Origin of the sequence: Pseudoxanthomonas sp. USHLN014, from assembly GCF_037153335.1 — a bacterium.
GTDB lineage: Bacteria > Pseudomonadota > Gammaproteobacteria > Xanthomonadales > Xanthomonadaceae > Pseudoxanthomonas_A > Pseudoxanthomonas_A winnipegensis.
In genome coordinates, this window is sequence record NZ_JBBCKO010000001.1 from 1 (window position 1) to 56,461 (window position 56,461).

A 56,461-nucleotide genomic window follows, 5' to 3' on the forward strand; every position below is an offset into this window, starting at 1 on the left:
GGCCTGCCGATCCGTTGGTGCCCAGGAGAGGACTCGAACCTCCACGGTTTTACCCGCTAGTACCTGAAACTAGTGCGTCTACCAATTCCGCCACCTGGGCAACGGGGCGCGTATGGTGCGGTGAACGGCGAGGATTGTCAACGCGGCAGGCGTGCCGGGCCAGGAAGCGCGGGCCTTGGGGTGTACCATGCGCGCATGACCAAAAAAACTGGATCGGGCGGACGCAACCCCCCATCGGGCAAGGCTTCGCCTTCCAAATCACGCAATGCCGCCGGCGGCGGAAAGAAGCCCGCCGGCAAGTCGCTCCCCCCCTGGATGCCGCAACTGCCCGACGCGCCCGCCCCGGCGCGCCCTGGCAAGAGTGCGTCCGGCGGGCGCCGCGGCGGCGATGACCGGCCGCGCGACGCGGGGCCGCGTCCGTTCGAACGCCGCCCGCGCGGTCCGCGCGTGGTGGTGCCCGCGCAGGGCGCGGGCCACGCCGGCTTCGTCGACCCCCATGCCGCCCGCGAGGCCGAGCGCTACGCCCAGCCCATCGCCAGCCGCGAAGTGATCCTGGGCACGCTGGCCGCCAGCGAAGGCCCGCTCACCGCCGAGGAAGTGGCGGCCAAGCTCGACCTGACCGCGCCGGACCGCTTCGAGGCATTGAGCAAGCGCCTCAATGCGATGGTCCGCGACGGCCAGCTGCTGCTCAACCGCCGCGGCGGCTATGCGCCGGCCGAGCAGATGGACTTGGTGCCGGGCGTGGTGATCGCCAACCCGGAAGGCTTCGGCTTCCTGCGGCCCGAGGCGGGCGGCGACGACCTGTTCCTGCCGCCGTTCGAGATGCGCAAGGTCATGCACGGCGACCGCGTGCTGGCCAGCGTCACCGGCATGGACCGGCGCGGCCGCCGCGAGGGCGCGATCGTGGAAGTGCTCGAGCGCCGCGTGCACCGGCTGATCGGCCGTTTCGCGATCGAGGCGGGCGTGAGCTTCGTGGTGCCCGACGACAAGCGCATGCAGCGCAACGTGATGATCCCGCCCGACGCGCGCGGCGAAGCGCGCGACGGCCAGCTGGTCGTGTGCGAGCTGACCCATGCGCCGGACGGGCGCCGCGAGCCGATCGGCAAGATCATCGCCGTGCTCGGCGACAAGCTCACCCCCTCGCTGGTGGTGGAGACCGCCATCCACGGTCACGAGCTGCCCTACGAGTTCCCGCAGGCCGTGCTGGACGAGGCCGCCGCGGTGCCGCTGAAGGTCGAGCCGTCGATGATCGGCGGACGCGTGGACCTGCGCGACATGCCGCTGGTGACCATCGACGGCGCCGACGCCAAGGACTTCGACGACGCGGTCTACTGCGAGTCCAACCGCAAGGGCCTGCGCATCAGCAACCGCTCCGGCTACCGGTTGGTGGTGGCCATCGCCGACGTGTCGCACTACGTGCGCCCGGGCACCCCGCTGGACGAGGAGGCGCAGCTGCGCGCGACCTCGGTGTACTTCCCCGGCTTCGTGGTGCCGATGCTGCCGGAGACCCTGTCCAACGGCATCTGCTCGCTCAATCCCAACGTGGACCGCATGTGCTTCGTGTGCGACATGCAGGTCAACAAGAACGGCGAGGTCACCGAGTCGAAGTTCTACGAGGCGGTGATGCGCTCGCATGCGCGCCTGACCTACGACCAGGTGTGGAAGGCGGTGGGCGAGGACGACGCCGAGGCGCAGGCCCAGATCGGCCCGGCCATCCTGCCGCACGTGCGGCGCCTGCACGCCCTGTACGGCCTGCTGGCCAAGGCGCGGCAGAAGCGCGGCGCGATCGAGTTCGAGACCAGCGAGGTGCGCTTCGTCCTGGACAACAAGGGCGAGGTCACCCAAGCCGGCATGCAGGTGCGCAACGACGCGCACAAGCTGATCGAGGAATGCATGATCGCGGCCAACGTGCAGGCCGCGCGCTATCTGCTGGCCAAGGGCGTGCCGGCGCCGTACCGCGTGCACGAGCGTCCGCCGGAATCCAAGTACGCCGACCTGCTGGAGTTCCTCAAGGAATTCAAGCTGTCCATGCCGCCGTGGAGCAAGGTCGAGCCGCGCGATTTCACCGCGCTGCTGCACAAGATCCGCCAGCGCCCGGACGTGGCCCTGCTGGAGTCGGTGGTGCTGCGCAGCCAGAGCCTGGCGGTGTACACGCCGGACAACGCTGGCCACTTCGGCCTGGCGCTGGACGCCTATGCGCACTTCACCTCGCCGATCCGCCGCTACCCGGACCTGCTGGTCCACCGCGCGATCAAGCACGCCCTCAGCGGCAAGCCGGTGGAGAAGTTCCAGTACAGCCCGCGCGAAATGGCCGCGCTGTCGCTGCAGTGCTCCGAGCGTGCGCGCCGTGCCGACGAGGCCGAGCGCGAGGTCGACGAGCGCTACCGCGCCGCGTGGATGGAGCAGCATGTCGGCGGCATCTTCGACGGGGTGATCAGCGGGGTGACCAGCTTCGGGCTGTTCGTCGAGCTCAACCAGTCCAAGGTCAACGGCCTGGTCCACGTGACCCAGCTGCCGCACGACTATTACCACTTCGACCCGATCCGCAAGACGCTCTCCGGCGAGCGCCGCGGCCTGGAGTTCCGCCTGGGCGACGCGGTCCAGGTGCAGGTCATGAAGGCCAGCATGGAGGAGCGCAAGATCGACTTCCGGCTGGTCGAGCAGCGCCAGGACGGGGCCGCCGCGGACGAGCAGCCGCCGCAGGCGTTCCCGGCCAAGCGCAAGAAGCAGAAGTACTGAGCGAGGCGGCGGACGATGGGCGAGTACAGCGGCGGGTGTCAGTGCGGGGCGGTGCGCTTTCGCGTCAGCGGGACGCTGGACGACGCCTCGATCTGCCACTGCCGCATGTGCCAGAAGGCCTTCGGCGCGTACTACGCGCCGCTGGTGTCCACCCGCGGCGCCACCCTGGAGTGGACGCGCGGCCAGCCCACGCGCTTTGCCTCCTCCAACCTGGTGGAGCGCGGCTTCTGCAACCAGTGCGGCACCCCGCTGACCTACGAGGCGCCAGATGGCGTGGCGCTGGCGGCCGGCGCGTTCGACACCCCGGCGCTGTTTCCCCCGCACATCCAGTACGGCGTGGAGGGTCGGCTGCCGTTCACCGACACGCTGGCGGCGCTGCCGACGCGCCGCACCGAGCAGGACAGCGCCGCGCTGGAATTCCTCTCCCGCATCGTTTCCTTCCAGCATCCCGACCGCGACACCTGACGAGGCGGAATCGTCTTCTGGATTCGGGAACAATCGCGCGGTGCCGACGGTCCGTCCTCGGTGGCGCCACGATCTTCCGCCCGCCCAGGTTCCACGCCCCGCCTTCCCCTTCAAGAAAGCCGATTTCCCAAGACTTTCCCTCATGAGCAAACAGAACCAATGGATCGTCGGCGTCAACGCCGTCGCCTCCGCGATCGACAACGATGCCGACCACGTGCGTGAAGTCCTGATCGACGGCAGCAGCAAGAACGCGCGCCTGACCGAGATCGAGGAGAACGCGCGCCGCAAGGGCATCGACGTGCGCCGCGTCACCACCCAGGCGCTGGACGGCGTCGGCGGCCAAGTACGCCACCAGGGCGTGGCCGCGCGTTACGCCGCCGCGCGCACCTGGGACGAGGGCGAGCTGGCCGGCCTGATCGAAGGCGCGCAGGGCCGCGCGCTGCTGCTGGTGCTCGACGGCGTGCAGGACCCGCACAACCTCGGCGCCTGCCTGCGCAGCGCCGCGGCCGCCGGCGTCACCGCGGTGGTCATCCCCAAGGACAAGTCGGTGGGCCTGAACGCCACCGTGCGCAAGACCTCGGCCGGCGCCGCCGACCGCATCCCGGTGATCGCCGTGACCAACCTGGCGCGCACCCTGCGCGAGATCCAGAAGGCCGGCGTGTGGATCTACGGCCTGGCCGGCGAGGCGGACAACTCGCTCTACGCCCTGGACCTCACCGGCAACATCGCCCTGGTTCTGGGCGGCGAGGGCGATGGCATGCGCCGGCTCACGCGCGAGCACTGCGACGGGCTGGTCAAGATCCCGATGCCGGGCGATATCGAAAGCCTCAACGTCTCGGTCGCCACCGGGGTGACCCTGTTCGAGGCCGTGCGCCAGCGCGGCCTCTGAGGCGGGCGAAGGGGGCCACGTGCGGCAGGGGGCGGCATGACGCGGACGCATCGGCATCGCGCTGCATGGCGACGGGCGTGGGCGCTGCTGTGGCTGTGCGTGTTGCTGACGCCGGCCGCGTCGGCCCTGGCCACCGCCTCCCTGTCGCCGGCGCCGCCGCTGCGCGACTACGCCATCGACCTGTGGACCTCGCGCGAGGGCCTGCCGCACAACTCGATCCGCGACATCGCCCAGACCCCGGACGGCTATCTGTGGTTCGGCACCTGGGAAGGGCTGACGCGCTACAACGGCCTGGACTTCACCACCTTCGACCGCGGCACCCGGCCGGCGCTGGCCGACAACGGCATCGGCGCGCTTTACGTCTCGCCGGACGGCGCGCTGTGGCTGAGCGATTCGCGCGGCAACATCAGCCGCTACGGCACCGATGGCACGTTCAAGATCTGGCCACGGCCGGCCGATGCGCCGGCCGTGCTGCTGCCGGCGATGACCATGGACCGCCACGGCCGGCTGTGGATGCTGTTCGAGGGCCGGGGCCTGGCCTGCCTGGAGCCGGACGGCCGCTACCGCTACGAGACGCCGGGGCCGGATTCGCCGCTGCGCACGGCCTATGCGCACCTGGCCGTCGATGCGCAGGATCGCGTCCTGGTCGGCAGCACCGAGGGCCTGCTGCGGCGCGATGACGACGGCACCCTGCACAACGTCTCCCAGGAGGCCGGCCTGCCGCCCGGCGCCGCCTGGCCCTACCTGGCGCCGGACGGCGCGCTGTGGGTGGTGGCGCAGGACCATCTGTACCGCATGGAGGGCCAGGGACTGGTGCTGCGCCATGTGCTGCCCAAGGTCGGGCGCCCCAGTTCGATGCTGCAGGACCGGCGCGGCGAGCTGTGGATCGGCACCGAAGGCGGCGAGGTGCTGCGCATCGGGCGCAACGGCGTGGAGACGCTGACCTCGGCCTGGCCGCTGCCCGGGGGGCGGATCACCGCGCTGAAGGAAGACGCCGAGGGCAGCCTGTGGATCGGCGCCAACGGCGGCCTGTTCCGCCTGCACGAGACGCTGTTCTCCAACATCACCAAGCGCCACGGCCTGGACTCGGACTACGTGCGCGCGCTGCTGGAGGCGCCCGATGGCGCGATGTGGGTAGGCCATCCGCTGGGCCTGCAGCGGATCAGCGCCGACCGCCACGTCACGCCCGTGGCCCTGCCCACGCAGACCGGCAAGCCGCCCTCGGTGCTGAGTCTGGCGCGCCAGCGCGACGGCACGCTGTGGGTGGGCACAGCCAGCGACGGCGTGTATCGCGTGCCGCTCCACGGCGCGGTCACCCGCTACGGGACCGAGCAGGGCGTGCCGCAGGGCACCGTGCGCGCGATCAGCGTGGGCCCGGACGATGTGGTGTGGCTGGCCACCCAGCGCGGCCTGGCCTATATCGACGGCGCACGCGCGGTGCGGCCGCAGGTGCCCGGCCTGCCCAGCGGCCTGATCACCTCGGTCTATAGCGAGCCCGGCGCGGTCTGGATCGGCACCCTGGAAGGCGCGCTGGTGCTGCGCGGCACCCAGGTGCAGCCCCTGCCGCTGGAAGGCCTGGGCGGGGCGCGCACGGTGTTCGGCTTCATCCGCCTGGGCGATGCGGTATGGATCACCACCGATCGTGGCCTGTACCGCGTGCGCGGCGGCAAGCTGGCGCGCGTGGGCCGCGAGCAGGGCATGCCGGTGGACACGGTGTTCGAGCTGCGGCCCGACCAGGCCGGCCACCTGTGGATCACCAGCAACCGCGGCGTGCTGTACACCGACCTGGCCAGCCTGGACCGCGTAGCCGATGGCCTGCAGCCACGGGTGGTGCTGACCAGCTTCAACGAGATGGACGGCATGGCCAATTCGCAGGCCAACGGCAGCTCGGGGCCGACCGCCGTGGTGCGCGGTGACGGCACGGTGTGGATCGCCACGGCCGGCGGGGTGACCATCGTCGATCCGGCGCGCATGCAGTGGTTCCGCGATCGGCCCGCGCCGCCGGTGGTGATCGACGAGGTGCAGCGCGACGGCGCGCCGCTGGCCTGGCGCACCGAGCAGCCGCTGCGCCTCAACGGCGACCAGCGCCTGACGGTCAGCTATGTCGGCCTGAGCTATCTGCTGCCCGAGCGCACCGAGTACCGCACCAGGCTCGACGGCCTGGACGGCGACTGGGTGCGGCGCGGACATCAGCGCAGCATCGAACTGGCGCGCCTGCCTCCCGGCGACTACACCTTGCGCGTGTCCGCCGCGCATCCGGACGGGGCGTGGAGCGCGCGGCAGGCGGTGCTGCACTTCACCGTCGAGCCCTTCGTGTGGCAGCGCCACGGCGTGCAGTTCGGCGCGATCGCGCTGCTGGTGCTGGTGCTGTTCGGCCTGTACCGGTATCGCGTGCACTGGTATCGCCACCGCACCGAGCGCTTGGCCGGGCTGGTCGATGCGCGCACCCGCGACCTGCAGGCCCAGGCGCAGCGCCTGCGCCTGGCCGACCAGGAGAAGACCGACCTGCTGGAGCAGCTGCGTGCGCAGGCCGAGGCCTTCGAACGTCAGGCGCGCGAGGACGTGCTGACCGGCCTGCCCAATCGTCGCGCGTTCGAGGAGCGGCTGGCGCAGGAGATGGCCCGGGCCCGGCGCAGCGGCCAGCCGCTGTGCCTGGCGATGCTCGACGTGGACCACTTCAAGCGGGTCAACGACCAGTACTCGCATACCGTCGGCGATGCGGTCCTGCGCGAGGTCGGCCAGGTGCTGGCCGCGCAGCAGCGCGAGGCCGACATGGCCGCGCGCAGCGGCGGCGAGGAGTTCTGCCTGCTGTTCACCGACACCACGCTGGAACAGGCCGCGCTGGCCTGCGAGCGGCTGCGCGCGCTGTTCCATGCGCGCCGCGACTGGGGCGGAATCGCCGGCCTGGCCATCACCTTCAGCGCCGGGCTGGTGGTGCTGGAGCCCGGGGATGCCGCGCCGGCCTCGCTCTATCAGCGCGCCGATCGCTTGATGTATCGCGCCAAGCGCAATGGGCGCGACCGGATCGAGCACGATTGAGCGCTTGGGGGTGTGGGGTTTGGGTTGAGGGCGACCTTGCGAGCGTCCTTCGTTCCCGCGGAAGCGGGAACACCGCGACTTTGATTCCTTGCGCGAACGTCCATGGATTCCCGCTTTCGCGGGAATGGCGATGGGTGGTGTGTTGCGGGCCTAGCGCTGGTCGCCGCAAGGACCATCGCTAGCGCAGCAGCGCTTCGTACAGCGCCAGGTCTTCCTGCGAGAAGCAGCAGAACAGCACCTCGCGCAGACTCGGATACGCGACAGCCTCGGCGCGCACGGTCTCCACGGCGACCCTGGCCGCAGGCGCCGGCGGAAAGCCGTAGATGCCGGTGCTGATGCAGGGAAAGGCGAGGCTGGCCACGCCGCGTTCGCCGGCCAGGCGCAGGCTGTTGCGGTAGCAGTCGGCCAGCAGCGCCGCCTCGCCATGCTCGCCTCCGCGCCAGACCGGCCCGACGGTGTGGATCACGTAGCGCGCCGGCAGGCGATAGCCGGCGGTGATGCGCGCCTGCCCGGTCTGGCAGCCACCGAGCAGCCGGCACGCGGCCACCAGCTCCGGGCCGGCGGCGCGATGGATGGCGCCATCGACGCCGCCACCGCCGAGCAGGCTGCTGTTGGCGGCATTGACGATGGCATCGACCTGAAGCGTGGTGATGTCGGCGCGGAGGGCACGGAGTTCAGGAGGCATGGGAGCAGCCTGCGACGGCGCGCGTGGCCTGGGTGCGAAGAAGGGGGTCAATACACGACATTGCGCACCAGTCGCAGCGGCGCGTCGCCATCGTTGCGGTAGGCGTAGTCGCCGGCATCGCTGGCGAACACCATGTGTTCTCCCGCGGCGAACTGGCGCATGCCGTGGATGCTCTCCAACGTCAGCGTGCCTTCGATCACCAGCAGCAGCTCGCGCCAGCCGGCCGGATCGGCCTGCGAGGCATAGCGCTCGCCCGGCATCAGCGTCCACTGCCACAGTTCGACCTGATGGCCCGCCGGCACGCTGGACAGCATCACGCCGCGCGAGGCGGGGTCGCGTCCGCGCCAGGCCAGCGCATCCACGCGCGTCGGGTCGTCGATCGCCGCGGACTTGAGCAGGTCGGCGAACTGCACGCCCAGCGCCGCGGCCAAGCGGTCCAGGGTGTTGAGGCTGACGTTGGCGTCGCCCGATTCGATCGCCACCAGCATCCGCCGGCTAACCTGGGCGGCCTCGGCCAGCGCCTGCTGGCTCAGGCCGGCCTGCTGGCGCAGGCGGCGCAGATTGCCCGCCACGTGTTCGAGCACGCTCATCGCGCCTCCGTCCGGTTGCGCACTATATTGCGCGTCATTAGACTGACCATCCTGCGCAATATAGTGCGCAGCCTCGCACTCATCCACTGCAGGCTCTTCGTGTCCGCCTCGTCCCCCTCGCTGAAGTCCTCGGTGCTGTTCCCGGTGCTGCTGTTGCTGGCCTCGATGGTGTCCATCCAGGCCGGCGCGAGCCTGGCCAAGACGCTGTTCCCGGTGGTCGGCGCCACCGGCGCGACCGCGCTGCGGCTCGGCTTCGGCACGGTGCTGCTGTGGATCGCCTTCCGCCCCTGGACGCTGCCCTGGCGCGCGCTGCCGTGGAAGATGCTGATCGGTTACGGCGTGTCGCTGGGCACGATGAATACCTTGTTCTATCTCGCCCTGCAGACCGTGCCGCTGGGCCTGGCGGTGGCGCTGGAGTTCACCGGACCGCTGGCGCTGGCGCTGCTGGGCTCGCGCCGCGCCCTGGATCTGGTGTGGGCGCTGCTGGCGGCGCTCGGCCTGGTGCTGCTGGTGCCGTGGCCGGGTCGCGACGCCGCGCTGGATCCGTTCGGCGTGGCCTGCGCGGTCGGTGCCGGCGTGTGCTGGGCGCTGTACATCGTCTTCGGGCAGAAGGCCGGCGCCGGGCATGGCCCGCGCATGGTCGCGCTGGGCTCGTCCATCGCCGCGATGGTGGCCGTGCCCTGGGGCGTGATTCACGCCGGCAGCGCGCTGCTGGCGCCGGCGCTGCTGCCGGCGGCGCTGGGCGTGGCGGTGCTGTCGATGGCGCTGCCGTACTCGCTGGAGATGATGGCGCTCACCCGCCTGCCCACGCGCACCTTCGGCATGCTGATGAGCCTGGAGCCGGCCATCGGCGCCCTGTGCGGACTGGCGTTCCTGCACGAGCGCCTGTCGGGCCTGCAGTGGCTGGCGATCGCCGCGGTGATCGTGGCCTCGGCCGGCGCCACGCTGGGTGCCCGGACTCCGCCGCCGGCGGCGCCGCTGCCGGACTAGGCGCTCAGGCGCGCCGCCGCCGGATCTGTTGCGCCAGCTCCCAGGCGCGGCCGCGCAAGTCGTCCAACCGCTCGTTGAGTTCGGCGTAGCCCGGTTTCCAGGCGAAGCGTCCGTCCTGGTACGACTGGCCGAGGATCAGGTCGTTGAACGATCCCATGCCGCCGTAGGCGCCGAGCAGGTCGTCCGCGCCGCGATCATCGCCTTGCGCCAGGCGGGACTTCGCGCGCCGCATCCACGCGCTCCAGTGGGTATCGCCGTCCTGTTCGAGCACCTGGATCAATGCGTCCAGCACATCGATGAGCGGCTGCAGCGAGGCGTCAGCCGGCGGCGGGACTTCGCGCGTCATTATTCGGACGCGGCCTGCATTCGCGGCCACTGGTTGGCGATGTTGCAGAACAGCCGCGCGGTCTGCTCGACGTCGTAGACGGCCGAATGCGCCTCGTCGGCGTTCCAGTGCATGCCGGCCGCCTGCACCGCACGCGCCAGCACCGTCTGCCCGTAGGCCAGCCCGCCCAGGGTGACCGTGTCGAACACGCTGAAGGGGTGGAACGGATTGCGCTTGTGCTGGGTGCGCGCCACCGCGGCATTGAGGAAGTGCAGGTCGAAATGCGCGTTGTGCCCGACCAGGATCGCGCGCTGGCAGTTGTGCTTCTTCACCGCAGCCCGTACCGGCGCGAAGATGTGGTCCAGCGCTTCCTTCTCGGGCTTGGCCAGGCGGAAGGGATGGTCGAGCACGATGCCGGTGACCTCCAGCGACTTGGGGTCGATCTCCAGCCCCGGCGCCGGCTCCAGGTGCACGCAGGCGGTGTCGCCCAGCACGAAGCGGCCGGCCTCATCCAGGTCCAGGGGCACGGCGGCGATCTCCAGCAGCGCGTGGCGGTTCCAGTCGAAGCCGCCGGTCTCCACGTCCACCACCACCGGCAGGAAGCCGCGGAAACGGCGTGCCATCGGGGTGAAGGGCGGGGCGGTGGGATTCGGCGATAGCGGGGTGGGGGCGTCGTGCATCGCGAAAGCCTAGCAGACAGGCCTCGCGCGTCCGCCCGCGCAAGGCGCTCGCGACCATGGAAAAGGGACGCGTCGTTGCCGGCGCGTCCCTTTCGATCGCCGCATGACGCCAGTGGGTCAGTGACTGGCCGCGATCACGCTGGTGATGATGCCAGTGGCCACGGCCACCAGTACATAGTCGTTGTCGACGCGGCGCCACTGGTGACCGCGCGGCGGCGGAGGCAGGTGGTGAATGCGATAGTCGCGGACGTAGACGCCGCGGTGATCGTGGCCCAGATGCTCGCCACGGCTCCAGTGATGCGGGGCATCGTGATGGCGCGCCGGCGGCGGCGGACCGCGACGGTCGTCATGGCGGTCGTCATGATGCTGCGGAGCGGCCATTGCGGCGCCGCTCGCCGCCAGCGACAGGGCCAGGAAGAGGGTGGAAAAGCGTTTCATGGCGTTCTCCTTTGCAGGGGGCCCGATCTCCGGGCTCGCGTGCAGCCTGCGCTGGCGAATATGAATACGCTAAAAATTTTCGTTACATCCGGCACTCAGGAGTCAGGATTGCGAAAGCCCGCCTGACGGGATATTGGTGGTCGAGGTCTCGTCGCGCTTGTCGCGCGGCGGCAGCGGATGATCGCCCTGCACCAGGAACCACACGTTCTCGGCGATGTTGGTGGCGTGGTCGCCGATGCGCTCGAGGTTCTTGGCCATGAACAGCAGATGCGTGCACGGGGTGATGTTGCGCGCGTCTTCCATCATGTAGGTCAGCAGCTCGCGGAACAGCGAGGTATACATCGCGTCCAGCTCGGCGTCGCGGTCGCGCACTTCCAGCGCTAGCTGCGCGTCCTGGTCGCGGTAGGCGGCCATGGCGTCGCGCACCAGCTCGGCGGCCAGCTGGCCCAGCGAGCGCAGGCCCGTGGCGTGCGGCACCGGCGGCAGCATGTTCAGCGCCATCGAGCGCTTGGCCACGTTGGAGGCGTAGTCGCCGATGCGCTCGATGTCGTTGGGGATGCGCAGCGCGGCGAGGATCACGCGCAGATCGCGCGCCATCGGCCCGCGCAGGGCCAGCTGCATCACGTCGTGGCTGACCTTGTCCTCCAGCGTGTCGATGGCCTCGTCGTTGGCGATGATGCGTTCGGCGGCGCGGTCGTCGCGGCGCTCGACCACGTCCAGCGCCGCTTCCAGCTGGGCCACGGCGATCTCGCCCATGTGCAGGATCTCGGCCGCGATGCGGCGCTGCTCCTCGTCGTAGCTCTTGACGATGTGGTCGTGCGGGAAGTTGTTCATGGGCGCGGGAAATGAGTGGAGAGGAATGTGGAGCTTCAGGCGGGAAGCGAACGGAGAGGCGTGAGGCGCGAGCGGTGAGGCGTGGAAGAAAGGATCTTGCTGTTTCTCATTCCTCGCTCCTGTTCGCCCCTCAACCCCTCATCCGAACCTGCCGGTGATGTAGTCCTCGGTCTGCTGCTTGGACGGACGCGAGAAGATGATCGAGGTGGCGTCATGTTCGATCAGATCGCCCAGATACATGAAGGCGGTGTAGTCGCTCACGCGCGCGGCCTGCTGCATGTTGTGGGTGACGATGGCGATGGTGTAGTCCTGCTTGAGCTCCTCGACCAGCTGCTCGATGCGGCTGGTGGAGATCGGATCCAGCGCCGAGGTCGGCTCGTCCAGCAGCAGCACGCTGGGACGCAGCGCCACGGCGCGGGCGATGCACAGGCGCTGCTGCTGGCCGCCGGACAGGCCGAGCGCGCTCTGGCCGAGCTTGTCCTTCACCTCGTCCCACAGCGCGCCCTGGCGCAGGGCCTGCTCGACGCGGTCGTTCATGTCGGCCTTGGACAGTTTCTCGTGGTGGCGGATGCCGTAGGCCACGTTCTCGAAGATGGTCATCGGGAACGGCACCGGCTTCTGGAACACCATGCCGACCTTGCTGCGCAGGCGGTTCATCGGGTACTTGGGCGAGAGGATGTCCTCGCCGTCCAGCAGCACCTCGCCGGTGGCGCGCAGCTTGGGGTAGAGCGCGTAGATGCGGTTGAAGATGCGCAGCAGCGTGGACTTGCCGCAGCCCGACGGGCCGATCAGCGCGGTCACGCGCTTCTCCGGGATCTGCAGGTTGATGCCCTTCAGCGCATGGAAGTTGCCGTAATAGAAGTCCAGGCCGCGGGCCTCGAGCTTGACCTCGGCCGGCGGCAGCGCGCCGCGGTCGGTGGTGACCGGGGTCAGGCGCGGGGAGGGCGTGGCGTGCTGCACATCATTCATGGTGGGATCCATCGAGAGATCAGTCATTGGAGATCCGGTTGCGCAGCAGGAAGAAGCGCGCGCCGAGGCTGACAAGCAGCACGAACACCGTCAGGACCAGTGCGCCGGCCCAGGCCAGGGTCTGCCAGGTTTCGTAGGGGCTGCCGGCGAACTGGTTCATCACCACCGGCACCGAGGCCATCGGGCGGAAGATGTTGGTGCTCCAGAACTGGTTGCCGAAGGCGGTGAACAGCAGCGGCGCGGTCTCGCCGGAGATGCGCGCCAGCGCCAGCAGGATGCCGGTGACGATGCCGGCCGAGGCGCTGCGGTAGAGCACCTGCATGATCACCTTCCACTGCGGGATGCCCAACGACAGCGCGGCCTCGCGCATCTGCGCCGGCACCAGGCGCAGCATCTCGTCGGTGGTGCGCACCACCACCGGCAGCACGATGAAGGCCAGCGAGATCGCGCCGGCCAGCGCCGAGAAGCCGATCACCGACACCACCATCGCGTACACGAACAGGCCCAGCACGATCGACGGCGCCGACAGCAGGATGTCGTTGACGAAGCGCACGACCGTGCCGGCCTTGCGCGCATTGCCGTATTCGGCCAGCCAGGTGCCGGCCAGCACGCCCAGCGGCGCGCCGATCGCGATCGCCAGCACGCACATCACCGCGCTGCCGAAGAAGGCGTTGCGCAGGCCGCCTTCCTGCATCGGCGGCGGCGTGTTCTGGGTGAACAGGTCCAGGTTGACCCCGGCGATGCCCTTGGCCACCAGCGTCCACAGGATCCAGGCCAGGAAGGCCAGGCCGAACAGCGCGGTGATGCAGGAGACGAAGATCGTCACCGCGTTGACCACGCGGCGACGGGCATAGATGGCGGCGCTGGACATCAGTTGCCCTCCCGGCGGGCCAGCTGCATCAGCATGAAGCGCGCGACGGCCAGCACCGCGAAGGTCACGATGAACAGGATGAAGCCCAGCAGCAGCAGCGCCGAGCGATAGGTCTCGGTGGCCTCACCGAAGTCGTTGGCGATCAGCGCGGCGATGGTGGTGCCCGGCATCAGCAGCGAGGCCGACAGGCTCACGCTGTTACCGACCACGAAGGCCACGGCCATGGTCTCGCCCAGCGCACGGCCCAACCCCAGGAAGATGCCGCCGATCACCGCCGAGCGGGTATAGGGCAGCACGATGTCCCAGCTCACCTCCCACTTGGTCGCGCCCAGCGCGTAGGCCGATTCCTTCAGCCGCGTGGGCACGGTCAGGAAGACCTCGCGCATCACCGAGGAGATGAAGGGGATGACCATGATCGCCAGCACGAAGCCGGCGGTCAGGATGCCGATGCCCAGCGGCGGCCCCTGGAACAGCGCGCCGATCACCGGCAGCGTGCCGAGGGTGTCGTTGAGCCAGGGCGTGACGTATTCGGTCATCACCGGCACCAGCACGAACAGGCCCCACATGCCGTAGATGATCGAAGGGATGCCGGCCAGCAGCTCGATGGCCGTGCCGATCGGCCCGCGCAGCCAGCGCGGCGCCACTTCGGTCAGGAAGAAGGCGATGCCGAAGCTCACCGGCACGGCGATCAGCATGGCAATGACCGCGGTGACCAGCGTGCCGTAGATCGGCGCCAGCGCGCCGTACTTGTTCTCCACCGGATTCCAGTCGGTGGAGGTGATGAAGTGCCAGCCCTGGTCGAGCAGCACGTGGCGGCCGCCCCAGAGCATGGACAGGGCGGCGCTGGCCAGCGCGACCAGCACGAAGACCACCGTGCCGACCAGCACCCAGCGGAACAGGCGATCGGCCCGCGCGTCGCGCGCATCGCGCGAGTTGCTGTCGGGAAGGGGGAGCGTTGCTGCGTTCATGCAGGATGAGGGCTCGGATGGGGGCGGGAGACGCGACGCGGCGTGTCGCCGCGAAAGCGTGAACGCACAATCTTTCAGTTCGTCATTGCCGCGGAGGGTCAAGTGATCTTTCAACTCGTCATTGCCGCGGAAGCGCAAAGCAATCTTTCAACTCGTCATTCCCGCGAAGGCGGGCAAGCCATCTCTCAGTTCGTCATTCCCGCGAACGCGGGAATCCAGGGACTTTGCTTTGGCTTTGAGGCGGGTGGAGCAAGATCAACAGCAACGTCCCTGGATCCCCGCTTTCGCGGAGATGGAGGCGGCATGCCGCCTCCGGCAGCGGCAAAGGCGGCCGGGCCTATGGCCCAGCCGCGCCATTGCGTCACTTGAACTCCGCCGCCCAGTACGCCTCGATCTGCTGCACCAGCGGCGCCGGGAGCGGCACGTAGTGCAGGTCCGCCGCCTGTGCCTGCCCGTGCTCGAAGGCCCACCTGAAGAACGCCAGCGTCTCGGCATTGCGCTTGGCATCGGCCGACTGCTTGTGCATCAGCATGAAGTTGGTGGCCGTGATCGGCCACGCCTTCTCGCCCGGCGCATTGGTGATCACCAGGTTGAAGTCCTTGGCATTGGCCCAGTCGGCGCTCTCGGCCGCGGCGGCGAAGGAGGCCGCATCCGGCTGCACCCACTGGCCGGCCGCGTTCTGCATGGCGGTGTAGGGCATGTTGCTCTGCAGGGCATAGGCCAGCTCGACGTAGCCGATCGAGTTCTTGATCTGCTTCACGTACGAGGCCACGCCCTCGTTGCCCTTGCCGCCCACGCCGTCGGGCCACTGCACCGAGGTGCCTTCGCCGACCTTGGACTTCCACTCCGGGCTGACCTTGGACAGGTAGTTGGTGAAGTTGAAGCTGGTGCCCGAACCGTCGGAGCGGTGCACCAGGTTGATCTTCGCGTCGGGCAGCTTCAGGTCGGGGTTGGCGGCCTGGAGCGCCGGGTCGTTCCACTTGGCGATCTTGCCCAGGAAGATGTTGGCCAGCAGTTCGCCGGTCAGGCGCAGCTTGCCGGCGTCCACGCCGTCCAGGTTGACCACCGGCACCACCCCTCCAATCGCCGAGGGGAACTGGCCCAGGCCGGACTGCGCCAGCTCTTCGCTGGACAGCGGCTTGTCCGACGAGCCGAAGTCCACGGTCTTGGCCTTGATCTGGGCAATGCCGCCGCCGGAGCCGATCGACTGGTAGTTCACCTGGTTGCCGGTGGCCGCGGCGTAGTCGGCCGACCACTTGGACACCAGCGGATAGATGAAGGACGCGCCGGCGCCGGAGATCTGCGCGGCATTGGGGTTCTTGGCGGCCGCGGCCGGCTGGGTGGCGCCGTCGGCGGCCGGCGTGGCGGCGGTGTTGGCCTGGTCGGCGGGCTTGCTGCAGGCGGCGACGGCCAGGGCAACGGACAGGGACAGCAGGGCCGCACGGGCCGGCTTGAAACGCATGGACAACTCCAGGGAAGCGAAGAGGGCGCAGACGAGCATCCGGCCTGCTTGGCGCTATTGGATGATGCTTTTGTTACAAGGTCATGACGCCGTGATCGGGGCACGTTTTCCGGCTTCGGAGGGGCAGCGGTCCGGCGGCCGGGAGCCGCTGATCCCTCGATCGGGGCATCCTGCCCCGACTCGGGCGCTCGGCGTCCTGCCTCGCTCGGCGCGGCCCCCGCCCGCCGGACCGCTGCCGCGCGCGTTAGGTCACAGGGCTTCGGTTTGCGGGCGCTCGAACCCTTCCTCGCGCACAACGCGATCAGTGACGGGAAGGGATCGACTTGAGGCCCCCTCCCTTGCGCGAAGCGCAGGGGAGGGATGGGGAGGGGTTGGGGCTTTCCCGGGCAAGCCACAGAAGCAAGAGCAAAAGCACCCCACCCCCTCAGTCGCTAGTTCGCGACTTCGGGCTCTCCCTTCCTGCACTCGGCAAAAAAAACGCGGCCCACAAAGGGCCGCGTCATCGAACGTCATGCGGCCGCAGGAGGCCGCGCGCCCGCTCAGTACTTCAGGTTGGTCGACCAGTAGGTCTGGATCTGCTGCACCAGCGCGTCGGGCAGCGGCACGTAGTCCAGCGCCTTGGCCTGGGCGTCGCCGGAGGCGTAGACCCACTTGAAGAAGTCCTTGGCGCCCTTGGCGCTGGCGGTGCTCTTGGGCGACTTGCGCATCAGGATGAAGTTGGTGGCGGTGATCGGCCACGCATCGGCGCCCGGCGCGTTGGTGATGACCAGGTTGAAGTCCTTGGACTTGGCCCAGTCGGCGCTGGAGGCGGCGGCCGAGAAGGTCTCATCGCTGGGCAGCACGAACTTGCCGGCCGAGTTGCGCATCGAGGCATAGGCCAGCTTGTTCTGCAGCGCATAGGCGTATTCGACGTAGCCCACGCCGCCCTTGATCTGCTTGACGTAGGCGGCCACGCCCTCGTTGCCCTTGCCGCCGATGCCGGCCGGCCACTGCACGGTGGTGCCTTCGCCGATCTTGGACTTCCACTCCGGGCTGACCTTGGACAGGTAGTTGGTGAAGTTGAAGCTGGTGCCCGAACCGTCGGAGCGATGGACGATGGTGATCTTCTGGTCGGGCAGGGCCAGGCCCGGGTTCAGCGCGGCGATGGCCGGGTCGTTCCACTTGGCGATCTTGCCCAGGAAGATGTTGGCCAGGGTGGCGCCGTCCAGCTTCAGTGCGCCCGGGGCGACGCCGGCCACGTTGAACACCGGCACCACGCCGCCGATCACCGACGGGAACTGCACCAGACCCGAGGCCGACAGCTCGGCCGAATCCAGCGGCTTGTCCGAGGAGCCGAAGTCCACCGTATTGGCCTTGATCTGGGCGATGCCGCCGCCCGAACCGATGGACTGATAGTTGACTTTGTTGCCGGTGGCGGTGGCGTAGTCGGCCGACCACTTGGTCACCACCGGATAGATGAAGGACGCGCCGGCGCCGGTGATGTCCGCCGCCGAAGCCGGGTTGGCGGACAGCGCCAGGGTGGCGACGACAGCACCCGCGAGCACGCGGATCTTGGAAAGGTGGGTCACGAAAGAAGCTCCTGACGGGTGGTGCACCGGCGGCATTGCCGGCGATGGGCGCCATTGCAGGACGATTCGATGATGCTTTGAAGAAATATTCGTGACACCCGGATGACATGCCCGCCGTGACGGGGTTCCGGATCGGCTGTCTTGCGAATGTCATCAAAGTGACCCGTGAGCGTCACGGGCTTAGCGGAATCTTCACGCCGTCGCCCCGGGGGAGCACCAGGGGCACAGCCCTCGCATCCACCACCCGGAGAGAACCATGCGTTCCCATATCCTTGCCGTGGCCGTCGTCGCCGGCCTCGGCCTGGCGTCGAGCCCCTACGCCCACGCCCAGTCGAGCAAGAAGGCCAAGCCCGTCGCCGCGACCTCCTCGACCGCGACCGAGATCGAGGCGCTGAAGGCGCAGCTGGCCGCGATGCAGTCGCAGATCCAGCAGCTGCAGACCCAGGTCGCCCAGCAGGAAGCCCAGTCCGACGCGCAGTCCGAGGTCAACGTCGTCCAGGCGCAGGCCATCGAGGCCTCGGCCGCCACCACCACCAAGGTGGACGGCCTGTCCAAGCTGGTCAACGACAACAAGATCGGCGGCCGCATCTTCTTCGACCTGACCAGCGTCGATCAGAAGAGCAACGGCGTGAAGACCAACTCGACCGGCACCGGCTTCGACGTCAAGCGCTTCTACCTGACCTTCGACCACAAGTTCAACGACATCTGGTCGGCCAACATCACCACCGACGCGCAGTACTTCTCGGTGACCCCGGGCGCGGGCAGCGCCAACGGCGACGGCAAGCGCGCCGACAGCGTCGAGGTCTTCATCAAGAAGGCCTATGTGCAGGGCAAGTTCGACGACGCCTTCACCGTGCGCGTCGGTGCGGCCGACATGCCGTGGGTGCCGTTCGTGGAGAAGTACTACGGCTACCGCTACGTCGAGAACACGTTGATCGACCGCCTGTCCTACGGCACCTCGGCCGACTGGGGCGTGCACGCCTTCGGCGACCTGGGCGCCGGCTTCAACTACGCCACCTCGGTGGTCAGCGGCGGCGGCTACCGCAATCCGGGCCGCAGCAAGGGCATGGACTGGGAAGGCCGCCTGGGCTTCGCGCCGACGCCGGAAACGATCATCGCCATCGGTGGCTACACCGGCGAGCGCGCCAAGGAAACCCAGAACTTCGACCCGCCGCAGACCGCCAAGCGCTTCGACGCGATGGCCGCCTACGCCGGCTCCAAGTTCCGCGCCGGCGTGGAGTACTTCCAGGCCAAGAACTGGGCCGTCACCAACACGGTCGAGGACAAGGCCGATGGCTACTCGGGCTGGGCCAACGTGGCGCTGACCGATGGCGGCATCAATCTGTTCGCCCGTTACGACAAGGCCAAGCTGAGCAAGGACGTCGATCCGAACCTGGAAGAGACCTACTACAACCTCGGCGTCGAGTTCCCGGTGACCAAGGGCTTCAAGCTGGCCACCGTCTACAAGAACACGCACCGCGACAACGACCGCAACATCGACACCAAGACCAGCGAGTTCGGCGTGTGGGGCGACGTGTCGTTCTGATCGACTTCCCCTCGATCGACGTCATCCGGCGGCGGAGCGAAGGCTCCGCCGCTTTTTTTGTTTCTACGGAAATGCATGGGCTCGGTGGGCGCCACTTCGGCCACCAGCCTCGACCCAGCCGGGCACGTCTCCTCGGCTCGGTTATTTCTCCATTGCTTGCGATTGAACGGGAAGGGCCTGACCAGGCCTCGTGCTTCGGTGGGAGCCGCCATGGCGGCGATGAGGCTTTACCGGCAAAACCCCGTCGCCGCCATTGACCAAAAAGGCCACAAGGGCGGCTCCCACCTGTAGAGCGGAGCTTGCTCCGCTGCTCTTCGTTCAGTCCGTGGGAAAGGCCCCAGCGGAGCAAGCTCCGCTCTACACATAGGCCGTTGCGAGATTTGAGGAGACAGTCGCTCCCACAGGGAGTGAGCCTGTGCTCCGCGAGAGGAAAGATCAGGAGTTCTTCGAACCGAAGCCTGCGTACTCAAAGCGCGCGGCAGCGGGCCGCCGGACCGCTGCCCTTCCGAAGTCCGAACGCGCAGGCGTCGCACTCCCGAGCCAGGTCTCGGGTTCGAGTCCCGTCCAGTCCGCCAGTTGCAAAGAACCTCTTCGAGAGAGAGCAAAGAGGAGTGCATGAGAGCGGCAGATCGGCCGCTCTCTTTGTCCCACCACTCACTCCTGCCGCTCAACCGTCTTGTCCGGAAACCGGCACAGGTCCCGGATCACGCATTGCGGGCAGTCCGGCTTGCGCGCCTTGCACACGTAGCGGCCGTGCAGGATCAGCCAGTGGTGCGCGTTGTAGAGATACTGCGGCGGGATCACCTTGACCAGTCGGTCCTCGACTTCGCGCACGTTGCTGCCCGGCGCCAGACCGGTGCGGTTGGCGACGCGGAAGATATGTGTGTCCACCGCCATCGTCGATTCGCCGAACGCCGTGTTGAGCACCACGTTGGCCGTCTTGCGGCCCACGCCCGGCAGCGCCTCCAGCGCCTCGCGCTGGCGCGGCACCTGCCCCTCGTATTGCTCGACCAGGATCCGGCAGGTGGCGATGACGTTCTTGGCCTTGGCGTTGAACAGACCGATGGTGGAGATGTAGCGCTTCAGGCCGTCCTCGCCCAGCGCGAGGATCGCCTGCGGCGTGTTGGCCACCGGGTAGAGCCGGCGCGTGGCCTTGTTGACGCCTACGTCGGTGGCCTGCGCCGACAGGATCACCGCGATCAGCAGCTCGAACGGCGTGGTGTATTCCAGCTCGGTGGTCGGGTTGGGATTGAGCTCGGCCAGGCGCGAGAACAGCTCGTCGATCTCCGCGCGCGTGAGCGTGCGGGAGCGGCGTGGCGAAGCGGGGCTCACGTGCGCGGCGTTCCGGCGGCGCGCGCCTTGGCCCGGGCCAGGGCGGCGGCCACGGCGGGGGGCAGGGCGGGCGCCTGCGGGCTCGGCGTGGCGGCGGGCTTGATCCGGCGCGCCTGGCGCTCGGCCGCACGCCTAGCCAGACGCGCGGCGCGTGCGCGATAGCGCTCCCTGGCCGCCCAGGCGACGTGCAGGCGCTGCCGCGCCGCGGCCACCTGCGCCAGCACGTCGGCGCAGTGCGCACAGGTCCCGGCGTCCGCAGGCACGTCCATCAGCCCGGCTTCGAGCGCCGCATCGAGCCTGTCCTCGGCCAGCAGCGCGGCCAGCGCCAGTGCCTGCGCGCAGTCGTGTCCGTCGACGCCCATCAGCGCCCCGAGAACTGCGGCTTGCGCTTCTCGACGAAGGCCGCGGTGCCCTCGCGCATGTCGGCGGTGGCGAACATCAGCCCGAACTGCGCGCCCTCGAACTGCAGGCCTTCGCCCAGCGCGCATTCGCCGCCATGGATGACCGACTCGAGGATCGCGCGCAGCGCCAGCGGCGCGGCGCTGGCCAGCTGCGCGGCCAGCGCATCCACGCGCGCATCCAGCGCATCGAGCGGCACGACCTCGTTGACGATGCCCAGCGCCAGGGCGCGCGCGGCGCTGATCGGCGCGCCCAGCAGGCACAGCTCCAGCGTGGCCGCGCGCCCGGCCAGGCGCAGCAGGCGCTGGGTGCCGCCGAAGCCGGGGATCAGGCCCAGGTTGATTTCCGGCTGGCCGACCTTGGCGGTCTCCGCGGCGATGCGCAGATGGCAGGCCATGGCCAGCTCCAGGCCGCCGCCGAGGGCGAAGCCGTTGACCCGCGCGATCACCGGCTTGGTCAGGGTCTCGATGGTGCGCATCAGGGTCTGCCCGCGCAGGCCGAAGTCGCGCCCGGCTATGGCATCCATCGTGGTCATGCCGGCGATGTCCGCACCGGCCACGAACGCCTTGGGCCCGGCGCCGGCCAGCACCACCACGCGCACGCTCGGGTCCGCGTCGGCGGCGCGGAAGGCCTCGGTCAGTGCGGCGATGGTGTCGGCGTCGAGCGCATTGAGCTTGTCGGGGCGGTTGACGGTGATGCGGCGCACCGCGCCCTCATCGGCGACCAAAACGGAGTTCTCAGCCATGCGACACGCCTTGTTCGTGAAAAATTGGTGAAGCGGGAACTTTCCCGCGGACAGGCCGGTCAATCGCGTCCATGCCTCACTGGCCGTTAAGTCCGGCGGGGGCTATCCTAGCGCGTCCATTTGGGCCGCAAGTGCTTGCTGGACCCAACCCTTGAACCCCGGAGGTTTGTAAGACATGAAGTTGCGTTTGCTTCCCGCCAGCGTGCTGGCCATGACTCTGGCCGCAGGCACCGCCGCAGCACAGACCTCGACCGCCCCGGCTTCCACGCCCGCTCCCGACCGCAATGCCCTGAGCTATGCGCTGGGCTACGACCTGGGCCGCAACCTGATCGAAAGCGGCGAGTCCGTCGATCTGGCCACCGTGCAGAAGGCCTTGAACGAAGGCTACGCCAAGAAGGAACCCTCGGTTCCGGTCGACCAGCTGCGCACCGCCGTGCAGCAGATGGAAGCGCGCCAGATGGCCAAGGCCAAGGCCGCGTTCGACCAGGCCGCCGCCGCCAACAAGACCAAGTCCGACGCCTTCCTGGCGCAGAACAAGGCCAAGGCCGGCGTGCAGTCCCTGCCGGGTGGCGTGCAGTACCGCGTGGTCGAAGCTGGCAGCGGCGCCAAGCCGACCCAGGCCAGCACCGTGACCATCCAGTACAAGGGTTCGCTGGCCGATGGCCGCACCTTCGTCGATACCTTCAGCCCGCAGCAGGGCCAGACCACCCCGCCGCCGCCGGCCAGCCTGAAGGTCAGCGAGATTCCGCTGGCGGGCCTGCGCGACGCGCTGGTGCAGATGCCGTCCGGCTCGCGCTGGGAAGTGGTGCTGCCGCCGGAGAAGGCCTACGGCAACACGCCGCAGTCGCCGATCGGCCCGAACCAGGCCGTGGTGTTCGACGTCAAGCTGGTGGGCGTCAAGTAAGCCTGCGCGCTGCCGCAGTGTGACAAGACGATGCGCCGGCCCGTCCGGCGCATCGTCGTTTCTACCGTCCCAAAACTTCGCTCCGCTTCGATCGTCCATGTCTGCCGCCTCCGCCCCCAGCCTGCTGTCGCCGTGCATCGGCGTGTGCCGCATGCGCGCCGACGGGCTGTGCGCGGGCTGCCTGCGCACGCTGGACGAAATCGCCGGCTGGGCGCGGATGGGCGATGATGCGCGTTCGACCCTGATGAGCGCGCTTCCGCTGCGTCGCATGCCTGCCGATCTTCCCGCGCTGTTGCCCGAGTACCCCCAGCTGCAGCGCGCGCTGCATCCGCTGGACGCGGTTCCTCCGGCACGCGGCTGGAACCAGACCGAAATCGACGACGTGCTGCGCACCAAGCCGCCCGCCGCCGCCGCGGTGCTGGCCGGGCTGGTGCCGCGTGCGAACGGGACGACCGTGCTGCTGACCCGCCGCCACGACGACCTGCGCCACCACGGCGGGCAGGTGAGCTTCCCGGGTGGCCGCGTGGACCCGGGCGACGCCGATGCCATCGACGCGGCCCTGCGCGAGAGCCACGAGGAAATCGCGCTCCCGCGCCACCAGGTGCAGCCGCTGGGCCTGCTCGATCCGCTGGCCACGGTCAGCGGCTTCCTGGTCACGCCGGTGGTGGCGGTGGTGGATCCGGCCTTCGTGCCCGTGCCCAATCCGGGCGAGGTCGCCGAGGTGTTCGAAGTGCCGCTGGACTATCTGATGGCGCCGGACAACCTGCGCAGCGTGGAGCTGTCGTTCAAGGGCCGCGCGCGCACCGTGCTGGAATACGACTGGGCCGCGCAGCGCATCTGGGGCGCGACCGCGGCCATCCTCTACAACCTGCGCCGACGCCTGGAGGCTGTGGCATGAACTGGACCACCCTGGTCGATCCCACCGTCCTGCTGCTGCACCTGCACGACCCGGACCTGCGCCTGGTCGATGCCCGCTTCGCGCTGTACGACCCGTCCGCCGGCCGCGCCGGCTACGCGCAATCGCATCTGCCGCACGCGGTCTTCGCCGATCTCAACGAGGACCTGTCCGACCTGTCGCGGATCGCCGAAGGGCAGGGCCGGCATCCGCTGCCGGACGAGGGCGCGTTCAAGGCCCGACTGGGGCGCTGGGGCATCGGGCCCGAGCACCAGGTGGTGGTCTACGACGCCGGCGATGGCAGCATGGCCGCCGCGCGCCTGTGGTGGCTGCTGCGCCTGCTGGGTCATGCGCGGGTGGCGGTGCTCGACGGCGGCCTGGCCGCCTGGCGTACCGCCGGCCTGCCGGAGACCGAGGCAGTGCCCGCGCCAGTGCCGCTGCCGCCGTATCCGGGCCACTTCGACCGCACGCGCATCGTCGATGCCGACCAGGTCGCCGCGCGCCGCGCCGAGGCGCCGGGCTGGCTGATCGACGCGCGCGCCTTCGAGCGCTACAGCGGCCAGCAGGAGCAGGTCGATCGCGTGGCGGGGCATGTGCCCGGTGCGGTCAATCGCCCGTTCCAGAACAACCTGGTCGATGGCCGCTTCCGCGATCCGCAGGCGCTGCGGCTGGAGCTGCTGGCCCTGCTCGGGCCGCATGCGGCGCGTGACGCGGTGCTGATGTGCGGATCGGGCGTGACCGCCTGCCATCAGCTGCTCGCGTTCGAGCACGCCGGCCTGCCCGGGCCGAAGCTCTACGCCGGCTCGTGGAGCGGCTGGATCGCCGACCCTACGCGGCCGGTGGCGACTTCCTGAGCCGAGCGGCCATCGCCTGCAGGGCGGCCTGGGTGTCCGGGCCGAACCACTGCTCGATGAACTCCTCCAGCACCACCGTCTCCAGCGCCGCGACCATGTCGGCGCGGGCGATCGCGCGGGTCCTGCGCAGCGGCGTCTGCGGCAGCCGCGCCAGCGCCTGCAGCCGCTGCACCGCGTGCTCGACCGTGGCCGCGGCATCGTCTGCGAGCGCGTCGACCAGGCCGATGCGCAGCGCGTGCTCGGCGCTGACCATCGCCCCGGGCACGACCAGCAGGCTGGTCTGGTGGGCGCCGATCGCGCGGCGCATCAGATGCTGGATCCCGTCAGGCACGGCCAGGCCGACCTGGGTCTCGTTGAGGCCGATCTGCAATGGATGCGCCGCATCGATGCTGCGGCACATCACGCGATAGTCGCTGCACAGCGCCAGCACGCAGCCGCCGGCCGGCGCATGGCCGGTCAGCGCGGTGGCCACCGGGATGGGCGCGGCGGCGATGATGCCGGCCAGGCCGAGGAAGGCCGACCACGTCGCACGCAGGGCGTCGCGGTCCTGCCCGTGCGAGATCAGATGCGGCACATCCAGTCCGCCACTGAACACCCGTTCGTTGCCCGACAGCACCACGCCGGCAACCTGGGCATCGGCGAAGCTGTCCTCGAGCGCGCGCGCCAGCGCCTGCATCAGCGCATCGTCGAGCGCGTTGACCGGCGGCCGCGCCAGGCGCAGTTCGCGCACGGCACCGTGGGACAGGACCTGGACCAGCTCGGACATCGCACGCCTCCTACCAATGCAGCGGGCCCGCATGATAGCGGGCCCGTGCGGTGAGGTATGGAAAGGCGCGAGGGCAGGCCCTAGACGCTGGCCTGGCGCACCGCCTCGGGAATCGGCGCGCTCTTGCCGGTGGCCGTGTCGATCCACACCACCACCACGTGGCCATCGGAGTACAGCACCGTGTCGTCGTTGTCGGCCACGATGCGGTGGCCGATGGTCACGCTGGAATTGCCCAGGCGCTCGACGAACAGCTCCACGACGATGTCGTTGGGCCACACGATCGGCCGACGGTAGTTGACGTCGGTATTGGCCACCACCGGCGAGATGCCGCGGCCCATGGTCTGGCCGCCGGTGACGCCGTGCAGCCAGCGCACGCGCGCCTCCTCCAGGTAGGAGATGTACTTGGCGTTGTTGACATGCCCATAGGCGTCCATGTCGCGCCAACGTACGGAGATCGGCACGCGCGCCAGCACCTTGCGCGCAATCGGGGTTTCGCTCGCTTCGCTCATCAGGAAGAGGCCTTCTTCTTGCTTGGGATCCTGGCGGACTTGGCCGCGGACTTGGCCGCCTTCTTGGCCGCCATGCGCGGCGGCAGCACCTCGTCCTTGGCCACCGCCGCCGGCTTGCTGGCCTTGGCCTTGGTGTCCGGCAGCAGGTGCGCCAGGAAGCGGCCGGTGTGCGAGGCCGGGTTGGCCGCCACTTCCTCCGGCGTGCCGGTGGCGATGATGGTGCCGCCGCGGTGGCCGCCCTCGGGGCCGAGGTCGACGACCTGGTCAGCGGTCTTGATCACGTCCAGGTTGTGCTCGATCACCACGATGGTGTTGCCGTCGTCGCGCAGCTTGTGCAGTACCGCCAGCAGATGCTCGATGTCGTGGAAGTGCAGGCCGGTGGTGGGCTCGTCCAGGATGTAGAGCGTGCGCCCGGTGTCGCGGCGCGAGAGCTCCTTGGACAGCTTCACGCGCTGGGCCTCGCCGCCGGACAGCGTGGTCGCGCTCTGGCCCAGCTTGACGTAGCTCAGGCCCACGTCCATTAGCGTTTCCAGCTTGCGCGCGATCGACGGCACCGGCTCGAACAGCTTCAGCGCGTCCTCGACGGTCATCTCCAGCACGTCGTTGATGTTGAAGCCCTTGTAGAGGATCTCCAGCGTCTCGCGGTTGTAGCGCTTGCCGTGGCACACATCGCAGGGCACGTACACATCGGGCAGGAAGTGCATCTCGACCTTGATCAGCCCATCGCCCTGGCAGGCCTCGCAGCGGCCGCCGCGCACGTTGAAGCTGAAGCGCCCCGGCGAGTAGCCGCGCGCACGCGCCTCGGGCACCTGCGCGAACAGCTCGCGCAGCGGCGTGAACAGCCCGGTATAGGTGGCCGGGTTGGAGCGCGGCGTGCGCCCGATCGGCGACTGGTCGATGTCCACGACCTTGTCGAATAGGTCCAGCCCTGTGACCTCGTCGTAGGGCGCGATCTGGTGCGAGGCGCCGTTGATCTCGTTGGCCGCCAGGCTGAACAGCGTGTCGTTGATCAGCGTCGACTTGCCCGAGCCGGACACGCCGGTGATGCAGGTGAACAGCCCCGCGGCGATCTCCAGGTCCACGCCCTTGAGGTTGTTGCCGCGCGCGCCGGTGAGCTTGAGCGTCATCTTCGGGTTGGGCTTGTGTCGCGCCTTGGGCACCTCGATGCGGCGCTTGCCAGACAGGTATTGCCCGGTCAGCGAGCGCGGCGCCTTGAGCAGGTCCTCCAGCGTGCCTTCGCCGACGATCTCGCCGCCGTGCACGCCCGCGCCCGGACCGATGTCCAGGACGTGGTCGGCCGCGCGGATCGCGTCCTCGTCGTGCTCGACCACGATCACCGTATTGCCCAGGTCGCGCAGGCGCGTCAGCGTGCCGAGCAGGCGCTCGTTGTCGCGCTGGTGCAGGCCGATGGAGGGCTCGTCCAGCACGTACATCACGCCGACCAGGCCGGCGCCGATCTGGCTGGCCAGGCGGATGCGCTGGGCCTCGCCGCCGGACAGCGTGTCGGCCTTGCGCTCCAGGGTCAGGTAGTCCAGGCCCACGTCGATCAGGAAGCCCAGCCGCTCGGCGATCTCCTTGATGATCTTGACCGCGATCTCGCCGCGCCAGCCGGCCAGCTTGAGCTCGCGGAAGAACGCCAGCGCCTGGTCCACCGGCAGCACGGCGATCTCCGGCAGCGGGCGATCGGCCACGAACACGTTGCGCGCCGCGCGGTTCAGGCGCGCGCCGCCGCATTCGGGGCAGGGCTGCTCGGAAATGAACTTGGCAAGCTCCTCGCGCACGGCCGGCGATTCGGTCTCGCGGTAGCGGCGCTCCAGGTTGGGCACGATGCCTTCGAACTTGTGCTTGCGCTGGGTGCGCCCGCCCGACTCGGTGAGGTAGGTGAAGGTCACCAGCTCATCGCCGCTGCCGTACAGCACCGCCTTCTGGACCTTCTCCGGCAGGATCATCCACGGCGCATCGACGTCGAACTTGTAGTGCTTGGCCAGCGAGGCGATCAGCTGGAAGTAGTAGGCATTGCGCCGGTCCCAGCCGCGCACCGCGCCGGCGGCCAGCGACAGCTCCGGATGCACCACCACGCGCGCCGGGTCGAAGAACTGCGCCACGCCCAGGCCATCGCACTTGGGGCAGGCGCCGACCGGGGAGTTGAACGAGAACAGGCGCGGCTCCAGCTCGGGCAGCGAGTAGTCGCACACCGGGCAGGAGTACTTGGACGAGAACAGCTGCGGCGGCGCGTCGGGCTGGTCCAGCGACATCACCGCGGCCATGCCGTCGCCCAGCTTCAGCGCGGTCTCGAAGCTCTCCGAGAGGCGCTGCTTGATGTCCTCGCGCGGCTTGAAGCGGTCGATCACCGCCTCGATGGTGTGCTTGACGCGCAGCGCCAGCGGCGGCACCGCGTCGATCTCGTAGAGCTCGCCGTCCACGCGCACGCGCACGAAGCCCTGCGCGCGCAGCTGGTCGAACACCTGGGCGTGCTCGCCCTTGCGCTCGCGGATCACCGGGGCCAGCAGCATGTAGCGCTGCTCGCCATCCAGCGCCAGCACCTGGTCGACCATCTGGCTGACCGTCTGCGCCTCCAGCGGATAGCCGTGGTCCGGGCAGCGCGGGATGCCCACGCGCGCATAGAGCAGGCGCAGGTAGTCGTAGATCTCGGTGATCGTGCCGACCGTCGAGCGCGGGTTGTGCGAGGTGGACTTCTGTTCGATCGAGATGGCCGGAGACAGCCCCTCGATGTGGTCCACGTCCGGCTTTTCCATCACGCTCAGGAACTGGCGCGCGTAGGCCGACAGGGATTCGACGTAGCGGCGCTGGCCTTCGGCGTAGATGGTGTCGAAGGCCAGCGAGGACTTGCCCGAGCCGGACAGGCCGGTGATCACGATCAGCTTGTCGCGCGGCAGATCGAGATCGATGTTCTTCAGGTTGTGCGTGCGAGCGCCGCGGATGCGGATACTGTCCATGCCTTGGGGGTCTGGCCTGTGCAGGAAGGGGAGGGCGCCGGCACGTGTCGATCCGTCGCGAATCGGTCAGCCTAGCGAGTCCCCTGTATGGGGGCAATTGACGGATTTCCTAAGGCCCCGGGGCGGCCGGACGACCCCTGGGGACCGCGGGCGGGCACGGCATGGGGTGACTTGCTCCAAGTCACTGATCCGGCTATCATTCTGCTTCTGTCCGCCCCTCGATGGGCGGCAGGCACGAGAATAACTACGAAAAGCCAACACAAAGAGGAAGCACCCATGTACGCAGTTCTGGTCACGGGCGGCAAGCAATATCGCGTCATGCAGGGCGAGACCCTGCGCGTGGAGAAGCTGGACGCCGAAGCCGGTAAGGCCATCACCTTCGACACCCTGCTGATGCTCGGCAGCGACGACGGCATCAAGCTGGGCGACGCGCTGAAGGGCGCCACGGTCACCGCGACCGTCAAGTCGCACGGCCGCGCCGACAAGGTGAAGATCATCAAGTTCCGCCGCCGCAAGCACCACATGAAGCACCAGGGTCACCGGCAGCATTACACCGAAATCGAGATCACCGGAATCAACGCTTCCGGCGACAACAAGTAAGGAGCGCAAGTCATGGCACATAAAAAGGGCGTAGGTTCTTCGCGCAACGGCCGCGACTCCAACCCGAAGATGCTGGGCGTGAAGGTCTATGGTGGCCAGGCGATCGAAGCCGGCAACATCATCGTCCGTCAGCGCGGCACGCAGTTCCACCCGGGTCCGGGCGTCGGCCTGGGCCGCGACCACACGCTGTTCGCGCTGGTCGACGGCAAGGTCGATTTCTCGGTCAAGGGCGCGGCCAAACGTCGCACCGTGAGCGTGGTGACCGAGGGCTGAGCCTTCGCGTCGCTGCGTCGCGAAAGCCCCGCTTCGGCGGGGTTTTTCGTTTGTAGCCGGGAATCGGGAATCGGGAGTGGGGAATCGGGAATGGCCAGAGCGCCTGCCGCCTCCCCGCCCTGTCCCGGTTGCGCCAGGCAATGCCGTCATGGCGTTGCTGGTCTGTTGCCGCGGCATAGAATCGTCGCCCTGCGGCGGTTCGCTCTCCCGATTCTCGTTTCCCCATTCCCCATTCCCGGCTGTTAACCCATGAAACTCGTAGACGAAGCGGAAATCCAGGTCATCGCCGGCAATGGCGGCAATGGCTGCGTCGGCTTCCGGCGCGAGAAGTTCATCCCGCTGGGTGGCCCGGACGGCGGCGACGGCGGCAACGGCGGCAGCGTGTGGCTGCAGGCCGACGAGAACCTCAACACGCTGGTCGACTTCCGCCACCAGAAGAACTTCCGCGCCCAGCGCGGCGAGAACGGCATGGGCCGGCAGATGTACGGCAAGGCCGGCGAGGACCTGACCATCACCGTGCCGGTCGGCACGATGGTGGTCAACGTCGGCACCGACGAGGTGATCGGCGACCTCACCACGCACGGCGATCGCCTGCTGGTGGCGCGCGGCGGCAAGGGCGGGCTGGGCAACATGCATTTCAAGTCCTCGATCACCCGCGCCCCGCGCCGGGCGACGCCGGGCGAGGAGGGCGAGGAGCGCCTGCTCAAGCTCGAGCTCAAGCTGTTGGCCGACGTGGGCCTGCTCGGCTTCCCCAACGCCGGCAAGAGCACGCTGATCCGCGCGGTGTCGGCGGCCACGCCGAAGGTGGCCGACTATCCGTTCACCACCCTGTATCCCAATCTGGGCGTGGTCAGCGTCGAGCCGCACCGCAGCTTCGTCATCGCCGACGTGCCGGGCCTGATCGAGGGCGCGGCCGAGGGCGCCGGGCTGGGCACGCAGTTCCTGCGCCACCTGCAGCGCACCCGCCTGCTGCTGCACCTGGTGGACATGGCGCCGGTGGACGAGGCCTTCGCCGACACCGGCGTGACCGTCTCGCCGGCCGAGCAGGTGCGCGCCATCGAGCGCGAGCTGCGCAAGCACGATCCGGAGCTGCTGGAAAAGCCGCGCTGGCTGGTGCTCAACAAGGCCGACCTGATGTTCGAGGACGAGGCCGCCGAGCGCGCCAAGGCAGTCATCGAGGAACTGGGCTGGACCGGCCCGTGGTATGTGACCTCGGCGATCTCGCGCGAGGGTACCTGGCCGATCATGCAGGCGATCATGGCCTTCTTCGACCGCCAGCGCGAAGAGGCGCTCGAGGCTGCGCAGAACGCCGGCTAGGTCTCGCGGGAGGCATGGCCGTGACGCATCCAACGCCGGAATCGGGCGGTGTCCGCCTGTGTAGAGCGGAGCTCGCTCCGCTGCTCTTGCTTGCTTCGCGCATGGGATCAGAGCTTCTGGAACAGGCGGGCGAGGGACAATCCTGGGCAAGCCTCAGCGGAGCAAGCTCCGCTCTACGGTGCCTGGCTGTTGTCTGCGGCAATCCGTGGGCAACAAAAAACCCGGCCGAAGCCGGGTTTCCTGTTGCCCTTGCCGTCAGTGGAGCGTCAAGCGGCCTTGAGGGCCTTGATGCGCGCGGTGAGGCGGCTCTTATGACGGGCGGCCTTGTTCTTGTGGATCAGGCCACGCGAGCTGAAACGGTCCAGCAGCGGCTGGGCGGTGGCGAAGGCGGCTTCGGCGCCGGCGGCGTCGTTGGCGTCGAGGGCCTTGATGACTTTCTTGACGGCGGTGCGCAGCATGGAGCGCTGAGCGACGTTGCGCGCATTGCGCACGACGGTCTGCTTGGCGCGCTTCTTGGCGGACTTGATATTGGCCACGTTGGGATCCTGAGAAGACTTGGGGTTGACGGCGGGCGGAAAAACGAACGGGAAATTATGGGCTGTTCAAGGACTTGCGTCAACCACATGGCCTGGGGTAGGGCGTGAGCACACCGAAAATGCTGAAAGGGCTGCTGTCGTTCAGCAGCATGACCATGATCTCGCGGGTGCTGGGGCTGGTGCGCGACCAGGCCATCGCCGCCAGCTTCGGCGCCAATGCGGTGACCGACGCGTTCTGGGTGGCGTTCCGCATCCCCAACTTCCTGCGCCGGCTGTTCGCCGAAGGCTCGTTCTCCACGGCCTTCGTGCCCGTGTTCACCGAGGTCAAGGAGACCCGGCCGCATGCCGACCTGCGCACGCTGATGGCCAGCGTGTCGGGCACGCTCGGCGGAGTGCTGCTGCTGGTGACCGCGCTGGGGCTGATCTTCACCCCGCAGGTGGCGATGGTGTTCAACCCCGGCTCGGCCGACGACCCGGTCAAGTTCGGCCTGATCGTGGACCTGCTGCGGCTGACCTTCCCGTTCCTGCTGTTCGTCTCGCTGACCGCGCTGGCGGGCGGGGCGCTGAACAGCTTCAACCGCTTCGCCATCCCGGCGCTGACGCCGGTGATCCTCAACCTGTGCATGATCGCCGGCGCGCTGTGGCTGGCGCCGCTGATGGGCATGTCGATCCTGGCGCTGGGCTGGGCAGTGCTGGCGGCCGGCGCGCTGCAGCTGCTGTTCCAGCTGCCGGCGCTGCGCGGGATCGACCTGCTGACCCTGCCGCGCTGGGGCTGGTCGCATCCGGACGTGCGCCGGGTGCTGCGGCTGATGGTGCCGACCCTGTTCGGCTCGTCGGTGGCGCAGATCAACCTGCTGCTGGATACGGTGATCGCCTCGTTCCTGTTCGCCGGCTCGCAGAGCTGGCTCTCCCAGGCCGACCGCTTCTTGGAGCTGCCGCTGGGCGTGTTCGGCGTGGCGCTGGGCACGGTGATCCTGCCGGCGCTCTCGCGCCACCACGTCAAGACCGACGCCGCCGGATTCTCCGCGGCGCTGGACTGGGGCCTGCGCACGACCCTGCTGATCGCCGTGCCGGCGGCGGTGGGCCTGATGCTGCTGAGCGTGCCGCTGGTGGCCACGCTGTTCCAGTACGGCAAGTTCACCGCCTTCGATACGCATATGGCGGCCATGTCGGTGTTCGGGCTGAGCTTCGGCCTGCCGGCCTTCGCCCTGCTCAAGATCGTGCTGCCGGCCTTCTACGCCCGCCAGGACACCACCACCCCGGTCCGCGCCGGCATCGTGGCGCTGGTGTCCAACATGGTGCTGAACCTGCTGTTCCTGGCGCTGCTGTACCAGCTGATGGTCAAGCCGGAGGTGCGCGCGCTGGGCGTGACCGAGGCGCTGGCGCGGACGCCCGGTCTGCATCTGGCCCTGGGCATCGCCAGCGCGGTGGCCAGCTACATCAACCTGGGCCTGCTGTGGATGTGGCTGCGCCGCGCCGGGGTGTATCAGCGCCGCGCGGGCTGGGGCGGCTTCGTCCTGCGGCTGCTGCTGGCGTGCGCGGCAATGGCTGCGGTGGTCGGCACCGGGCTGCACTGGCTTCCCGATTTCACCGTACTGCCCAAGCTGACGCGCGTCCTCGGTCTGCTGGGCTTGGTCGCGGCTGGCGGGCTCACCTACGGCGTGGTGCAGGTCGCGCTGGGCCTGCGACCGCGCGACCTGCGTGGGCACTGAGTCGGTGGGCCTTGCGCCAGCGCCTGACGGCTATACTTCACGGGTTTCCCCAGAGATTTCCTGGGCGGCCTCGTCTGGCCGCCCGATCGCCCAATCCCGATGAGCAGGCTGTTCCGTGACATCGAAGGCGGGGTACTGACCCCGGGTGGCAGTGTGGTGTGCATCGGCGCCTTCGATGGCCTGCACCTGGGCCACCGTGCGCTGCTGCGCCATGCCCAGGCGCGCGCCCGCGCGCTGGGGCTGCCGCTGGTGGCGGTGAGTTTCGAACCGCTGCCGCGCGAGTTCTTCCAGCCGCAGGACCCGCCGCCGCGCCTGAGCCTGCCGCGCGCCAAGGTCGAAGGCCTGCTGCAGGGCGGGGCCGACCGCATCGGCCTGCTGCGCTTCAACCAGCGCATGACCGCGATGTCGGCGCAGGATTTCGTTCACACGCTGCTGGTCGGGCGCCTGGCCGCGCGCGAGGTGTGGATCGGGCCGGAGTTCCGCTTCGGCCACAAGCGCGGCGGCGATGTGGCGCTGCTGCAGGCGATGGGCGCGGAGCTGGGCTTCGCCGCGGGCCAGATCGAGCCGGTGCACTGCGCCGATGGCGAGCGTGTGTCCTCCACCCGCATCCGCGCCGCGCTGCGCCAGGGCGACTTCGTCCATGCGGAGCGCCTGCTCGGCCACCCGTACGCCATCGGCGGGCGGGTGGTGCGCGGCAAGCAGTTGGGCCGGACGCTGGGCTTCCCCACCGCCAACCTGCGCTTCCCCAAGACGCCGGCGCTGAGCGGCATCTACGCGACCTGGGTGCATGGGCTGACCGAGCGGCCGTGGCCGTCGGTGTCCAGCTTCGGCACCCGGCCCACCGTGGAGGGCGTGGAGCCGTTGCTGGAGGCGCATCTGTTCGACTTCAGCGGCGACCTGTATGGGCGCCATCTGCGCGTGGAATTCGTCGCCAAGCTGCGCGACGAGGAAAAATTCGACGGCCTGGAGGCGCTGACCGAGCAGATGCAGCGCGACGCCGCCAACGCCCGCCGACTGCTGTCCGCCGAACGCCTGCGGGCCACGGCCTGAACGATCATCTTCTTGAATCCAGGCCCGCGTGGCGCCGCGCAGGCCTCCCCCGCATAGCCGCAGAGAACCGCCACCTGTGAGTACCGACTACAAAGCCACCCTGCATCTGCCGGCCACGGAGTTCCCCATGCGCGGGGACCTGCCCAAGCGCGAGCCGGACACGCTCAAGCGCTGGTACGACCAGGATCTGTACGCGCAGCTGCGCGCCAACGCCAAGGGCCGGCCGCTGTTCGTGCTGCACGACGGCCCGCCCTACGCCAACGGCGCCATCCACCTGGGCCATGCGGTCAACAAGATCCTCAAGGACATCATCGTCAAGTCGCGCTATCTGGCAGGCTTCGATGCGCCCTACGTGCCGGGCTGGGACTGCCACGGCCTGCCGATCGAAATCGCGGTGGAGAAGAAGTGGGGCAAGGTGGGCACCAAGCTGGACGCGCGCGCGTTCCGGCAGAAGTGCCGCGAGTACGCCGAGGAGCAGATCGATCTGCAGCGCAAGGACTTCAAGCGCCTGGGCGTGATCGGCGACTGGGACCATCCGTACAAGACGCTGAACTTCCGCTTCGAGGCCGACGAGATCCGCGCGCTGGCCAAGATCGTCGCCAACGGCCATCTGGTGCGCGGCGCCAAGCCGGTGCACTGGTGCTTCGACTGCGGCTCGGCCCTGGCCGAGGCCGAGATCGAGTACCAGGACAAGGTCTCCCCGGCGGTCGACGTGGGCTATGCCGCGCGCGATCCGCAGGCCCTGGCCGCGGCGTTCGGCGCGCAGGCGCCGGCCGGGACCGAGGTGGCCGTGCCGATCTGGACCACCACGCCGTGGACGCTGCCGGCCTCGCTGGCGGTGAGCCTGGGCCCGGAGCTGGACTACGTGCTGGTCGAAGGCCCGGCCCGCGACGGCGCCCCGCGCTGGCTGGTCGTGGCCGAGGCGCTGGCCGCGCGCGCTCTGGCGCGCTACGGCGTGTCCGAGGTGGTGGTGCACGGTCGTGCCAAGGGCGCCGCGCTGGAAGGCCTGCTGCTGGGCCATCCGTTTTACGCCGAGCGTGACATCCCGCTGATCCTGGGCGATCACGTTTCCGCCGAGGACGGCACCGGCGCGGTCCATACCGCGGCCGGCCACGGCCAGGAGGACTACGCGGTCTGCCTGAAGTACGGTCTGGTCGATCGCTACACTGCCGCGCAGATCACCCCGGTCGACGGACGCGGCGTGTACCTGCCGTCCACGCCGCCGTTCGGTGAGCTGGCGCTGGCCGGCCAGCACATCTGGAAAGCCAACGACGCCATCGTCGAAGGCCTGCGCGGCAACGGTGCGCTGCTGGCCTTCCATCCGCTGACCCACAGCTATCCGCACTGCTGGCGGCACAAGACACCGGTGGTGTTCCGCGCCACGCCGCAGTGGTTCATCTCGATGGACCAGGCCAACCTGCGCAGCGATGCGCTCAAGGCCATCGATGCGGTGAAGTGGTATCCCGAATGGGGCCGCGCGCGCATCGCCGGCATGGTCGAGGGCCGCCCGGACTGGACGATCTCGCGCCAGCGTACCTGGGGCGTGCCGATCGCCTTGTTCATGCACCGCGAGACCGGCCTGCCGCACCCGGACAGCGTCGCGCTGATGGAGCAGGTGGCGCTGAAGGTGGAGCAGGCCGGCGTGGACGCCTGGTACGACCTGGATCCGGCCGAACTGCTCGGCGATGCGGCCGCCGACTACGAGAAGGTCACCGACATCCTCGATGTCTGGTTCGACTCGGGCGTGAGCCACGAGGGCGTGCTGCTGGAGCGCGGCTTCGGCAAGCCGGCCGACCTGTACCTGGAAGGCAGCGACCAGCATCGCGGCTGGTTCCAGTCCTCGCTGCTCACCGGCGTGGCCATCGACAAGGCCGCGCCGTACCGGCACTGCCTGACCCACGGCTTCACCGTGGACGAGCACGGCCGCAAGATGTCCAAGTCGCTGGGCAACGGCATCGAGCCGCAGGACATCATGAAGACCCTGGGCGCGGACATCCTGCGCCTGTGGATCGCCAGCGCCGACTACAGCAACGAGATGTCGCTGTCGCAGGAGATCCTCAAGCGCAACGCGGACGCCTACCGCCGCATCCGCAACACCGCACGCTTCCTGCTGGGCAATCTGCATGGCTTCGACCCGGCCGTGCACCTGCGTGAGCTGGACGACATGGTCGCGCTGGATCGCTGGATCGTGCATCGCGCCTGGCAGCTGCAGGAGAAGATCGAGGCCGCCTATGCGCGCTACGACCTGCCGGCCATCGTGCAAGCGCTGCTGAACTTCTGCAGCGTCGACCTGGGCTCGCTGTACCTGGACGTGACCAAGGATCGCCTGTACACGATGCAGGAGGATTCGCGCGGCCGCCGCAGCGCGCAGAGCGCGATGTACCGCATCGCCGAAGCCTTCGTGCGCTGGATCGCGCCGATCCTGAGCTTCACCGCCGACGAGATGTGGGGCTATCTGCCCGGCAATCGCCTGGACAACGTGCTGTTCACCACCTGGTACGACGGCCTGGCGCCGCTGCCGCCGGATGCCAAGCTGGGCGAGGCCGACTTCGACGCGCTGCTGGCCCTGCGCGAGCAGGTGGCCAAGGTGCTCGAACCGATGCGCGCCAGCGGCGCGATCGGCGCGGCGCTGGACGCGGAGATCGCCATCGCCGCCGACGCGGCCACCGCCGCGCGCTGGCAGCCGTTGGCCGATGAGCTGCGCTTCCTGTTCATCAGCGGCGATGTCACCGTGCGCGAGGCCAGCGCCGAGGCGCTCTTCGTCAGCGCTCAGCCGACCGACAAGCCCAAGTGCGTGCGCTGCTGGCAGCGTCGCGCCGACGTCGGCGCCTACGCCGCGCATCCGGAGCTATGCGGGCGCTGCGTGGACAATGTCGATGGCGCGGGGGAGGACCGGCAATGGTTCTGAACCAAGCGCAGCACCCGGGCGCCGCGACGCGGCAGCCTTCGGCACTGATCTGGCTGCTGCTGTCGGCCGTGGTCATCGGCCTGGACCAGTGGTCCAAGGCCTGGGTGCTGACCAGCCTGCCGGAGTTCCAGGCGGTCAAGGTGATCGACGGCTTCTGGAACTGGTACCGCACCTACAACACCGGCGCGGCCTTCAGCTTCCTCAGCAACGCCGGCGGCTGGCAGATCTGGTTCTTCACCGCGCTGGCGCTGGGCGTGTGCGGCCTGCTGGGCTGGTGGCTGTCGCGCACGCCGCGCGGCGACTGGCGCGTGGCCCTGCCGTACGCGCTGGTCATCGGCGGCGCGCTGGGCAACGTGATCGACAGGCTGGTGCACGGGCATGTGGTCGATTTCATCCAGTGGTACGTGGGCGACCACTACTGGCCCTCGTTCAATATCGCCGACTCGGCTATCGTCTGCGGCGCGGTTGGCATTGCGCTGTTCGGGCTGAGCAAGAAGGGCGGGGCCGAGGCGCGGGCCACGGAGAAGCCGTAGGGCCCACGGGACCGCTGTTACGCGTTCCTTTCCCCTCACTCCTCTACACTGCCTGCCATGGACGTCCTGCTCGCCAATCCCCGCGGTTTCTGTGCCGGCGTCGACCGCGCCATCGAGATCGTCAAGCGCGCCATCGAGACCCTGGGCGCGCCGATCTACGTGCGCCATGAGGTCGTGCACAACCGCTTCGTGGTCGACGACCTCAAGCGCCGCGGTGCGATCTTCGTCGAAGAGCTCGACGAGGTGCCGGACAACAACACGGTCATCTTCAGCGCCCACGGCGTGTCTCAGGCCGTGCGCGCCGAGGCCGGCCGGCGCGGGCTGAAGGTCTTCGATGCGACCTGCCCACTGGTGACCAAGGTCCACCTGGAAGTGGCGCGCCACTGCCGCGCCGGACGCGACGTGGTGCTGATCGGCCACGCCGGCCACCCCGAGGTGGAGGGCACGATGGGCCAGTGGGATCGCGAGCGCGGTACCGGGCGCATCTACCTGGTGGAGGACATCGACGATGTCGCCACGCTGCAGATCGAGCAGCCGGACAACTTCGCCTATACCACCCAGACCACGCTGTCGGTGGACGACACGGTCGGCATCATCGAGGCGCTGCGCGCCCGTTTCCCGGCGATGCAGGGGCCCAAGAACGACGACATCTGCTACGCCACGCAGAACCGCCAGGACGCCGTGCGCGACCTGGCGCGCGAATGCGACCTGGTGCTGGTGGTCGGTTCGCCCAACAGCTCCAACTCCAACCGCCTGCGCGAGCTGGCTCAGCGCGACGGCGTGGAGGCGTATCTGATCGACGGCGCGCAGGAGATCGATCCGCGCTGGATCGCCGGCAAGCGCAGGGTCGGCGTGACCGCCGGCGCCTCGGCGCCGGACGTGCTGATCGACGGTGTGATCGCGCGCCTGCGCGAGCTGGGCGCCAACGACGTCAGCGAGCTGGCCGGCGAGCCGGAGAGCATGGTCTTCGCCCTGCCCAAGGAACTGCGCCTGCAGCTGGTGGACTGACCGGCGCGGTCAGTCGCCCATCGCGTCCAGCACCGCGCGTGCCGGCACGAAGAACACCGCCCCGGTCTTGGCGGTGGAGAAATCCAGGATGCGGTCGTGCAGCGGCGCCGGGTCGCCAATGAACATGCGTTCGAGCATCTTCTCGATCACCCACAGATGGCGCGTGTAGCCGATGAAGTAGGTGCCGTACTCGCCGCGCGCCGGCGAGGCGAAAGGCATGTTGTCGCGCAGGATGTCGTGCTCGCCCTGCGCATCGCTGATCGTGCACAGCGTCTTGTGCGATTTCTGCGCCGGCGCCGGGGCGTCCGGCAGCTCGGTGTTGTCGAACTTCCTGCGCCCGATGATCGCCTCCTGCGCCTCCACCTGCTGTGCGCGCCAGGCGTCCAGGTCGTGCAGATACTTCTGGATCACCACATAGCTGCCGCCGACGTGGTCCGGATCCTCCTGGCCCACCAGCGTGGCCTGCGGCAGCGCCAGCCCGTCCGGATTGGCCGTGCCGTCGACGAACTCGAGCAGGTCGCGCCCGTCGAAGTAGCGGAAGCCGCTGACTTCATCGACCGGCTCGACCGCATCGCCGAAGGATTGCAGCAGCAGCTTCTCGAACTCCACGATCAGGTCCAGCGTGGGCGCGCGCAGGTGGTAGAGCAGATCGCCTGGCGTGGAGACGGCGGTGTGGGCCGCGCCGCGGATCTCCCTGAAAGCATGCAGCTCGCGCGGCTTGGACAGCCCGGTCAGCGCCTCCCAGACCCGCGACCCGATGCCGACATTGCAGGTGAAGCCACGGCTGAGGTCGCGGCTGGTGATGGTCTTGATCAGATCGCCGGTGGCGCCGAGCGTGGTGCGCACGGCCGCGTGCGCCTGTGGCGTGTCCTTGACGTTGAGCACCAGGAACGTCGCGGCGATGGACAGCGGTGCGTCGATGGCCTGCGGCTCTGCGCCCGCAGGCGTGGCGTCGGACGAAGCGGCGGTGGTGCGGGCGGGCATGGCGGCTCCTTGCGGCGGCGAGGGCGGGGCAGGGCGCCGAGGGCGCGTCCAGCGCGATGATGCCGCGTCCCGCACCCCGCGTCGCGCAGTGGCAGCGCCGCTGGACACGATCGTGCCCACCGGCTCAATTGACCGGAAGCGGCACGGTCCCTAGAATTCGCCCTCCCCGCCGGAATAGCTCAGTTGGTAGAGCGGCGCATTCGTAATGCGTAGGTCGCAGGTTCGACTCCTGTTTCCGGCACCAAGGTCATTCTGAAGGCTCCGTCGCAGCGTTGGCGGGGCCTTTCTTTTGCGTGTTCATGCGCGCCGTGTCGACAGCGCGACACGCCGACAGGCGTAGCATTGGAGCATGCCGCGAGCGGCCGGCGCGGCGCCGGCATCCGCGTTGGGATATGGATCACACGAGCGCGGTCGGCGAGATCGCGGCCGACTGACGCAATCGCGTCGGCCGAGGGATTCCTTGATGTTGCTTGGCAGCATAAGATAGTGCGGTTCTAGCGCAGGCTCTGCCAGCGTCCGGGCGCCTGTGCGGCAGCCCACGCGCGGCCTGTGTTGCGGGCGGTCGGCCAGCCGACCGTCCGTCTAGGTAGCCGATTTCTTCTCGCAACTGGATAGACCATGTCCCTGCTGAAGCTTCCTGGACGACTGCGTCCATGGGTCTTGCTGGCAAGTGTGCTGTTTCTCGGCGGGTGCCAGTCCGCCATCCTGAACCCCAAGGGGCAGATCGGCATCGACGAGCGCAACCTGCTCGTCACCTGCACGGTGCTGATGCTGCTGGTGGTGGTGCCGGTGATCGTGATGGCGCTGGTGTTCGCCTATCGCTACCGGGCCTCCAAGCAGAACCGCTACGAGCCCGAGTGGCACCACTCCACGCCGATCGAGATCGTGGTCTGGGCCATCCCGTGCGTGATCATCACGGTGCTGGGCGTGCTGGTTTGGCGCTCCTCGCACGCGCTGGATCCGTACCGCCCGCTGGATTCGGACGTGCCGCCGGTGACGATCCAGGCGGTGTCGCTGGACTGGAAGTGGCTGTTCATCTATCCGGACCAGAACGTGGCGGCCGTCAACGAGATGGCCTTCCCGGAGAAGACGCCGCTCAACTTCCGCATCACTTCCGACTCGGTGATGAACGCCTTCTTCATTCCCGAGCTGGGGACGATGATCTATTCGATGGCGGGCATGGAGACCAAGCTGCATCTGATCGCCAACGAGCAGGGCGATCTGCGCGGCATGTCCTCGCACTACAGCGGCCAGGGCTTCTCGGGCATGCAGTTCAAGGCGATCTCCACCGATCAGGCGGGCTTCGAGGCCTGGATCGCCAAGGCCCGGGCCTCGGGCAAGACCCTCGACGACGCGTCCTATGCCGAGCTGGCCAAGCCCAGCGAGAACGTGGCGCCGATCTACTACGCCTCGGTCAAGCCTGAGCTGTTCAACGGCATCATCGCCAAGTACATGATGGGCTCGCACGGCAAGGGCGGGCACAAGATGCTCGGCATGGACAACCCGGCCGAGCCGGGCACCGAGGCCGCGCAGCAGGCCGACGCCCACGCGGGCGATCACGCACCGCCCGGCGCGCCCGCCGGAGATGCGCACGACGGTCACGACATGCAGTCCATGGACGCCATGCCCGGCATGGAGCACATGCACCACGACGACGCCAAGGCGCCGGCGGGTGAGACGCGCAATCCGCAGGAGACGCACTAATGTTGTTCGGTAAACTGACGCTCGAGGCGATCCCGTACCACGAGCCGATCCTGATCGCGACCTTCGCCGGTACCGCGCTGGGCGGCCTGGTGGTCCTGGCGCTGATGACCTACTACAAGAAGTGGGGCTGGTTGTGGCGCGAGTGGCTGACCTCGGTCGACCACAAGAAGATCGGCGTGATGTACATCTTCGTGGCGCTGGTCATGCTGCTGCGCGGCTTCGCCGACGCGATCATGATGCGCACCCAGCTGGCGCTGGCCCATGACGGCGGCGCCGGCATCCTGCCGCCGCACCACTACGATCAGATCTTCACCGCGCACGGCGTGATCATGATCTTCTTCATGGCCATGCCGTTCATCACCGGCCTGATGAACCTGGTGGTGCCGCTGCAGATCGGCGCGCGCGACGTGGCGTTCCCGTTCCTGAACTCGCTGAGCTTCTGGCTGTTCGTGGCCGGCGTGGTGCTGATCATGCTGTCGCTGTTCGTGGGCGAGTTCGCCCAGACCGGCTGGCTGGCGTTCCCGCCGCTGTCGGGGCTGCAATACAGTCCCGGGGTCGGGGTCGACTACTACATCTGGGCCCTGCAGATCTCGGGTCTGGGCACGACGCTGACCGGCATCAACTTCCTGGTGACCATCCTCAAGATGCGCGCGCCGGGCATGAAGCTGATGCACATGCCGATCTTCACCTGGACCGCGCTGATCACCAACATCCTGATGATCGCCGCGTTCCCGTTCCTCACCGTCTCGCTGGCCCTGCTCACCGCCGACCGCTACCTGGGAACGCACTTCTTCACCAACGACGGTGGCGGCAACGCCATGATGTACATCAACCTGATCTGGATCTGGGGCCACCCGGAGGTCTACATCCTGATCCTGCCGTGCTTCGGCGTGTTCTCCGAGGTGGTGTCCACGTTCTCGCGCAAGCCGCTGTTCGGCTATACCTCGATGGTGTGGGCCACCAGCTGCATCGGCCTGCTGTCCTTCATCGTGTGGCTGCACCACTTCTTCACGATGGGCTCGGGCGCCAACGTCAACGCGTTCTTCGGCATCACCACGATGATCATCGCGGTGCCCACGGGCGTGAAGATCTTCAACTGGCTGTTCACCATGTTCCGCGGTCGTCTGCAGATGACCTCGATGATGTACTGGACGGTGGGCTTCATGGTCACCTTCACCATCGGCGGCATGACCGGCGTGATGATGGCGATCCCGGCGGTGTCCTTCGTGCTGCACAACTCGCTGTTCCTGATCGCGCACTTCCACAACGTGATCATCGGCGGCGTGGTGTTCGGCTGCCTGTGCGGCCTGACCTACTGGTTCCCCAAGGCGTTCGGCTTCAAGCTCATCGACAAGCTGGGCAAGGCCTCGTTCTGGTGCTGGATCGTCGGTTTCTTCGTCGCCTTCATGCCGCTGTACGTGCTGGGCTTCCTGGGTATGACCCGTCGCCTGAACAGCTACAACAACCCGGAGTGGACCCCGTGGCTGATGGTGGCGGCCGGCGGTGCGGTGATCATCGGCTGCGGCATCTTCCTGAACATCGTCCAGATCGCCTGGAGCATCATCAAGCGCAAGGAAAACCCCGACCTGACCGGCGACCCGTGGGATGGCCGCACGCTGGAGTGGGCCACGTCCTCGCCGGCGCCGTTCTACAACTTCGCCCACCTGCCCAAGGTCAATGGCCTGGATCAGCACTGGCGTGACAAGGAGGCCGGTACCGCCTACCAGCGTCCGACCCACTTCGAGGACATCCACATGCCGCGCAACACCGCCATCGGCGTGTGGATGGGTGCCTTCAGCGTGCTGCTGGGCTTCGGCATGATCTGGCACATCTGGTGGATGGCCATCATCGGTCTGGTCGGCATGATCGGCAGCTTCCTGGTGCGCGCCTTCGACGACGACATCGACTACTACGTGCCGGCCGCCGAGGTGGCGCGGATCGAGAACGCGCGCTACGACCAGCTTGACCGCCTGCGTGCCGCCAAGACGGGGGCCCTCTGACATGTCCGCGAGCAACACCATGAGTCACGCGCACCACGACGCGCACGCCCACGACCACGGGCACCACGATGCCGGCGCCAATTCGGTGTTCGGCTTCTGGATCTACCTGATGAGCGACTGCCTGATCTTCGCAGGCCTGTTCGCCACCTACGCGGTCCTGTCCGGCGCCACGGTCGATGGCCCCACGGCCAAGGAGCTGTTCGACCTGAAGTTCGTGCTGGTCGAGACCTTCCTGCTGCTGTTCTCCAGCCTGACCTTCGGTCTGGCGATGATCGGCGCGCACAAGGGCAGCAAGGGACAGCTGCTGGGCTGGCTGTTCATCACCTTCCTGTTCGGTGCGGGCTTCCTCGGGATGGAGCTCTATGAGTTCCACCACCTGATCGAGGAGGGCGCGGGTCCGGGGCGCAGCGCGTTCCTGTCGGCGTTCTTCACTCTGGTGGCCACCCACGGTCTGCACGTGACCGCCGGCATCCTGTGGATGGCGGTGCTGGTGATCCAGGTCCTGACCAAGGGCCTGACGCCGCGCGTGATGACACGTCTGTCCTGCCTGAGCCTGTTCTGGCACTTCCTGGACATCATCTGGATCGGTGTGTTCACCGTCGTCTATCTGCTGGGAGCCCTGTGATGAGCGGTCCTGTCCATTCTTCCCATGACCACGCCCACGAGGCGGCCGGCCACGGCAGCGTGAAGTCCTATCTGATCGGCTTCGTCTGGGCGGTGATCCTGACGGTGATCCCGTTCGGCCTGGCGATGAGCGGGTTCTTCCCGGCCGGCGTCACCGCCGCCATCGCCGCGCTGTGCGCGGCGGTGCAGATCGTGGTGCACCTGGTGTACTTCCTGCACATGGACCTGACCCCGGCCCAGCGCAGCAACGCGATGGTGTTCATCTCCACGGTGGTGGTGATCGGCATCGTGATCGTCGGTTCGCTGTGGGTGCTGCACAACATGAACGCGAACATGATGCACTGAGGCCTCCGGGCTTCCGCTGCGTCACGAACAGGCCGCCCCTTGGGCGGCCTTTTTCGTGGACAGAAGGCTGGCGACCGTGACCAATGGCAGGAACGTCAGGTGGGCGACAGGGGATAGCATCGAGGGTTGCCGCCCTGGCCTCATCCTCGTCCCGGAGACTTCATGAAGATCGCTTTCTCGCCCGTCGCCCTGGCCGTCCTGTGCGCCCTGGCGGGTACCGCGCAGGCCCAGCAGTCCAGCACGCCCGCGCCGCAGGACATCCCGTACCCCGGCACCCTGCGGGTGGACGTGGACGCCACCGATCTGGGCCGGCGCATCTTCAAGGTGCGCGAGACCCTGCCGGTGAAGGCGGGCGAGCTGACCCTGCTGTATCCGGAATGGATCCCGGGCAACCACAGCCCGACCGGCCAGGTGGCCAAGGTCGCGGGGCTGAAGTTCACCGCCAACGGCCAGAAGCTGGCATGGACGCGCGACCAGTACGACGTGTTCGCCTACAAGGTGAACATCCCGGAAGGCGTCAGCGAGCTGCAGGTGGAGTTCGACTACCTCTCGCCGCTGAACCGCGATCAGGGCCGCGTGGTGATGACTCCGGCCATGCTCAACCTGCAGTGGAACCTCACCGTGCTGTATCCGGCCGGCTACTACAGCCGCCAGATCCCGGTGCAGGCCAGCGTCAAGCTGCCGGCCGGCTGGTCCTACGCCACCGCCGCCGAGACCGCCAGCAAGGCCGGCGACACGGTGCAGTTCAAGACCCTGCCGTGGAACGTGCTGCAGGACTCGCCGCTGTTCGCCGGCAAGTACTACAAGCAGTTCGACCTGAGCCAGGGCGAGACGCCGGTCAAGCTCAACGTGTTCGCCGACGCGCCCAAGTCGCTGGAGGCCAAGCCCGAGCAGATCGCCAAGCACAAGGCGCTGGTCGAGCAGGCCTACAAGCTCTATGGCGCGCACCACTACGATCACTACGACTTCCTGCTGGCGCTGACCACCCAGATGGGCGGCATCGGCCTGGAGCACCATCGCTCCAGCGAGAACAGCGGCAGCCCGGACTACTTCACCAAGTGGGACGAGACCTGGGGTGGTCGCGATCTGCTGCCGCACGAGTTCAACCACTCCTGGAACGGCAAGTTCCGTCGCGGCGTGGACCTGACCACGCCCAACTTCAACGTGCCCATGGGCGACAGCCTGCTATGGGTGTACGAGGGGCAGACCCAGTTCTACGGCTATGTGCTGGCCGCGCGCTCGGGCCTGTGGTCCAAGGAGCAGACGATGGACGCCCTGGCCAGCGTCGCGGCGACCTATGCCCGCGGCCGGCCGGGTCTGGACTGGCGTCCGCTGCAGGACACCACCAACGATCCGACCATCAACATGCGCCGCCCGCTGGCCTATCGCAGCTACCAGCTGAGTGAGGACTACTACTCCGGCGGCCAGATGGTGTGGCTGGAGGCCGACGCCAAGCTGCGCGAGCTGAGCCGGGGCAAGAAGTCGATCGACGATTTCGCCAAGGCCTTCTTCGGCATGGATAACGGCAGCTACCAGGTCAAGACCTACGACTTCGACGAGGTGGTGTCCACGCTCAATGGTGTGGCGGCCTACGACTGGGCCACGTTCCTGCGCGACCGCCTGGATGGCCGCAAGCCGCTGACCGGTGGCATCGAGGCCAGCGGTTGGAAGCTGGTGTTCAGCGACAAGCCCAGCGCCGCGATCAAGGCCGCCGAGGGCCGCAGCAAGTCGACCAACCTGACCTATTCGCTGGGCCTGTCGGTGGGTAGCGACGGCGGCGTGGGCGATGTGCTGTGGGACAGCCCGGCCTTCCAGGCCGGCATCGCCCCGGGCATGACGATCGTGGCGGTCAACGGCCAGGCGTATTCCGGCGATGCGATCAAGGACGCGGTGACCGCGGCCAAGACGGGCAAGGCGCCGATCGAGCTGCTGGTGAAGAACTTCGACCGTTACGACACCTACAAGCTCGACTACCACGGTGGGCTGCAGTACCCGTCGCTGGAACGCGTGGCCGGCACCACGGACACCTTGAGCAAGCTGCTCGAGGCGCGTTGAGTCAGAGGTTGGCATCCGCCCGGGGTGGTGCGGGTGCCAGGCTGAAGGAAAAGGCCGCGAAAGCGGCCTTTTCCTTTCGGGCGTCTGGCAACTGTGCAACCGCGATGGCAGCAGCAACAGCAAGCCGAGCCAAAGCATCACTCCCAGTTCGTCATTCCCGCGAAAGCGGGAATCCAGGGACTTTGCTTCTTCCGCGCTTGCTCCGCCCTTGTTTCAAGACATCGTCCGAAGACAAAAGAGCGCAGCCTCACTCCACCTCAAACGCCTTCGCCAACGGCAGCTCCACCGGCACCCCATCGGCATTGCATGTCCCAGCCTTGCACAGGCGCGCGCGCAGCGCGGGCGTGGCCTGCACGATCAGGTGGTAGAGCGTGTTCTGCTCGATCGTGCCATGCACCGCCTCGCTGCCCGGTCCGATGGCCCAGACGCCGACATCGTCGCCGCCGTGGCTCTCGGACTTCATCGGGATCATGCCTTCCTGCAGATAGTCCGGATCCTCGGTGTTGACCTCGTCGAGCACCGGGCGGCCCTGCGCGGCCTTGAACTCCGAGGGCTCGTGCGGGAAGCGCTTGGGGCCGGCCGGCTGAGCGTTGCTCGCGCCGGGATAGCCCGGGCCGTTGGCGTAATTGAGCGTGGTGTAGGTCTGGCCGTTGGCATCGCGTGCGTACTGGGTGCGGTCGCCATCCTCGCCCGAGACGCCGCGCACCTTGCCCAGGATCGGGTTGCCGCGCACCGGGTAGCCGACGAAGTTCAGCGAATGCGAGTGGTCGGCGGTGACGATGATCAGCGTGTCCGGCGGCGCGGTTTTGACCGCCGCGCGCACCGCGTCGGACAGGGCGATGGTCTCGTCCAGGGCGCGGAAGGCGTTGCCGGAGTGATTGGCGTGATCGATGCGGCCGCCCTCGACCATCAGCGCGAAGCCCTGCGGCTGGCGCGACAGGGACTGGATGGCCGCGGTCGTCATCTGCGCCAGGCTGGGCTCGCCCTGCGCGCTGCGGTTGCGGTCGTGGTCGAACTGCATGTGGTCCGGCTCGAACAGGCCGAGCAGGGCCGGCGCGTCCTTGGCCGCTTCGAACTGGCCCGCGTTCCAGACGTAGGCGCCGCCCGGATGGGCCTGCTTCCACTCCTCGACCAGATCGCGGCCGTCCAGGCGCAGGCCGACCTTGTCGTCGTATTCGGGGTCGCGCTCGGTGGCGTTCTGGAACTGGCTGCGGCCGCCGCCCAGCACGACCTGTGGGCCGCGGCCGAAGCGCGCATCGGTCAGCAGCTGCTGGGCGATGTCGGTGCAGCCGGCCTGGCGCGCGGCTTCGGGCAGGTCGGCGTCGTTCTCCCAGTTGCGCTCGGGGCTGTGCGCATAGGTCGCCGCCGGGGTGGCGTGGGTGATGCGCGTGGTGGTGACGATGCCCGTGGCCAGCCCGGCGCTGTCGGCCAGCTGCAGCCAAGTTAGCAGGCCCTTGTTCAAGCTGTCGGCGCAGTCGCCGCGTGTGCCGGCGCTGACGCCGATGGCGCCCATGTGCGACTTCACGCCGGTCATGATCGCGGTCATGGTGCCGGCCGAGTCGGGCGTCTGCGAATCGGTGTTGTAGGTCTTGCTCAGCGCCGTGGCCGGGAAGGTCTCCCAGCTCAGCGCGTTCTCCTCGCCCGGGGCGCCGCGGCGCTGGCCTTCCAGAATGCGCGCGGCCGCCACGGTGGTCAGGCTCATGCCGTCGCCGAGGAACAGGATCACATTGCGCGCCTTGCCCGCCATCGCGCCGTTTCCGGCCGCGCGCGCGGCGCCGCTGCGATACCACCACTGCGGCGTCTCGCCCTGCGGATGGGCGACCTGCGGCACCTCCGGCGCCGCGGCGGCGATGGTGGGCCTGGCGCCGGCGGTGCTGGCGCAGCCGGCCAGCAGGGTGAGGCCGAGGGAGGCGGTCAGGGCGAGAACGGGAGGGCAGGGCAGGCGCATGCTCGAGAGACGGGAAGAGGACCGACCGCCAAGTCTGCCTCGCCAAGACAACAGCAGGATGACGATCCGGACCGACGCGCCGGCGTGGCGCTGGCCCGGCATGTCCCGCTGCTGGTCCGCCGGGTTCCACGCCGGGCATCGCCAGGCGCGGCCACCGCGCGGTAAGGTGCGCGATGGGACACCGACGACGGGGCGTGATTTCGTGAAACTCGTGCAGGCATGGCTGAAGATCCCGTTCTGGCAGCGGGTGGTGGCCGGTTTCGTGCTCGGCGCCCTGGCCGGCTGGGCGCTCGGCCCGCGCGCTGAGACCTGGTTCGGTCCGCTGGGCGATCTGTACGTCACCCTGATCAAGATGATCGCGATCCCGCTGGTGTTCTTCGCGGTGATCAACGCGATCTCGGCGCTGAGCGGGCAGAAGTCCATCGCCGCGCTGGGCGCGCGCACCTTCGGCTGGTTCGTCATCACCGCCTGCCTGGCGGTGGGCGTGGGCCTGCTGGTGGGCACGGTCATGCAGCCCGGCAGCGGCGCGCTGAGCATCGCCATCGACTCGGCGTGGAAGCCGCGCGACGTGCCCAGCCCGGTCAAGGTGCTGCTGGACGTGGTGCCGTCCAACCCGTTCTTCGCCCTGACCGGCATCGGTACCCGGACCAACGCCGCTGGCGAGACCGTGCTGGCGGCCGGCCGCGGCTCGATCCTGCCGGTGATCTTCTTCGCCGCGCTGCTGGGCTTCGCCATGGTCAAGCTGGGCGACCGCGTGGCCGAGGCGCGCAAGGTCACCGCGCAGATGAGCGAGATCATGATCCAGGTGACGCGCTTCGTGCTGGAGGTCACCCCGATCGGCACCTTCGGCCTGATCGCCGCGCTGGTGGGCGCCTATGGCTTCGAGAAGCTGCTGCCGCTGGGCAACTTCGTGCTGGCCCTGTACATCGCCTGCATCCTGCACATCGTGGTGGTCTACGGCGGTCTGCTGCTGATCCATGGGCTCAACCCGCTGAAGTTCTTCCGCGGCGCCGCGCCGGGCATGCAGGTGGCCTTCGTCAGTTCGTCCAGCTTCGCCGCCATGCCGGTGTCGATGCGCTCGATCACGCACAACCTGGGCGTCAACAAGGACTATGCGGCCTTCGCCGTGCCGCTGGGCGCGAGCATCAAGATGGACGGCTGCGGGGCGATCTATCCGGCGCTGTGCGCGCTCTTCATCTCGCAGTACACCGGCGTGCCGCTGACCGGCAACCAGTATTTCATCGTGCTGATCGCCTCGGTGCTCGGTAGTTTCGGCACCGCTGGCGTGCCGGGCACGGCCGTGGTGATGGCCACGGTGGTGCTCACCGCCGCCGGCCTGCCGCTGGAGACCATCGGCTACCTGTATGCCATCGACCGCATCCTGGACATGATGCGCACCCTGACCAACGTGACCGGGCAGATGCTGGTGCCGACCCTGGTCGCGCGCGAGACCGGCCTGCTGGACAAGCAGATCTACGATGCGGCGCCGACCAATGTCGGCGTGGAGTCCGCGCCGCAGCGCTGATCCGTCCGGTGCTGGGCCAATGCGAAGGGCGCGCTGCCGGTCAGCGCGCCCTTCCTGTTTGCGCGGCGCGTGATGCTTCTAGCTGCTTCCGTGATGCGTTGACGGTCGCCGCACAAGTTGGATCGTGGAGATGGAGGTCCGCGACGCCGAATAAGCGGAGCGGGCCAGCAGATCGAGCGGGCCTCAGGCGCGCGGATCGCGGCCACGAGAAGCCAGCCTCGTCGCGCTGGCGCCGGTTGCGCCGGTGTGCTTCCCCGCGCCGTGCTCAGACCTCGTGGCGCGGCGTGGCCAGGCGTGTGGCGCACAGCGCCATCGGGATCGGCAGCAGCAGCGCGACCACCGTGACCCAGGCCGGGAAGGGAACCAAGGCCGCCAGCGCGATCACCGCCGCCATCACCAGCGCGCCGACCGCGATCGCCGGGGCGCTGCGGTTGGCGCTGGAGACCTTGGCCGCGACTCCGCCGCCGAGCAGCCCGGCCAGCGCGCAGCCGGCGATCAGGCAGGCCAGCGCCTCGCGCGGGGCGGACACGGCGTAATCGGCCAGGTTGGAGACGGTATAGAAGTCCGCGCCGGAGGGCAGGCGGTACAGATGCTGGTAGGCATAGGTGCCGCCGGCGATGACGGCCGCGGCGACGAGGATGCCCAGCAGCAACCCCAGGAAGCTACGCATGTGGTGTTCATTCCATTGAGCGGGAAGCCGACAGGATGGCGCGAAACTCGCCTCGCCCGCAACCGACTATCCTCGCCCGACCGGCGTTGGCGCCGGCCTCTCGACCAGCCCGGCGCGGCGCGCGCCCAGCACGATCTTCAGGAGACCCCATGCGTGGCGAGCAACGTGAATTGACCTTCCGCTTCCTGGCCGAGCCCAAGGACGTCAACTACGGCGGCAAGGTCCACGGCGGGGTGGTCATGCGCTGGATCGACCAGGTCGGCTATGCCGCGGCCGTGGGCTGGAGCGGGCACTACAGCGTCACCGTCGCGGTGGGCGGCATCCGCTTCGTCGCTCCGATCCGCATCGGCGACTTGGTGACCGTGACCGCCAAGCTGGTCCATACCGGCACCAGCAGCATGCACTTCGCTGTGGACGTGCGCGCGCGCGACCTGGAACCCGGCGAGCGCGACGCGGTCAGCCGCCTCTGCACGCACTGCGTGATCGTGTTCGTGGCCATGGACCAGGCCGAAGGCAAGCCGACCGCCGTGCCGCCGTGGACGCCGACCAGCGAGGCGGACCAGCGCCTGGCCGACTACGCGATCAAGGTGATGGAGCTGAGCAAGGACATCGAGCAGACCGTGGCCGCGTTCCACGCGTAGCTTTTTTCGGCCCGGCAGGGTGGAGATGGCGACTCGTCCTTGGCCGGCATGCGGCGAGGTGAGCCCGCTGATGACAAGCGTGCGGCCGACGAACGGACTTCGGCCACCAGCCTAGATCCGGCTGGGTGTAGCGCCTCGGCTCGGTGATTCCGGGAAGGCCGACGCTTGAAAGGAAGAGGCCTGACTGCGCTTCGTACTTCGGTAGCGGCCGCCCTTGTGGCCTATCTAGCCAACGGAGGCGATGGACTCTGCGAGGGGATCCTTGAGCAGCGGTGGAGCTTCAATGGGAAAGTCCCATCGCCGCCATGGCGGCTGCCACCTGTAGAGCGGAGCTTGCTCCGCTGGGGCCTTCCCCGTGAACCGAACGAAGCGCAGCGGAGTCCCCAAAAGGGGATTGTCACAAGCTCCGCTCTACAGGCAGGCCGCTGCGAGATTTGAGGAGACAGTTGCTCTCACGATGGGGTCCGCACGCAACCGGTAGAGGCCCACTGCGGATGGATCGGGGCTTCTTTTGAAACGAAGCCTCATACCTCGACGCGCCGGCCCGCTGCACTTCCGAAGCCGGCACTCGCACGCACCACGATCTCTCAAGCGGGAAGAACAGCCACAAAGAAGCCGGCGCATGCGCCGGCTTCTTGTTGCATCCCTGGGTCCGCGCCGCTTACAGCGAGACGCGGCGCGCCTGCATGAAGCGACCGCCCCAGTAGCCGGAGGTCAGCGTATCGACGCGCACGTCCTTGCCGGTGCTGGGGGAGTGCAGGAAGCGGCCTTCGCCGACATAGATGCCGACGTGGTTGACCCGGCCGCGAGCGCCGAAGAACACCAGGTCGCCCTGGCGCAGCTGGTCGCGGTTCCTGATCAGCTCGCCCTCGCCGTCGGCAGCCATGTCGCGCGAGACGCGCGGCAGGTCCACGCCCAGCGCGGTGCGGAACACGTAGCCCACCAGGCCGCTGCAATCCAGACCGCTGTCCGGATCGCTGCCGCCCCAGCGGTAGGGCGTGCCGAGCAGGGCCAGCGCGCTCTGCAGGACGCTCTGGACCTTGCCGACATCGGCCTGGCCGCCGGCCGCAGCCGCGGCACCGGCCAGGTTGTAGTGGCTCAGCAGGCGGCTCAGGTCGCCGGCCAGCGTGGTCGAGCGGTCCATGACCGGCACGGTGTCGCTGGCGGCCAGGCGCGGCAGCAGCGCGGTCAGGGTGGCGGCGGCGGCCTCGGTGGCCTTGTCGCGCAGCGAGCCGTTGCCGGCTACGGCCGGGACCGCGGCGGCCGGCGCCAGCGCGGCAACCGGAATGCTCACGGCGGGAGCCGTCGCAGCGGCGGCGGGAGCGGGCGTGGCAGTGGCGATCGGCTGGCCGGCCGGAACGGCGGCAGCGCTATTGGCGTTGATCGGAGTCGGCACGCCAGTGGCGACCGTGGTGGCCACCGGGCTGGTGACCGTGGCCACGTCCGAGGACGGCGTGGCGGGGAGATGGGTAGCGTCCTGGGCCATCGCCAGCGGCGCGGCACCGGTACCAAGCAACGCCAGGATCAGTAGCGGAAGCGGGCCACGATGCAGGCGGCGGGTGGTGAGCGGCTGGCCCAACTTCAGGTCGTCGTTCGTCACGGGCGGGTGAAGGTTTCGCGGCGGAGATTGGAGTTTGCCGTTAGTCGCCAGTGAAGATGTTCAAAGTTCGTTACAGGAGCGTAGAGGGCATTGATAAGTGCATCACATTTTACGCATCACATTTAATTAACAACCCGGCGGGCCCCGCTGTAATGGTCGCGCCAGTAGGCTCCGTCCAGCGAGTCCAGGCGGACTGTTCCGCCGCTGCTGGGCGCATGGACGAAGCGGCCTTCGCCCACATAGATGCCCACATGGCTGACGCTGCCGGGCGTGCCGAAGAACACCAGATCGGCCGGCGCCAGGCGGCTCTCATCGATGCGCGGCCCCTGGATCTGGGCCAGCTCCCTGGAGGTGCGCGGCAGGCGCAGGTCGAGCATGTCGCGGTAGACGTAGTTGACCAGGCCGCTGCAGTCGAAGCCCGATTCGGGCGTGTTGCCGCCGTAGCGGTAGGGCGTGCCGACCAGCCCCAGGGCGCGCATGATCACGCCATTGACCGCCATCGGGTCGGCCACCGGCTGCACCGACCAGACCCGCGGCAGCGGTGGCGGCGCCTTGCTGCGCACCACCGGGCGCTCGCTGCCGCAGCCGGCCAGCAAGGCCAGGACCAGGGCGAGTCCGCTCAGGACCAGACCGCGCCGGAGCCAGGCGGTTGGCATGCGCCGGGGCGAGCCCGGATAATGGACGGTCTTCATCGCGGCCATTGTGGTCCGCACGCCCTGCGGCGGACAAGCCGCGCACCCTGCCGCGCCACCGCGGCCTTCACCAGAGTTTGCAATGAAAATCGCCAAAGACAGCGTCGTGCGTTTCCACTACACCGTGTCCGAAGTCGGCGCCGAGCCGCTGGAGTCCTCCAAGGACCGCGAGCCGCTGGCCATCCTGATCGGCCACGGCAACATCATCCCCGGCCTGGAGGCGGCGATGATGGACAAGGAGGCCGGCGAAAGCTTCGGCGTGGACGTGGCCGCGGCCGAGGCCTATGGCGAGCGCCGCGATGGCCTGAGCCAGCGCGTGCCCAAGAAGCACTTCGGCGGCCAGAAGCTCGCCGCCGGCCAGCAGGTCGTGCTGCAGACCAACTTCGGCCCGCGCGCGGTGACCATCCAGAAGGTGGGCATGAGCGTGGTCGACGTGGACCTCAACCACCCGATGGCCGGCAAGGACCTGCATTTCGACGTGGAGATCGTCGAGGTGCGCGAGGCCTCGCCCGAGGAGATCGAGCACGGTCACGTGCACGGCGATGGCGGTCACCAGCACTGAGCCATGCGCTTGCTCATGCAAGCTCTGCGGCGGCCCGCGTGATGCGGGCCGTCGTCGTTTGGGGCCGGCGCGATGCGCCCTGACTCCGCCGTGAGGGCGCTGCCCGCGCCGCTGGGCGAGCGCGCGCGCCTGCCGGCGATGGATGTGCTGCGCGGCCTGGCGCTGCTGGGCATCGCGCTCATGAATCTGGAGGGCTTCGCCGGCCCGCCGGCATCGATGGGCACCGGCGTGGATCCGGCGCTGTCCGGCGCGGATCGCTGGGTGGACGCGGCGATCTATGTGCTGGTCCAGGGCAAGTTCATCGCGCTGTTCTCGCTGCTGTTCGGCGCGGGTTTCGCCGGCCTGGCCGTGCGCGCCGAGCGCGAGGGCTGGGCGCTGGGACCGGTGTGGCTGCGCCGCTGTGCGGGGCTGCTGCTGATCGGGCTGGCGCACGCGCTGTTGGTCTGGTCCGGCGACATCCTGGTGACCTATGCGCTGTGCGGGCTGCTGTTGCTGGCCTTCCGCGAGGTCATCGGCGGCGTGCTGGCGTGGATCGGCGTGGCGCTGTTCCTGGTGCCGGCCGGGCTGATGCTGGGTGTGGCGGCGATGGACGCATCGCTGGCCAATGACCCGGCCTGGCAGCAGGCGCTGCACGAGCAGGCCGTACACGCCCAAGCCCAGGCGCAGGCCCAGATCGGCGCCTATGCGCACGACGATTACCTCGCCGCCACGCGCCAGCGGCTGGAGGACTTCGTCTCGAACCTGCAGGTGCTGCCGATCTACGGGGCGCAGGTCTTCGGCCTGTTCCTGATCGGCGGCTGGCTGGGCGGGGTGCTGGCCGAACCGGCGCGGCATGCGCGCGCGCTGCAGGCGATGCGCTGGATCGCGCTGCCGCTGGGCCTGGGTGCGATGGGGCTGGCGGTGTGGCTGGCGCCGTGGATCGGGCCGGGGCGTACCGATGCGCGGACCTGCCTGGGCGCGGCGCTGGCGTCGGCGGCGAGCCTGCCGATCTGCCTGGGCTATGTGGCCTGGACCCTGCGCTGGCTGCAGGGGCGCCCCTCGCTGACCGGCCTGTGCGCGGCGCTCGCCGCGACCGGCCGGCTGGCGCTGAGCAACTATCTGCTGCAGTCGCTGGTGTTCACCATGCTCTTCTATGGCTATGGATTCGGGGCCTTCGGGCTGGCGCGACGCTGGCAGCTGCCGCTGGCGCTGGCCCTGTTCGCGCTGCAGCTGGTCCTGAGCCGGTGGTGGCAGAAGCGCGGGCTTTCCGGGCCGGCCGAATGGGCGCTGCGCGCGCTGGCCTATGCGCGGCCGCCGCGCCGCGCAGGATAGAGATGAGTCGCCTTGTCCTCACCCGTCGTGGGCCGGGGCTTGGGCATGCTGTGCAACGACCCTGACACCCGAGCGGAGTGAACATCCATGCAGGCAGCGGCTGACAGCGCCTTCGATCTGATCGTCATCGGCGGCGGCTCCGGGGGGCTGGCCGGCGCCTTCCGCGCGGCCGAATACGGTGCCAGCGTGGCGCTGCTCGAGCCGGGCGAACTGGGCGGGACCTGCGTCAACGTCGGCTGTGTGCCGAAAAAGGCGATGTGGCTGGCCGCCGAGATCGCCCGGCATCTGGACATGGCGGCCGACCTGGGCTTCCCGGTCGAGCATGGGCCGCTGGACTGGCAGGAGTTCGTGGTCCATCGCCAGCGCTACATCGCCGGCATCCACGACAGCTACCGCCGCCGCCTGCACAAGGGCGGCATCAACCGCATTCCCTCGCGCGGCCGGCTGATGCCGGGCGGCGTGCGCTGCGAGGACGGGCTGGAGCTCAAGGCGCGGCATGTGCTGATCGCCACCGGCGGTCACCCCAAGCGGCCTGACATCCCCGGCGCGGAGCTGGCGATCGATTCGGATGGCTTCTTCAACCTGTGCTCGGCGCCGCCGCGGGTGGCGATCGTCGGTGGCGGCTATATCGCCGTCGAGCTGGCCGGCGTGCTGCAGGCGCTGGGCAGCCAGGTCGAGCTGTTCGTGCGCGGCCCGTGTCTGCTGCAGGCCTTCGACCGCGGGCTGACCCACCAGCTGGCCGAGAACCTGCGCCAGGGCGGTATCCGCCTGTTCTTCGACATGCAGGTGACCGCGCTGGAACGCCACGGCCAGGCCACGCGCGTGCTCACCGACACCGGCCCCATGCCAGGCGAATACGACTGCGTCATCTTCGCCACCGGCCGCACGCCCAATACGCACGACCTGGGCCTGGAGACGGTCGGCGTGCGCACCGATGACGAGGGCTATGTGCAGGTCGATGAGTGGCAGGACACCAACGTGGAGAACATCCATGCCATCGGCGACGTCACCGACGTCGGCGTCGAGCTGACCCCGGTGGCGATCGCCGCCGCGCGCCGGCTGATGGACCGGCTGTTCGGCGGCAAGCCGCAGGCCAAGCTGGATTACGCCAACATCCCCAGCGTGGTCTTCTCGCATCCGCCGATGGGCGGCGTCGGCCTGAGCGAGAAGGAGGCGCAGGCCAAGTTCGGCCAGGACGCGGTGAAGGTGTATTCGACTACGTTCCGACCGATGCTCTATGCGCTGGCCGACGCGCCGCAGCACAGCCTGTTCCGGCTGGTGTGCGTGGGCCCGGAGCGGCGCGTGGTCGGCGTGCACCTGATGGGCGAGGGCGCCGATGAGATCCTGCAGGGCTTCGCGGTGGCGGTGAAGCTGGGCGCCACCCTGGACGACCTGCACGAGACGGTCGCCATCCATCCCACGAGCGCCGAGGAAGTGGTCCTGC

The 56,461-nt window shown here is 68.7% G+C and carries 50 protein-coding genes and 2 tRNA genes (1 of these 52 cut by a window edge); 28 read left to right on the forward strand and 24 right to left on the reverse strand.

Annotated features, from left to right (window positions below; translation table 11 throughout):
- Positions 1–15 precede the first annotated feature (15 nt).
- Positions 16–100, reverse strand: a tRNA-Leu gene (locus tag WFQ05_RS00005).
- A gap of 215 nt (positions 101–315) precedes the next feature.
- On the opposite strand from WFQ05_RS00005, the gene rnr reads away from it, so the two are divergent.
- From rnr to WFQ05_RS00025, 4 genes are all read left to right on the forward strand, one after another.
- Positions 316–2,739: a ribonuclease R gene (gene rnr / locus WFQ05_RS00010; protein WP_337052121.1), complete on the forward strand. Its 2,424-nt coding sequence runs from the start codon at positions 316–318 to the stop codon at positions 2,737–2,739.
- A 15-nt stretch (positions 2,740–2,754) separates the two neighbouring features.
- Entirely contained in the window at positions 2,755–3,204 is a 450-nt protein-coding gene (locus tag WFQ05_RS00015) for a GFA family protein (protein ID WP_286577235.1), read from the forward strand.
- A gap of 142 nt (positions 3,205–3,346) precedes the next feature.
- On the forward strand, positions 3,347–4,093 hold the full coding sequence (rlmB, locus tag WFQ05_RS00020; RefSeq protein WP_130529409.1) for a 23S rRNA (guanosine(2251)-2'-O)-methyltransferase RlmB: 747 nt from the start codon (positions 3,347–3,349) through the stop codon (positions 4,091–4,093).
- 36 nt (positions 4,094–4,129) lie between these two features.
- Complete coding sequence (locus WFQ05_RS00025) at positions 4,130–7,132, forward strand: diguanylate cyclase (RefSeq protein WP_337052125.1); 3,003 nt, start codon at positions 4,130–4,132, stop codon at positions 7,130–7,132.
- 178 nt (positions 7,133–7,310) lie between these two features.
- On the opposite strand, the gene WFQ05_RS00030 is transcribed toward WFQ05_RS00025, so the two are convergent.
- Complete coding sequence (locus WFQ05_RS00030; RefSeq protein WP_337052126.1) at positions 7,311–7,817, reverse strand: O-acetyl-ADP-ribose deacetylase; 507 nt, start codon at positions 7,815–7,817, stop codon at positions 7,311–7,313.
- 47 nt (positions 7,818–7,864) lie between these two features.
- Entirely contained in the window at positions 7,865–8,407 is a 543-nt protein-coding gene (locus WFQ05_RS00035; protein WP_337052127.1) for an XRE family transcriptional regulator, read from the reverse strand.
- Positions 8,408–8,506: 99 nt separating this feature from the next.
- Between WFQ05_RS00035 and rhtA the strand changes: the two genes are divergently transcribed.
- Positions 8,507–9,397, forward strand: coding sequence for a threonine/homoserine exporter RhtA (gene rhtA / locus WFQ05_RS00040; RefSeq protein WP_130529417.1), 891 nt, complete (start codon positions 8,507–8,509; stop codon positions 9,395–9,397).
- Positions 9,398–9,401: 4 nt separating this feature from the next.
- On the opposite strand, the gene WFQ05_RS00045 is transcribed toward rhtA, so the two are convergent.
- The 9 genes from WFQ05_RS00045 to pstS (WFQ05_RS00085) form a co-directional block, all read right to left on the reverse strand.
- The gene (locus tag WFQ05_RS00045; protein WP_337052128.1) at positions 9,402–9,743 is read right to left on the reverse strand and encodes a hypothetical protein; all 342 of its coding nucleotides are present in this window, start codon (positions 9,741–9,743) and stop codon (positions 9,402–9,404) included.
- Positions 9,743–10,402 carry a ribonuclease T gene (gene rnt, locus WFQ05_RS00050; protein ID WP_130519161.1) on the reverse strand — a complete coding sequence of 220 codons (660 nt, stop codon included), beginning with the start codon at positions 10,400–10,402 and terminating at the stop codon, positions 9,743–9,745. The genes WFQ05_RS00045 and rnt overlap by 1 nt, the downstream gene beginning before the upstream one ends.
- A gap of 117 nt (positions 10,403–10,519) precedes the next feature.
- Entirely contained in the window at positions 10,520–10,840 is a 321-nt protein-coding gene (locus WFQ05_RS00055; protein ID WP_337052132.1) for an RcnB family protein, read from the reverse strand.
- Positions 10,841–10,942: 102 nt separating this feature from the next.
- Complete coding sequence (phoU, locus tag WFQ05_RS00060) at positions 10,943–11,674, reverse strand: phosphate signaling complex protein PhoU (protein WP_130519159.1); 732 nt, start codon at positions 11,672–11,674, stop codon at positions 10,943–10,945.
- A 138-nt stretch (positions 11,675–11,812) separates the two neighbouring features.
- The gene (gene pstB, locus WFQ05_RS00065; RefSeq protein ID WP_130523633.1) at positions 11,813–12,643 is read right to left on the reverse strand and encodes a phosphate ABC transporter ATP-binding protein PstB; all 831 of its coding nucleotides are present in this window, start codon (positions 12,641–12,643) and stop codon (positions 11,813–11,815) included.
- A gap of 19 nt (positions 12,644–12,662) precedes the next feature.
- Positions 12,663–13,514, reverse strand: coding sequence for a phosphate ABC transporter permease PstA (gene pstA, locus WFQ05_RS00070; protein ID WP_337052136.1), 852 nt, complete (start codon positions 13,512–13,514; stop codon positions 12,663–12,665).
- Complete coding sequence (gene pstC / locus WFQ05_RS00075; protein ID WP_130519153.1) at positions 13,514–14,482, reverse strand: phosphate ABC transporter permease subunit PstC; 969 nt, start codon at positions 14,480–14,482, stop codon at positions 13,514–13,516. The genes pstA and pstC overlap by 1 nt, the downstream gene beginning before the upstream one ends.
- A gap of 361 nt (positions 14,483–14,843) precedes the next feature.
- Positions 14,844–15,944, reverse strand: a complete 1,101-nt coding sequence (pstS, locus tag WFQ05_RS00080) for a phosphate ABC transporter substrate-binding protein PstS (protein ID WP_337052137.1) — start codon at positions 15,942–15,944, stop codon at positions 14,844–14,846.
- Between the two features lie 539 nt (positions 15,945–16,483).
- Positions 16,484–17,512: a phosphate ABC transporter substrate-binding protein PstS gene (gene pstS, locus WFQ05_RS00085; RefSeq protein WP_235871707.1), complete on the reverse strand. Its 1,029-nt coding sequence runs from the start codon at positions 17,510–17,512 to the stop codon at positions 16,484–16,486.
- 256 nt (positions 17,513–17,768) lie between these two features.
- Between pstS (WFQ05_RS00085) and WFQ05_RS00090 the strand changes: the two genes are divergently transcribed.
- Entirely contained in the window at positions 17,769–19,058 is a 1,290-nt protein-coding gene (locus tag WFQ05_RS00090) for a porin (protein ID WP_337052138.1), read from the forward strand.
- A 654-nt stretch (positions 19,059–19,712) separates the two neighbouring features.
- Here the strand turns inward: WFQ05_RS00090 and nth are convergent.
- Genes nth through WFQ05_RS00105 form a run of 3 tightly spaced genes read right to left on the reverse strand, consistent with a single transcriptional unit; the run spans position 19,713 to position 21,534 of the window.
- Complete coding sequence (nth, locus tag WFQ05_RS00095; protein ID WP_337052139.1) at positions 19,713–20,390, reverse strand: endonuclease III; 678 nt, start codon at positions 20,388–20,390, stop codon at positions 19,713–19,715.
- Positions 20,387–20,752, reverse strand: a complete 366-nt coding sequence (locus tag WFQ05_RS00100; RefSeq protein WP_337052141.1) for a hypothetical protein — start codon at positions 20,750–20,752, stop codon at positions 20,387–20,389. Before WFQ05_RS00100 ends, nth begins: the two co-directional genes overlap by 4 nt.
- On the reverse strand, positions 20,752–21,534 hold the full coding sequence (locus WFQ05_RS00105; RefSeq protein WP_337052142.1) for an enoyl-CoA hydratase-related protein: 783 nt from the start codon (positions 21,532–21,534) through the stop codon (positions 20,752–20,754). The genes WFQ05_RS00100 and WFQ05_RS00105 overlap by 1 nt, the downstream gene beginning before the upstream one ends.
- A gap of 175 nt (positions 21,535–21,709) precedes the next feature.
- Here WFQ05_RS00105 and WFQ05_RS00110 point away from each other — a divergent pair, with 175 nt between their 5' ends.
- The 3 genes from WFQ05_RS00110 (at position 21,710) to WFQ05_RS00120 (ending at position 24,187) form a co-directional block, all read left to right on the forward strand.
- Entirely contained in the window at positions 21,710–22,438 is a 729-nt protein-coding gene (locus tag WFQ05_RS00110) for an FKBP-type peptidyl-prolyl cis-trans isomerase N-terminal domain-containing protein (RefSeq protein ID WP_130519139.1), read from the forward strand.
- 97 nt (positions 22,439–22,535) lie between these two features.
- Complete coding sequence (locus WFQ05_RS00115; RefSeq protein ID WP_337052143.1) at positions 22,536–23,336, forward strand: CoA pyrophosphatase; 801 nt, start codon at positions 22,536–22,538, stop codon at positions 23,334–23,336.
- The gene (locus tag WFQ05_RS00120) at positions 23,333–24,187 is read left to right on the forward strand and encodes a rhodanese-like domain-containing protein (RefSeq protein ID WP_337052144.1); all 855 of its coding nucleotides are present in this window, start codon (positions 23,333–23,335) and stop codon (positions 24,185–24,187) included. Before WFQ05_RS00115 ends, WFQ05_RS00120 begins: the two co-directional genes overlap by 4 nt.
- Here the strand turns inward: WFQ05_RS00120 and WFQ05_RS00125 are convergent.
- From WFQ05_RS00125 to uvrA, 3 genes are all read right to left on the reverse strand, one after another.
- Positions 24,162–24,953 (reverse strand): enoyl-CoA hydratase/isomerase family protein, encoded by a 792-nt coding sequence (locus WFQ05_RS00125; protein WP_337052146.1) that lies wholly within the window; start codon positions 24,951–24,953, stop codon positions 24,162–24,164. The genes WFQ05_RS00120 and WFQ05_RS00125 overlap by 26 nt on opposite strands.
- Before the next feature lie 80 nt (positions 24,954–25,033).
- On the reverse strand, positions 25,034–25,462 hold the full coding sequence (locus WFQ05_RS00130) for a thioesterase family protein (protein WP_130534784.1): 429 nt from the start codon (positions 25,460–25,462) through the stop codon (positions 25,034–25,036).
- Positions 25,462–28,419, reverse strand: coding sequence for an excinuclease ABC subunit UvrA (gene uvrA, locus WFQ05_RS00135; protein ID WP_130519129.1), 2,958 nt, complete (start codon positions 28,417–28,419; stop codon positions 25,462–25,464). The genes WFQ05_RS00130 and uvrA overlap by 1 nt, the downstream gene beginning before the upstream one ends.
- Before the next feature lie 276 nt (positions 28,420–28,695).
- Here uvrA and rplU point away from each other — a divergent pair, with 276 nt between their 5' ends.
- From rplU to obgE, 3 genes are all read left to right on the forward strand, one after another.
- Entirely contained in the window at positions 28,696–29,019 is a 324-nt protein-coding gene (gene rplU / locus WFQ05_RS00140) for a 50S ribosomal protein L21 (protein WP_130519127.1), read from the forward strand.
- A gap of 12 nt (positions 29,020–29,031) precedes the next feature.
- On the forward strand, positions 29,032–29,292 hold the full coding sequence (gene rpmA / locus WFQ05_RS00145; RefSeq protein ID WP_130519125.1) for a 50S ribosomal protein L27: 261 nt from the start codon (positions 29,032–29,034) through the stop codon (positions 29,290–29,292).
- Between the two features lie 249 nt (positions 29,293–29,541).
- Positions 29,542–30,609 carry a GTPase ObgE gene (gene obgE / locus WFQ05_RS00150; protein WP_337052150.1) on the forward strand — a complete coding sequence of 356 codons (1,068 nt, stop codon included), beginning with the start codon at positions 29,542–29,544 and terminating at the stop codon, positions 30,607–30,609.
- A 266-nt stretch (positions 30,610–30,875) separates the two neighbouring features.
- Here obgE and rpsT read toward each other — a convergent pair whose 3' ends face one another.
- Complete coding sequence (gene rpsT, locus WFQ05_RS00155) at positions 30,876–31,145, reverse strand: 30S ribosomal protein S20 (RefSeq protein ID WP_130519121.1); 270 nt, start codon at positions 31,143–31,145, stop codon at positions 30,876–30,878.
- A 119-nt stretch (positions 31,146–31,264) separates the two neighbouring features.
- On the opposite strand from rpsT, the gene murJ reads away from it, so the two are divergent.
- The 5 genes from murJ to ispH all read left to right on the forward strand — a co-directional run bounded on the left by murJ (position 31,265) and on the right by ispH (position 38,356).
- Entirely contained in the window at positions 31,265–32,857 is a 1,593-nt protein-coding gene (murJ, locus tag WFQ05_RS00160) for a murein biosynthesis integral membrane protein MurJ (RefSeq protein WP_337052727.1), read from the forward strand.
- A gap of 99 nt (positions 32,858–32,956) precedes the next feature.
- Entirely contained in the window at positions 32,957–33,907 is a 951-nt protein-coding gene (locus tag WFQ05_RS00165; protein WP_130529445.1) for a bifunctional riboflavin kinase/FAD synthetase, read from the forward strand.
- Between the two features lie 76 nt (positions 33,908–33,983).
- Entirely contained in the window at positions 33,984–36,815 is a 2,832-nt protein-coding gene (gene ileS / locus WFQ05_RS00170; protein WP_337052151.1) for an isoleucine--tRNA ligase, read from the forward strand.
- On the forward strand, positions 36,806–37,348 hold the full coding sequence (gene lspA / locus WFQ05_RS00175; protein WP_337052153.1) for a signal peptidase II: 543 nt from the start codon (positions 36,806–36,808) through the stop codon (positions 37,346–37,348). The genes ileS and lspA overlap by 10 nt, the downstream gene beginning before the upstream one ends.
- 57 nt (positions 37,349–37,405) lie before the next feature.
- Positions 37,406–38,356, forward strand: coding sequence for a 4-hydroxy-3-methylbut-2-enyl diphosphate reductase (ispH, locus tag WFQ05_RS00180; protein WP_130519113.1), 951 nt, complete (start codon positions 37,406–37,408; stop codon positions 38,354–38,356).
- Positions 38,357–38,365: 9 nt separating this feature from the next.
- Here the strand turns inward: ispH and WFQ05_RS00185 are convergent, their stop codons facing one another.
- Complete coding sequence (locus tag WFQ05_RS00185; protein WP_337052154.1) at positions 38,366–39,340, reverse strand: Dyp-type peroxidase; 975 nt, start codon at positions 39,338–39,340, stop codon at positions 38,366–38,368.
- Between the two features lie 168 nt (positions 39,341–39,508).
- Between WFQ05_RS00185 and WFQ05_RS00190 the strand changes: the two genes are divergently transcribed.
- The 6 genes from WFQ05_RS00190 to WFQ05_RS00215 all read left to right on the forward strand — a co-directional run bounded on the left by WFQ05_RS00190 (position 39,509) and on the right by WFQ05_RS00215 (position 46,068).
- Positions 39,509–39,584: transfer RNA gene (locus WFQ05_RS00190), tRNA-Thr, on the forward strand.
- Between the two features lie 374 nt (positions 39,585–39,958).
- Positions 39,959–41,044: a ubiquinol oxidase subunit II gene (cyoA, locus tag WFQ05_RS00195; protein ID WP_130519066.1), complete on the forward strand. Its 1,086-nt coding sequence runs from the start codon at positions 39,959–39,961 to the stop codon at positions 41,042–41,044.
- Positions 41,045–41,046: 2 nt separating this feature from the next.
- Positions 41,047–43,044, forward strand: coding sequence for a cytochrome o ubiquinol oxidase subunit I (gene cyoB / locus WFQ05_RS00200; RefSeq protein ID WP_130519321.1), 1,998 nt, complete (start codon positions 41,047–41,049; stop codon positions 43,042–43,044).
- Position 43,045: 1 nt separating this feature from the next.
- Positions 43,046–43,669, forward strand: coding sequence for a cytochrome o ubiquinol oxidase subunit III (gene cyoC, locus WFQ05_RS00205; RefSeq protein WP_130519064.1), 624 nt, complete (start codon positions 43,046–43,048; stop codon positions 43,667–43,669).
- A complete protein-coding gene (cyoD, locus tag WFQ05_RS00210; protein WP_130519062.1) occupies positions 43,669–44,013 on the forward strand; it encodes a cytochrome o ubiquinol oxidase subunit IV in 345 nt (114 codons plus the stop codon). The genes cyoC and cyoD overlap by 1 nt, the downstream gene beginning before the upstream one ends.
- Before the next feature lie 162 nt (positions 44,014–44,175).
- Positions 44,176–46,068: a M61 family metallopeptidase gene (locus WFQ05_RS00215; protein ID WP_130523663.1), complete on the forward strand. Its 1,893-nt coding sequence runs from the start codon at positions 44,176–44,178 to the stop codon at positions 46,066–46,068.
- A 247-nt stretch (positions 46,069–46,315) separates the two neighbouring features.
- Here WFQ05_RS00215 and WFQ05_RS00220 read toward each other — a convergent pair whose 3' ends face one another.
- Entirely contained in the window at positions 46,316–48,016 is a 1,701-nt protein-coding gene (locus tag WFQ05_RS00220; protein ID WP_337052155.1) for an alkaline phosphatase, read from the reverse strand.
- A 202-nt stretch (positions 48,017–48,218) separates the two neighbouring features.
- Between WFQ05_RS00220 and WFQ05_RS00225 the strand changes: the two genes are divergently transcribed.
- Complete coding sequence (locus tag WFQ05_RS00225; protein ID WP_130519056.1) at positions 48,219–49,541, forward strand: dicarboxylate/amino acid:cation symporter; 1,323 nt, start codon at positions 48,219–48,221, stop codon at positions 49,539–49,541.
- Positions 49,542–49,806: 265 nt separating this feature from the next.
- Here the strand turns inward: WFQ05_RS00225 and WFQ05_RS00230 are convergent, their stop codons facing one another.
- Complete coding sequence (locus WFQ05_RS00230) at positions 49,807–50,211, reverse strand: hypothetical protein (protein WP_130519054.1); 405 nt, start codon at positions 50,209–50,211, stop codon at positions 49,807–49,809.
- Between the two features lie 149 nt (positions 50,212–50,360).
- Between WFQ05_RS00230 and WFQ05_RS00235 the strand changes: the two genes are divergently transcribed.
- Positions 50,361–50,852: an acyl-CoA thioesterase gene (locus tag WFQ05_RS00235; protein ID WP_130519052.1), complete on the forward strand. Its 492-nt coding sequence runs from the start codon at positions 50,361–50,363 to the stop codon at positions 50,850–50,852.
- 661 nt (positions 50,853–51,513) lie between these two features.
- Here WFQ05_RS00235 and WFQ05_RS00240 read toward each other — a convergent pair.
- Both WFQ05_RS00240 and WFQ05_RS00245 read right to left on the reverse strand, forming a co-directional pair.
- Positions 51,514–52,125, reverse strand: a complete 612-nt coding sequence (locus WFQ05_RS00240; RefSeq protein WP_235872838.1) for a C40 family peptidase — start codon at positions 52,123–52,125, stop codon at positions 51,514–51,516.
- A gap of 449 nt (positions 52,126–52,574) precedes the next feature.
- A complete protein-coding gene (locus tag WFQ05_RS00245) occupies positions 52,575–53,108 on the reverse strand; it encodes a C40 family peptidase (protein ID WP_337052728.1) in 534 nt (177 codons plus the stop codon).
- Between the two features lie 118 nt (positions 53,109–53,226).
- On the opposite strand from WFQ05_RS00245, the gene WFQ05_RS00250 reads away from it, so the two are divergent.
- The 3 genes from WFQ05_RS00250 to gorA form a co-directional block, all read left to right on the forward strand.
- Complete coding sequence (locus WFQ05_RS00250) at positions 53,227–53,706, forward strand: peptidylprolyl isomerase (RefSeq protein WP_130519048.1); 480 nt, start codon at positions 53,227–53,229, stop codon at positions 53,704–53,706.
- 138 nt (positions 53,707–53,844) lie between these two features.
- Positions 53,845–55,017, forward strand: a complete 1,173-nt coding sequence (locus tag WFQ05_RS00255) for a DUF418 domain-containing protein (protein ID WP_337052729.1) — start codon at positions 53,845–53,847, stop codon at positions 55,015–55,017.
- Positions 55,018–55,104: 87 nt separating this feature from the next.
- Positions 55,105–56,461, forward strand: partial view of a glutathione-disulfide reductase gene (gene gorA, locus WFQ05_RS00260; protein ID WP_130534763.1) — the 5' portion only. Its footprint extends 8 nt past the window's final position; 1,357 of the gene's 1,365 nt are visible here — the first part of the coding sequence; it begins with the start codon at positions 55,105–55,107; its stop codon lies beyond the right edge, outside the window.

Excerpts from the sequence above, each read along its gene's own strand:
- rnr (WP_337052121.1), top strand. The coding sequence starts at position 316 with ATGCCGCAACTGCCCGACGCGCCCGCCCCGGCGCGCCCTGGCAAGAGT.
- WFQ05_RS00015 (WP_286577235.1), top strand. The coding sequence starts at position 2,755 with ATGGGCGAGTACAGCGGCGGGTGTCAGTGCGGGGCGGTGCGCTTTCGC.
- rlmB (WP_130529409.1), top strand. The coding sequence starts at position 3,347 with ATGAGCAAACAGAACCAATGGATCGTCGGCGTCAACGCCGTCGCCTCC.
- WFQ05_RS00025 (WP_337052125.1), top strand. The coding sequence starts at position 4,130 with ATGACGCGGACGCATCGGCATCGCGCTGCATGGCGACGGGCGTGGGCG.
- WFQ05_RS00030 (WP_337052126.1), bottom strand. The coding sequence starts at position 7,817 with ATGCCTCCTGAACTCCGTGCCCTCCGCGCCGACATCACCACGCTTCAG.
- WFQ05_RS00035 (WP_337052127.1), bottom strand. The coding sequence starts at position 8,407 with ATGAGCGTGCTCGAACACGTGGCGGGCAATCTGCGCCGCCTGCGCCAG.
- WFQ05_RS00045 (WP_337052128.1), bottom strand. The coding sequence starts at position 9,743 with ATGACGCGCGAAGTCCCGCCGCCGGCTGACGCCTCGCTGCAGCCGCTC.
- rnt (WP_130519161.1), bottom strand. The coding sequence starts at position 10,402 with ATGCACGACGCCCCCACCCCGCTATCGCCGAATCCCACCGCCCCGCCC.
- WFQ05_RS00055 (WP_337052132.1), bottom strand. The coding sequence starts at position 10,840 with ATGAAACGCTTTTCCACCCTCTTCCTGGCCCTGTCGCTGGCGGCGAGC.
- phoU (WP_130519159.1), bottom strand. The coding sequence starts at position 11,674 with ATGAACAACTTCCCGCACGACCACATCGTCAAGAGCTACGACGAGGAG.
- pstB (WP_130523633.1), bottom strand. The coding sequence starts at position 12,643 with ATGAATGATGTGCAGCACGCCACGCCCTCCCCGCGCCTGACCCCGGTC.
- pstA (WP_337052136.1), bottom strand. The coding sequence starts at position 13,514 with ATGTCCAGCGCCGCCATCTATGCCCGTCGCCGCGTGGTCAACGCGGTG.
- pstC (WP_130519153.1), bottom strand. The coding sequence starts at position 14,482 with ATGAACGCAGCAACGCTCCCCCTTCCCGACAGCAACTCGCGCGATGCG.
- pstS (WP_337052137.1), bottom strand. The coding sequence starts at position 15,944 with ATGCGTTTCAAGCCGGCCCGTGCGGCCCTGCTGTCCCTGTCCGTTGCC.
- WFQ05_RS00090 (WP_337052138.1), top strand. The coding sequence starts at position 17,769 with ATGCGTTCCCATATCCTTGCCGTGGCCGTCGTCGCCGGCCTCGGCCTG.
- WFQ05_RS00100 (WP_337052141.1), bottom strand. The coding sequence starts at position 20,752 with ATGGGCGTCGACGGACACGACTGCGCGCAGGCACTGGCGCTGGCCGCG.
- WFQ05_RS00105 (WP_337052142.1), bottom strand. The coding sequence starts at position 21,534 with ATGGCTGAGAACTCCGTTTTGGTCGCCGATGAGGGCGCGGTGCGCCGC.
- WFQ05_RS00110 (WP_130519139.1), top strand. The coding sequence starts at position 21,710 with ATGAAGTTGCGTTTGCTTCCCGCCAGCGTGCTGGCCATGACTCTGGCC.
- WFQ05_RS00115 (WP_337052143.1), top strand. The coding sequence starts at position 22,536 with ATGTCTGCCGCCTCCGCCCCCAGCCTGCTGTCGCCGTGCATCGGCGTG.
- WFQ05_RS00120 (WP_337052144.1), top strand. The coding sequence starts at position 23,333 with ATGAACTGGACCACCCTGGTCGATCCCACCGTCCTGCTGCTGCACCTG.
- WFQ05_RS00125 (WP_337052146.1), bottom strand. The coding sequence starts at position 24,953 with ATGTCCGAGCTGGTCCAGGTCCTGTCCCACGGTGCCGTGCGCGAACTG.
- WFQ05_RS00130 (WP_130534784.1), bottom strand. The coding sequence starts at position 25,462 with ATGAGCGAAGCGAGCGAAACCCCGATTGCGCGCAAGGTGCTGGCGCGC.
- uvrA (WP_130519129.1), bottom strand. The coding sequence starts at position 28,419 with ATGGACAGTATCCGCATCCGCGGCGCTCGCACGCACAACCTGAAGAAC.
- rplU (WP_130519127.1), top strand. The coding sequence starts at position 28,696 with ATGTACGCAGTTCTGGTCACGGGCGGCAAGCAATATCGCGTCATGCAG.
- rpmA (WP_130519125.1), top strand. The coding sequence starts at position 29,032 with ATGGCACATAAAAAGGGCGTAGGTTCTTCGCGCAACGGCCGCGACTCC.
- obgE (WP_337052150.1), top strand. The coding sequence starts at position 29,542 with ATGAAACTCGTAGACGAAGCGGAAATCCAGGTCATCGCCGGCAATGGC.
- murJ (WP_337052727.1), top strand. The coding sequence starts at position 31,265 with ATGCTGAAAGGGCTGCTGTCGTTCAGCAGCATGACCATGATCTCGCGG.
- WFQ05_RS00165 (WP_130529445.1), top strand. The coding sequence starts at position 32,957 with ATGAGCAGGCTGTTCCGTGACATCGAAGGCGGGGTACTGACCCCGGGT.
- lspA (WP_337052153.1), top strand. The coding sequence starts at position 36,806 with ATGGTTCTGAACCAAGCGCAGCACCCGGGCGCCGCGACGCGGCAGCCT.
- ispH (WP_130519113.1), top strand. The coding sequence starts at position 37,406 with ATGGACGTCCTGCTCGCCAATCCCCGCGGTTTCTGTGCCGGCGTCGAC.
- WFQ05_RS00185 (WP_337052154.1), bottom strand. The coding sequence starts at position 39,340 with ATGCCCGCCCGCACCACCGCCGCTTCGTCCGACGCCACGCCTGCGGGC.
- cyoA (WP_130519066.1), top strand. The coding sequence starts at position 39,959 with ATGTCCCTGCTGAAGCTTCCTGGACGACTGCGTCCATGGGTCTTGCTG.
- cyoC (WP_130519064.1), top strand. The coding sequence starts at position 43,046 with ATGTCCGCGAGCAACACCATGAGTCACGCGCACCACGACGCGCACGCC.
- cyoD (WP_130519062.1), top strand. The coding sequence starts at position 43,669 with ATGAGCGGTCCTGTCCATTCTTCCCATGACCACGCCCACGAGGCGGCC.
- WFQ05_RS00215 (WP_130523663.1), top strand. The coding sequence starts at position 44,176 with ATGAAGATCGCTTTCTCGCCCGTCGCCCTGGCCGTCCTGTGCGCCCTG.
- WFQ05_RS00220 (WP_337052155.1), bottom strand. The coding sequence starts at position 48,016 with ATGCGCCTGCCCTGCCCTCCCGTTCTCGCCCTGACCGCCTCCCTCGGC.
- WFQ05_RS00230 (WP_130519054.1), bottom strand. The coding sequence starts at position 50,211 with ATGCGTAGCTTCCTGGGGTTGCTGCTGGGCATCCTCGTCGCCGCGGCC.
- WFQ05_RS00235 (WP_130519052.1), top strand. The coding sequence starts at position 50,361 with ATGCGTGGCGAGCAACGTGAATTGACCTTCCGCTTCCTGGCCGAGCCC.
- WFQ05_RS00245 (WP_337052728.1), bottom strand. The coding sequence starts at position 53,108 with ATGCCAACCGCCTGGCTCCGGCGCGGTCTGGTCCTGAGCGGACTCGCC.
- WFQ05_RS00250 (WP_130519048.1), top strand. The coding sequence starts at position 53,227 with ATGAAAATCGCCAAAGACAGCGTCGTGCGTTTCCACTACACCGTGTCC.
- WFQ05_RS00255 (WP_337052729.1), top strand. The coding sequence starts at position 53,845 with ATGGATGTGCTGCGCGGCCTGGCGCTGCTGGGCATCGCGCTCATGAAT.